General features: G+C 72.1%; 49 protein-coding genes and 1 pseudogene (1 of these 50 cut by a window edge). 32 read left to right on the top strand and 18 right to left on the bottom strand.

The window, feature by feature from the left end; translation table 11 throughout:
* Positions 1-444, top strand: partial view of a YbaK/EbsC family protein gene (locus IO36_RS38875; RefSeq protein WP_037627655.1) — the 3' portion only. It extends 48 nt beyond the left edge of the window; only the last 444 of its 492 coding nucleotides appear in the window; the start codon falls outside the window, past its left edge; its stop codon occupies positions 442-444.
* Between the two features lie 24 nt (positions 445-468).
* Here IO36_RS38875 and IO36_RS38870 read toward each other — a convergent pair whose 3' ends face one another.
* The 3 genes from IO36_RS38870 to IO36_RS38860 all read right to left on the bottom strand — a co-directional run bounded on the left by IO36_RS38870 (position 469) and on the right by IO36_RS38860 (position 3,643).
* On the bottom strand, positions 469-1,629 hold the full coding sequence (locus IO36_RS38870; RefSeq protein ID WP_037627654.1) for an NAD-dependent formate dehydrogenase: 1,161 nt from the start codon (positions 1,627-1,629) through the stop codon (positions 469-471).
* Between the two features lie 101 nt (positions 1,630-1,730).
* Entirely contained in the window at positions 1,731-2,669 is a 939-nt protein-coding gene (locus tag IO36_RS38865; protein WP_037627653.1) for a LysR family transcriptional regulator, read from the bottom strand.
* A 104-nt stretch (positions 2,670-2,773) separates the two neighbouring features.
* Complete coding sequence (locus tag IO36_RS38860; protein WP_037627652.1) at positions 2,774-3,643, bottom strand: MOSC domain-containing protein; 870 nt, start codon at positions 3,641-3,643, stop codon at positions 2,774-2,776.
* 271 nt (positions 3,644-3,914) lie between these two features.
* Between IO36_RS38860 and IO36_RS38855 the strand changes: the two genes are divergently transcribed.
* Positions 3,915-4,550, top strand: a complete 636-nt coding sequence (locus IO36_RS38855; protein WP_037627966.1) for a molybdopterin-dependent oxidoreductase — start codon at positions 3,915-3,917, stop codon at positions 4,548-4,550.
* 167 nt (positions 4,551-4,717) lie between these two features.
* Here IO36_RS38855 and IO36_RS38850 read toward each other — a convergent pair whose 3' ends face one another.
* Together IO36_RS38850 and IO36_RS38845 are read right to left on the bottom strand one after the other, a co-directional pair.
* Entirely contained in the window at positions 4,718-5,362 is a 645-nt protein-coding gene (locus IO36_RS38850) for a GAP family protein (protein WP_037627651.1), read from the bottom strand.
* A 269-nt stretch (positions 5,363-5,631) separates the two neighbouring features.
* Positions 5,632-6,594, bottom strand: a complete 963-nt coding sequence (locus IO36_RS38845) for a redoxin family protein (RefSeq protein WP_037627649.1) — start codon at positions 6,592-6,594, stop codon at positions 5,632-5,634.
* 261 nt (positions 6,595-6,855) lie between these two features.
* On the opposite strand from IO36_RS38845, the gene IO36_RS38840 reads away from it, so the two are divergent.
* Positions 6,856-7,632 (top strand): endonuclease/exonuclease/phosphatase family protein, encoded by a 777-nt coding sequence (locus IO36_RS38840; RefSeq protein ID WP_037627646.1) that lies wholly within the window; start codon positions 6,856-6,858, stop codon positions 7,630-7,632.
* Positions 7,633-7,739: 107 nt separating this feature from the next.
* Positions 7,740-8,390, top strand: a complete 651-nt coding sequence (locus tag IO36_RS43575; RefSeq protein WP_051901284.1) for a hypothetical protein — start codon at positions 7,740-7,742, stop codon at positions 8,388-8,390.
* A gap of 73 nt (positions 8,391-8,463) precedes the next feature.
* Here IO36_RS43575 and IO36_RS38830 read toward each other — a convergent pair whose 3' ends face one another.
* On the bottom strand, positions 8,464-9,039 hold the full coding sequence (locus tag IO36_RS38830) for a TetR/AcrR family transcriptional regulator (protein WP_209441340.1): 576 nt from the start codon (positions 9,037-9,039) through the stop codon (positions 8,464-8,466).
* 138 nt (positions 9,040-9,177) lie between these two features.
* Here IO36_RS38830 and IO36_RS38825 point away from each other — a divergent pair, with 138 nt between their 5' ends.
* The 9 genes from IO36_RS38825 (at position 9,178) to IO36_RS38780 (ending at position 23,195) form a co-directional block, all read left to right on the top strand.
* Positions 9,178-10,416: an FAD-dependent oxidoreductase gene (locus IO36_RS38825; RefSeq protein WP_037627643.1), complete on the top strand. Its 1,239-nt coding sequence runs from the start codon at positions 9,178-9,180 to the stop codon at positions 10,414-10,416.
* A gap of 358 nt (positions 10,417-10,774) precedes the next feature.
* The gene (locus tag IO36_RS38820; RefSeq protein WP_037627641.1) at positions 10,775-11,293 is read left to right on the top strand and encodes a hypothetical protein; all 519 of its coding nucleotides are present in this window, start codon (positions 10,775-10,777) and stop codon (positions 11,291-11,293) included.
* A gap of 4 nt (positions 11,294-11,297) precedes the next feature.
* A complete protein-coding gene (locus IO36_RS38815; protein WP_063764949.1) occupies positions 11,298-12,341 on the top strand; it encodes a COG1361 family protein in 1,044 nt (347 codons plus the stop codon).
* Between the two features lie 175 nt (positions 12,342-12,516).
* Positions 12,517-13,167, top strand: coding sequence for a DUF11 domain-containing protein (locus IO36_RS38810; RefSeq protein ID WP_037627637.1), 651 nt, complete (start codon positions 12,517-12,519; stop codon positions 13,165-13,167).
* A gap of 326 nt (positions 13,168-13,493) precedes the next feature.
* Positions 13,494-14,351, top strand: a complete 858-nt coding sequence (locus IO36_RS38800) for a hypothetical protein (protein ID WP_051901283.1) — start codon at positions 13,494-13,496, stop codon at positions 14,349-14,351.
* A complete protein-coding gene (locus IO36_RS38795) occupies positions 14,351-16,753 on the top strand; it encodes a bifunctional serine/threonine-protein kinase/ABC transporter substrate-binding protein (RefSeq protein ID WP_051901282.1) in 2,403 nt (800 codons plus the stop codon). The genes IO36_RS38800 and IO36_RS38795 overlap by 1 nt, the downstream gene beginning before the upstream one ends.
* The gene (locus tag IO36_RS38790) at positions 16,753-18,999 is read left to right on the top strand and encodes a bifunctional serine/threonine-protein kinase/ABC transporter substrate-binding protein (protein WP_037627631.1); all 2,247 of its coding nucleotides are present in this window, start codon (positions 16,753-16,755) and stop codon (positions 18,997-18,999) included. The genes IO36_RS38795 and IO36_RS38790 overlap by 1 nt, the downstream gene beginning before the upstream one ends.
* Before the next feature lie 119 nt (positions 19,000-19,118).
* On the top strand, positions 19,119-19,778 hold the full coding sequence (locus tag IO36_RS38785) for an MSMEG_1061 family FMN-dependent PPOX-type flavoprotein (protein ID WP_037627629.1): 660 nt from the start codon (positions 19,119-19,121) through the stop codon (positions 19,776-19,778).
* Between the two features lie 303 nt (positions 19,779-20,081).
* On the top strand, positions 20,082-23,195 hold the full coding sequence (locus IO36_RS38780; RefSeq protein WP_037627627.1) for an AfsR/SARP family transcriptional regulator: 3,114 nt from the start codon (positions 20,082-20,084) through the stop codon (positions 23,193-23,195).
* Positions 23,196-23,647: 452 nt separating this feature from the next.
* Here IO36_RS38780 and IO36_RS38775 read toward each other — a convergent pair whose 3' ends face one another.
* Positions 23,648-23,839, bottom strand: a complete 192-nt coding sequence (locus tag IO36_RS38775; RefSeq protein WP_037627626.1) for a hypothetical protein — start codon at positions 23,837-23,839, stop codon at positions 23,648-23,650.
* A 400-nt stretch (positions 23,840-24,239) separates the two neighbouring features.
* Here IO36_RS38775 and IO36_RS38770 point away from each other — a divergent pair, with 400 nt between their 5' ends.
* The 15 genes from IO36_RS38770 (at position 24,240) to IO36_RS38700 (ending at position 43,790) form a co-directional block, all read left to right on the top strand.
* Positions 24,240-25,484 (top strand): M16 family metallopeptidase, encoded by a 1,245-nt coding sequence (locus tag IO36_RS38770; protein WP_037627622.1) that lies wholly within the window; start codon positions 24,240-24,242, stop codon positions 25,482-25,484.
* Complete coding sequence (locus tag IO36_RS38765; RefSeq protein ID WP_037627620.1) at positions 25,484-26,305, top strand: hypothetical protein; 822 nt, start codon at positions 25,484-25,486, stop codon at positions 26,303-26,305. Before IO36_RS38770 ends, IO36_RS38765 begins: the two co-directional genes overlap by 1 nt.
* Positions 26,302-27,375, top strand: a complete 1,074-nt coding sequence (locus IO36_RS43570; protein WP_051901281.1) for a nucleotidyltransferase family protein — start codon at positions 26,302-26,304, stop codon at positions 27,373-27,375. Before IO36_RS38765 ends, IO36_RS43570 begins: the two co-directional genes overlap by 4 nt.
* Complete coding sequence (locus IO36_RS38755) at positions 27,372-28,343, top strand: ABC transporter ATP-binding protein (protein ID WP_037627618.1); 972 nt, start codon at positions 27,372-27,374, stop codon at positions 28,341-28,343. Before IO36_RS43570 ends, IO36_RS38755 begins: the two co-directional genes overlap by 4 nt.
* On the top strand, positions 28,340-29,113 hold the full coding sequence (locus IO36_RS38750) for an ABC transporter permease (RefSeq protein WP_051901280.1): 774 nt from the start codon (positions 28,340-28,342) through the stop codon (positions 29,111-29,113). The genes IO36_RS38755 and IO36_RS38750 overlap by 4 nt, the downstream gene beginning before the upstream one ends.
* A 6-nt stretch (positions 29,114-29,119) precedes the next feature.
* The gene (locus tag IO36_RS38745) at positions 29,120-29,935 is read left to right on the top strand and encodes an ABC transporter permease (protein WP_051901279.1); all 816 of its coding nucleotides are present in this window, start codon (positions 29,120-29,122) and stop codon (positions 29,933-29,935) included.
* Between the two features lie 32 nt (positions 29,936-29,967).
* A complete protein-coding gene (locus tag IO36_RS38740; RefSeq protein ID WP_158997739.1) occupies positions 29,968-30,783 on the top strand; it encodes a nucleoside-diphosphate kinase in 816 nt (271 codons plus the stop codon).
* A gap of 224 nt (positions 30,784-31,007) precedes the next feature.
* The gene (locus IO36_RS38735) at positions 31,008-32,315 is read left to right on the top strand and encodes an aspartate aminotransferase family protein (RefSeq protein ID WP_051901278.1); all 1,308 of its coding nucleotides are present in this window, start codon (positions 31,008-31,010) and stop codon (positions 32,313-32,315) included.
* Positions 32,315-33,574, top strand: a complete 1,260-nt coding sequence (locus IO36_RS38730; RefSeq protein ID WP_037627613.1) for an FAD-dependent monooxygenase family protein — start codon at positions 32,315-32,317, stop codon at positions 33,572-33,574. The genes IO36_RS38735 and IO36_RS38730 overlap by 1 nt, the downstream gene beginning before the upstream one ends.
* Positions 33,571-34,899: an HAD-IA family hydrolase gene (locus IO36_RS38725; RefSeq protein WP_037627611.1), complete on the top strand. Its 1,329-nt coding sequence runs from the start codon at positions 33,571-33,573 to the stop codon at positions 34,897-34,899. Before IO36_RS38730 ends, IO36_RS38725 begins: the two co-directional genes overlap by 4 nt.
* Before the next feature lie 9 nt (positions 34,900-34,908).
* Positions 34,909-36,480 carry a class I tRNA ligase family protein gene (locus IO36_RS38720; RefSeq protein WP_037627609.1) on the top strand — a complete coding sequence of 524 codons (1,572 nt, stop codon included), beginning with the start codon at positions 34,909-34,911 and terminating at the stop codon, positions 36,478-36,480.
* A 21-nt stretch (positions 36,481-36,501) separates the two neighbouring features.
* The gene (locus IO36_RS38715) at positions 36,502-36,867 is read left to right on the top strand and encodes a cupin domain-containing protein (RefSeq protein WP_037627608.1); all 366 of its coding nucleotides are present in this window, start codon (positions 36,502-36,504) and stop codon (positions 36,865-36,867) included.
* Between the two features lie 319 nt (positions 36,868-37,186).
* Positions 37,187-38,794, top strand: coding sequence for an MDR family MFS transporter (locus IO36_RS38710; protein WP_078943715.1), 1,608 nt, complete (start codon positions 37,187-37,189; stop codon positions 38,792-38,794).
* A 412-nt stretch (positions 38,795-39,206) separates the two neighbouring features.
* Complete coding sequence (locus tag IO36_RS38705) at positions 39,207-41,840, top strand: glutaminase domain-containing protein (RefSeq protein ID WP_078943714.1); 2,634 nt, start codon at positions 39,207-39,209, stop codon at positions 41,838-41,840.
* Between the two features lie 90 nt (positions 41,841-41,930).
* A complete protein-coding gene (locus tag IO36_RS38700) occupies positions 41,931-43,790 on the top strand; it encodes a glycoside hydrolase family 76 protein (protein ID WP_037627607.1) in 1,860 nt (619 codons plus the stop codon).
* 126 nt (positions 43,791-43,916) lie between these two features.
* Here the strand turns inward: IO36_RS38700 and IO36_RS48765 are convergent.
* The 3 genes and pseudogenes from IO36_RS48765 to hemC all read right to left on the bottom strand — a co-directional run.
* A pseudogene (locus tag IO36_RS48765) lies at positions 43,917-44,573 on the bottom strand (hypothetical protein); the annotation flags it as partial.
* Between the two features lie 209 nt (positions 44,574-44,782).
* On the bottom strand, positions 44,783-45,217 hold the full coding sequence (locus IO36_RS38695; protein WP_037627605.1) for a hypothetical protein: 435 nt from the start codon (positions 45,215-45,217) through the stop codon (positions 44,783-44,785).
* 64 nt (positions 45,218-45,281) lie between these two features.
* Positions 45,282-46,214: a hydroxymethylbilane synthase gene (gene hemC / locus IO36_RS38690; RefSeq protein WP_037627949.1), complete on the bottom strand. Its 933-nt coding sequence runs from the start codon at positions 46,212-46,214 to the stop codon at positions 45,282-45,284.
* A 179-nt stretch (positions 46,215-46,393) separates the two neighbouring features.
* Between hemC and IO36_RS38685 the strand changes: the two genes are divergently transcribed.
* Positions 46,394-47,521 carry a hypothetical protein gene (locus IO36_RS38685; RefSeq protein ID WP_051901277.1) on the top strand — a complete coding sequence of 376 codons (1,128 nt, stop codon included), beginning with the start codon at positions 46,394-46,396 and terminating at the stop codon, positions 47,519-47,521.
* An 81-nt stretch (positions 47,522-47,602) separates the two neighbouring features.
* Complete coding sequence (locus IO36_RS38680; protein WP_245173643.1) at positions 47,603-48,481, top strand: NAD-dependent epimerase/dehydratase family protein; 879 nt, start codon at positions 47,603-47,605, stop codon at positions 48,479-48,481.
* A gap of 92 nt (positions 48,482-48,573) precedes the next feature.
* Here IO36_RS38680 and IO36_RS38675 read toward each other — a convergent pair whose 3' ends face one another.
* From IO36_RS38675 to IO36_RS38665, 3 genes are all read right to left on the bottom strand, one after another.
* Positions 48,574-49,620: a DUF6215 domain-containing protein gene (locus IO36_RS38675; protein ID WP_037627601.1), complete on the bottom strand. Its 1,047-nt coding sequence runs from the start codon at positions 49,618-49,620 to the stop codon at positions 48,574-48,576.
* 318 nt (positions 49,621-49,938) lie between these two features.
* The gene (locus IO36_RS38670) at positions 49,939-51,228 is read right to left on the bottom strand and encodes an MFS transporter (protein ID WP_209441332.1); all 1,290 of its coding nucleotides are present in this window, start codon (positions 51,226-51,228) and stop codon (positions 49,939-49,941) included.
* Complete coding sequence (locus IO36_RS38665; protein ID WP_037627599.1) at positions 51,225-51,764, bottom strand: ArsR/SmtB family transcription factor; 540 nt, start codon at positions 51,762-51,764, stop codon at positions 51,225-51,227. Before IO36_RS38665 ends, IO36_RS38670 begins: the two co-directional genes overlap by 4 nt.
* Before the next feature lie 126 nt (positions 51,765-51,890).
* Between IO36_RS38665 and IO36_RS38660 the strand changes: the two genes are divergently transcribed.
* Positions 51,891-52,691 carry a hypothetical protein gene (locus tag IO36_RS38660; protein ID WP_037627597.1) on the top strand — a complete coding sequence of 267 codons (801 nt, stop codon included), beginning with the start codon at positions 51,891-51,893 and terminating at the stop codon, positions 52,689-52,691.
* Between the two features lie 170 nt (positions 52,692-52,861).
* Here the strand turns inward: IO36_RS38660 and IO36_RS38655 are convergent, their stop codons facing one another.
* The gene (locus tag IO36_RS38655) at positions 52,862-53,560 is read right to left on the bottom strand and encodes an HAD family hydrolase (RefSeq protein WP_158997737.1); all 699 of its coding nucleotides are present in this window, start codon (positions 53,558-53,560) and stop codon (positions 52,862-52,864) included.
* 5 nt (positions 53,561-53,565) lie between these two features.
* On the bottom strand, positions 53,566-54,210 hold the full coding sequence (ribB, locus tag IO36_RS38650; protein ID WP_078943713.1) for a 3,4-dihydroxy-2-butanone-4-phosphate synthase: 645 nt from the start codon (positions 54,208-54,210) through the stop codon (positions 53,566-53,568).
* Between the two features lie 245 nt (positions 54,211-54,455).
* Here ribB and IO36_RS46535 point away from each other — a divergent pair, with 245 nt between their 5' ends.
* Positions 54,456-55,007: a hypothetical protein gene (locus IO36_RS46535; RefSeq protein WP_037627596.1), complete on the top strand. Its 552-nt coding sequence runs from the start codon at positions 54,456-54,458 to the stop codon at positions 55,005-55,007.
* Between the two features lie 27 nt (positions 55,008-55,034).
* Here IO36_RS46535 and IO36_RS38640 read toward each other — a convergent pair whose 3' ends face one another.
* From IO36_RS38640 to IO36_RS38630, 3 genes are all read right to left on the bottom strand, one after another.
* The gene (locus tag IO36_RS38640; protein WP_051901274.1) at positions 55,035-55,385 is read right to left on the bottom strand and encodes a hypothetical protein; all 351 of its coding nucleotides are present in this window, start codon (positions 55,383-55,385) and stop codon (positions 55,035-55,037) included.
* Positions 55,386-55,515: 130 nt separating this feature from the next.
* Positions 55,516-56,292 carry an ABC transporter permease gene (locus IO36_RS38635; protein WP_037627594.1) on the bottom strand — a complete coding sequence of 259 codons (777 nt, stop codon included), beginning with the start codon at positions 56,290-56,292 and terminating at the stop codon, positions 55,516-55,518.
* On the bottom strand, positions 56,289-57,386 hold the full coding sequence (locus IO36_RS38630; RefSeq protein WP_078943711.1) for an ATP-binding cassette domain-containing protein: 1,098 nt from the start codon (positions 57,384-57,386) through the stop codon (positions 56,289-56,291). Before IO36_RS38630 ends, IO36_RS38635 begins: the two co-directional genes overlap by 4 nt.
* Between the last annotated feature and the right edge of the window lie 140 nt (positions 57,387-57,526).

Raw genomic sequence — 57,526 nt, 5'->3', positions numbered from 1 at the left:
GCCCGCGCCCTCGCCGAGGCCGGCATCCGGGGCCGGGTGCGCGAGCTGACGGATTCGACACGCACGGCCGCCGAGGCCGCGGCGGCGCTCGGCTGCGAGGTGGGTGCGATCGCCAACAGCCTCGTGTTCGTCTCCGACGGCGAACCGGTCCTGGTTTTGACGAGCGGACGCCACAAGGTGGACACCGCCGCGCTGGCGGCCCGCTGGGGGCGCGGTCCGCTTCGGCGCGCCACCCCGGAGGAGGTGCGCGGGGCCACCGGACAGGTGATCGGCGGCGTGGCTCCGGTCGGCCATCCCCGGGCGCTGCCCACCGTGGTCGACACGGCCCTGTACGACTACCCGCAGGTGTGGGCCGCGGCCGGAACCCCGCGCACGGTGTTCCCCACCTCCGCCGACGAACTCCTCCGGCTCACCGGAGGCGTCCTGCTCCCCGTCGGTCCGTGACCGGAGCTTCCGCGGCCCCGCGGCTCACTTGCTCACCGAGTACGAGCGGGCGCCCGTTCCGGCCAGCGCGCCGCCGTCGACGATGAGGTACTCGTCGCGGATCGGCCGGCCCGCGAACCAGGACTCGAGGATCTCGCGGGTCCCGGCCGCGTAGCGGGCCTGGGCGGAGAGCGAGGATCCCGAGATGTGGGGGGTCATGCCGTGGTGGGGCATGGTCCTCCAGGGGTGGTCGGCGGGGGCGGGCTGCGGGTACCACACGTCACCCGCATAGCCCGCCAACCGGCCGCTGCGCAGGGCACGGTCGACGGCGTCCCGGTCGACGATCCTCGCCCGGGCGGTGTTGATGAGGTAGGCGCCGCGCTTCATCGTGGCCAGCAGGTCGTCCCCGAACAGGCCCTCGGTCTCGGGGTGGAGCGGTGCGTTGACGGTGACGACGTCGCAGTGCGGCACCATGTCGGCGGTGCTCTCGTGGAAGACCAGCCCCAGTTCCTGTTCCACCGCGCGCGGCAGCCGGTGGCGGTCGGTGTAGTGGAGTTTCACGTCGAAGGGCGCGAGGCGACGCAGGACCGCGAGTCCGATGCGCCCGGCGGCGACCGTGCCGACGTGCATGCCCTCCAGGTCGTACGAACGCGCCACGCAGTCGGCGATGTTCCAGCCCCCGTCGAGGACGACCTGGTGGGAGGGAAGGTAGTTCCGTACGAGGGACAGCGTCATCATCACCACGTGTTCGGCGACGCTGATGCTGTTGCTGTACGTCACCTCGGCCACCGTCACCCCGCGGGCGACGGCCGCGTCCAGGTCGACGTGGTCGGAGCCGATGCCCGCGGTGACGGCGAGCTTGAGGTTCCGGGCGGCGGCGATGCGCTCGGCGGTGAGGTACGCCGGCCAGAACGGCTGGGAGATGACGACGTCCGCGTCGGCGAGCTCACGGTCGAAGACCGAATCATCGCCGTCCTTGTCGGAGGTGACGACGAGGGTGTGCCCGGCCTTCTCCAGGAAGCCGCGCAGCCCGAGTTCCCCGGAGACACTGCCCAGCAGCCGGCCGGGGGTGAAGTCGATCGCCCCGGGCGTCGGCGTGGTCTGGCCACCGGGGTAGCTGTCGATGGTGGGGACGTCGTCGCGGGCATAGGTGGTGGGGTATCCGTCGGTCGGGTCGTCGTACAGGACACAGAGAACCTTGGCCATGTCGCGGCTCCTCAACTGGGGTGCGGGACGGTGGATTTCACGATCCCCGCCGCCGAACCACCCGGTCAAAGCGATCCTCGCTATACCCGTATAGGCGGCGGCTATGGGCCGGGGTCGTCGTCGAGGTAGGTGCGCAGGAGCCCGTCCAGGGCGTCCCGGACTCCCGCCTGCCGGGCCACGGCCAGCAGGGCTCCGGCGAGCACGGAGGGTGGTTCGTCGGGACCTACGACCAGACCCACGCGCGGGCCGTGCGCGGGACCCTCCAGCGGCACCACCCGCATGCCGTCGGGCACTCCGAACATGTGCAGCCAGGCGTGTGAGATGACACTGGACCAGCGCCCGCCGGGCAGGTGCGCGTACAGGCCGACGACGGTGTCCGACTCGATCGCGGGTGCCGCCTCGGCTCCGTCTGCGGCGAAGCACTCGTCGACGATACGGCGGTTGCGCATCCGGGGTCCGAGCAGGCACAGCGGGAGCGATGCGGCCTGCGCCCAGCGGACGGTGGACAGCCCCGCGATCGGGCCGTCGGCGGGGGTGAGCAGGACGTACCGCTCCTCGTAGAGCGGCAGCCGTCCGAGGCCCGACAGCGTCTCGTCGTCGAGATAGGTCATGGCCGCGTCCAGTTCGAAGTCCGTCAGTCCCCGGGTGATCTCGACGGAGGACAGGGACTCGATGCTCACCCTGGCCCGCGGGTGACTCTCGCAGAACGGGTTCGTCAGCAGGGACGCGACGGGCAGGGCGGTCGGGACGACCCCCAGACGCAGGGTTCCGGTCAGCCCGTCCCGCAGGGCGGACAACTCCTGCCGCAGACCGTCGCGTTCGGCAAGGATGCGGTGCGCCCAGGCGAGCACCACCTCCCCCTCCGGGGTGAGGCCCTCATACCTGCGGCCCCGTCGCACGATCGGCACGCCCAGTTCGTGTTCGAGACGACGGATCGCGGCGGACAGCGACGGCTGGGACACGTAGCAGGCCGCTGCCGCACGGACGAAGTGGCGCTCACGGGCCAGCGCGACCAGGTATTCCAACTGGCGGAGCAGCATGGGCGATTCCCCCTCGGCGGCTGTGGCGGTGCCGGGTCCAGCTTCCGCCAGGCGGCCGCTCGTGGGGAGTGGCGGCGGAGACGGCAGGACGTTGGTGGGTGCGATCAGTCGGCCTGCTGCACGGTGATCGTGTCGCCCACCTCGACCCGTCCCGCCTCCAGCACGTCCAGGTAGACACCGAGGCAGGACAGCCGCCCCAGATCGAGGACGGGGACGCGGTGGTGGCGGGCCACGGCGCGCATGATGCCGGGGTCCGCCGCGAGTTCGCCGTGGCCGAGGGTGGGGATCACGCAGCGCGGAGTGGGCACGACGACGCGGAACAGGGCCTCCCCCACGCGCAGCCGCGCCCCGGTCCAGGCGTCTTCGGGGAAGCCCGGCCCGCTGTCGGCGCCGGTGCCGGTGCCGGTGCCGGTGTCCACGACAAGGTTCGGCCGGAAGCGGCGAGGGTCGAAGTCTCCCGCGGGGTACGCCTCCCGCATCCGGGCCGACGAGGAGGTGGTGACGAGATGGACCCGGCCGAAGTCGAAGAAGGTGCCTCCAGCGACTCGCCCCGTGGTGATGCTCTCTCCGGTCTCGTCGACGGACGCCGAATCCCGCAGAACCTCCGGCACTCCACCCTCGTACGCCGGCACCGCCCGCTCCAGCCTGCCGTGCTCGGGCACGACGGATGAGAGATGCACGGGACGGCCGAGCAACTTGCCCAGCAAGAAGCCCAGTTCAGGATCGTCGACCCGCAGGGTGGTTCCGTCCGGCAGGGCCACGCGGACCGTTCCCGACTCGTCCAGACGGCTGCGGCAGCGCAGCAACTCGCCCCACTTGCGCGGGTGTTTGGCGCTGCCCACGGCGCCCGTCTCGTCGAGCACCGCGAAGACACGGTCACCGGAGAGCCCGGCTTCCGTGACCGCCACGGAGGTCAGGACCTCGCCGAGCATCGACTTCACCGGATAGCGGTACAGCGCGGTCACGGTGCCCATGGAAAGAGTATCGGTGCCGGGCCGGCGGATTCTCCCGGGCTTTTCGACATCGGAGGGATGGGGAGTTCGTCGACGGGTACGCGCCCGTGGCCGGCCGCGGTGCGGGATGCGGGCAGCAGGCAGTGGGGTGAGGTGTCCCGGTGGGCGAGCGGTCGGGCACCGCGCCGACGGCTCGCCGCGGCGCGGCCAATGCCGTGGGACGCGCGGTGGGCACTTACGCTGCACGGGAAAGTAGGACGGCAGGACGATATGAAGGGCGTGGGTGCGGGCCGTGGCCGACGAACACTCCTCTCAGACCGCGGTCTCCGGCCGGATCCCTCCCGGACAGCAGCACGTGCACGGCTGGCCGGTCTCCCACTACGGTCCGGTCCCCCGTTTCCGCCCCGAACGCTGGAACCTGCGCGTCTTCGGTGCGACCGCCTCCCGCGAGACGCACGAATGGAAGTTCGACGACCTCGCGGCACTGCCCCATGTCACGGTCGTCGCCGACCTGCACTGCGCGAGCGGGCCCACCTCCACCGACCACGAGTGGTACGGCATCCCCGCCGCCACCGTCCTGGACCTGGCCCCACCCGCGCCGGGCGTCACCCATGTCATGGCCTGGGCCGAGTACGGCTACTCCGCCAACCTGCGCCTGAGCGACTTCACCTCCTCCAAGACGCTCATGGCCACCCACCACAACGGCGAACCCCTCACCGCCGAACACGGCTTCCCGCTGCGCCTGGTCGTGCCTCACCTCTTCGGCTACAAGAGCCCGAAATGGCTGCGCGGCATCGAGTACATGACGGGCGACCGTCGCGGATTCTGGGAGGAGCGCGGCTATCACAACCTCGCCGACCCCTGGAAGCAACAGCGCTACTCCTACCAGGAGGACGAGGACGGCACGGGTCAGGGGTCGCGCTCTTGAGGTGAAGGCCCGGTGGCTATTGGGCGCTCGCCGGCAACAGCGTCCGGTCCCGGCGTCGGCGTCGCCAACGGCAACGGCAACGGCAACGGCAACGGCGCGATTTGGCACCGGAGTCCTGTCCCGTTGGAGGGCTCGGCGAGTGGGCGTCGGTGCCCCACCACCCCATGTCAGACCACGAGTTGGTAGATGCTGTGCGCCGTCAGCCACAGGCCGACCACCAGCGAGATTCTGACGATCAGTTGCTCCTGGTGTCGGTTCAACCAGTCGCGCAAGCCGTTCAGCCGGGCGTTCGCGGCCTCCGGCGCCCGGAGCATGTACGTCTCCATGACGATGAGGCTGAGCGTGGCCAGCAGACAGTAGCCGGTCAGGGCGGCCCAGTCGGCCGCGGTGGACAGGTTCGCGTCGACGGCCGCGGCGGCGCCGGCACCGACCAGTGCCCACGGTTGCAGTACCCATGCCAGGCCGGCCGCGGTGGCGGGTGAAGCGTCGTCGATCCTGGCCTGCCAGCGGGGCGGTCCGTGCGGGCGCGGTGGTCTGCGGTGTCGGTAGACGGCGTAGCAGACCAGCGCCACGCCGAAGGCGAGCTTGACGGCGATCGACGCGGTCGACGGCTTCGTGTGCAGGTCCGGGGGCTGACCGCCGGTCAGCAGCATCACGCAGGCGATGACCACGATGAGGTTGGCCAGCCACGACAGGAGGAACGCCAGGCCCTGGCGCACACCGCGCCGCGAGGAGAGCAGGAGGACGTAGGCGCTGTTGTGCAGAGGCCCCAGGGTGATGGCCGTACCGATCACCAGGAGGTCGAGGACCATCGGATCAGTCGCTCCTGGAGGTCGGGACGGTCTTCCGCCGAAACGGCTACCGGCAGGCCTGTCGGCAGGATCGGGCGGCGCCGACACGGTGCCGTAAGCCGACTTTGCAGGGGCCGCTACGGCAGGTCAAGCAAGCGGCGCCCGTGTCCCCTGTCCGGTTGCCGTCGCGGTTCGTGATTCGACCGGCGGCGCGAAAGAATCCGGCGCCGAGCGCCTCCGCAGCGGGCCCCTCCTGCCTTCACCGCTCCTCCCGTACGACGTCGACGCCCTCACCCTTGCGGGGCATGGGCGCCGAGCCAGGCCACGACCTGGTCGGCGTGCTCGTCCGGCGGGAAGATCGGGTAGAAGACGTGCTCGATCACGTCGTTCTGGATGATCAGCGTGAGCCGCTTGTACAGCGTCAGCCCTCCCGCGGTGAATGTGGGCAGGTCCAGTGCCTGCGCCAGGCTGCGCCCGGGGTCGGACAGCATCTGGAACGGCAGCCGGAGCCGCGCGGTGACCTCGCGCTGGTAGTCGGTCTCCTGGCTGGAGAGGCCGTACACCCGGGCAGCGCCGGCCGCGAGCAGGTCCTGGTGGTGGTCGCGGAAGCCGCACGTCTCGGCGGTGCAGCCGCGGGCGCCGGGGATGGAGTCCCAGCCGTCGGGCAGATCGGTGCCGGGGCGGCCGGTCAGCGGGTAGACGTACAGCACGGTTCGCCCCGCGCCCAGTTCTCCGAGGCCGACCGTCACGCCGTCGGTGGCCCGGAGTCGCAGATCCGGCATGCGTGCGCCGCGCAGGTGGTCGGCTGCACCGTCGTCCTCGGGAACGGGCAGGTCGGCGGGCAGGGTCGTGTAGTCGGTCATGGGTTCCTCATCTCCGGTGTGCGGCGGGAAGCGGCTGTTGCGGTGCGCGGCCTCGTTCAGGTGCGCCACCAGCAGAGTTCGGCGTGCGGTGAGGCCCTCGATCCGCCGGGTGAGTTCGTCGATGGCGTCCCGGTATCCGGCCAGCGCGGCCGGGCAGTCGTCCGCGTGCTGGTGCCCCAGGGCCAGGCATTCCAGGAAGGGCCGGGTCCCCTCGGCGGGGATGCCCAGCCGGCCCAGCGCCCTGATCTCCCGGGTAAGTCGTACGTCGTGCTCGTCGTAGTCCCGGTAGCCGTTGGCCAGCCGCGTCGGAGCGAGCAGCCCCAGCGCTTCGTAGTAGCGCACGGCCTTGGTCGTCACTCCCGCTCGCCCGGCCAGTTCACCGATCCGCATGTCCCTCACCTCGGGGAAACGCTAAACGTTGCCCTTGGGGGCAACGTCAAGAGCCGCGCGGAAGCGGGACCGGTGGAGCTCTCGCGACGGCCACCGCGTACCTGAAAGGGCGGCACGCGGACTACAGCAGTTGGGGGCGGCACGGGACGAGGGCGGCACACTCCACGCGTCCGACACGAGCGCCAGTACGATCGACGGCGTGAGCGACTCCGCTCCCCGCACGGCCCGACAGGCGGCCACCGGACGGAAGGTGACGGGTTCTTGAAGGCCCTGCGACTGCTGACGATGAACGCCCTCTTCACCGGTGACGTCCCGGCGCGGCTGCATGCCCTCGGCGGGGCACTCGCGGCGTCCGACTACGACGTCGTCTGTCTTCAGGAGGTCATGTTCCGCCGCAACGTCCGGCTGATCCGCCGTGCCGCTCCCGCCTACCGGTACGTCGCCTGCTCGGGCACGGCCCTGATCAAGGGCGGCCTGGTCCTGCTGTCCCGGTGGCCGATCAGCCGGTCGCGGTTCGTGCGGTATCCGATGACCGGTCCGGTGCGCGGCGAGTTCTTCATGCGCAAGGGCGCCCAGGTGGCCTCCATAGCGACGCCGGACGGTGAACTGGTCGTCCTGAACACCCACTTGTCGGCCAACCGCGACGACGACTGGTCGCCCGCCAACCGGTACACGCGGATCGCGGAAGCCGAACTGGCCCGGCTCACCGAGGCGATCGCGGCCGTCGACCCCTCCGTACCCGTCGCGGTGGTCGGTGACCTGAACCTCCCGCGCGATTCGGCGGCACTCGCCGGCTTCATCGCGGCGGCGGGGCTGCGTGACGTCCTCTCCGGCGACACCCGTCCGACGTACCGCCCCACGCCTCGATGGCCGTCACCCCCGGCCCTGGACCACGTACTGGTGCGACCCGCAGCCGGGCAAACACTGACCGCTGAAGCCGACTTGGTGTTCCAGGACAAGGTGACTCTCGCCGACGGCCGCCAGGCGTACTTGTCCGACCACTACGGCGTACGAGCGCGGCTGATCCGGTCGGCCTGAACTCGGGAGCGGCTCGCACATGACTCAGTCAGCGCAACCGACGTGTTTCTGCTGCGAATTGAAGAACAGGGTGGACAGTCGGGGAGCCACAGGCGAGGGTGAGTTGCATGTCGTCGCTTCGGAGTCTGTCTCGTCCCGTCGGTCGTCGGGACTCGCTCGGTGAGGTCGAACGCGGTCGCCTGCTCGACGAGTTCAACGCCGCCGTGCGGTGCCCGAGTGCGCACGGTGGGGTCGCGTGGCTGCCGCTTCTGCTCGACACCCTCGCCGTGGACGCGGACCGGTCCGACGGGGCGCGGTGGATCGTGGACGACAACGCGCGGTTGGACATGGCGGCAGCGGTGCGTTCCCTCTTTCCGCAGCCAGAGATTCATGTCGTGGCTGCCGAGTACGGTGCCGCCGCTCACCGGCGCGGCTGGCTCAGGGTCGATCGAGTCCTGGTCGCGGACGAGCACACGCACCTCGTCGAGACGACCAAGGACTGGGCCAGGACCGACCGCTCCCTCGATGACGTTCTGACGAGGTACGGCGCGCCGTCCGTGGTCTTCGGCGACCAGGATCCGCACTCGGCCAAGACCCTCGGCTACGCCCCCGCCGATCCGGCCGAACCGCTCGCCGTCTTCCACTTCGGGGAGGCGGAGGACACCTCGTCCGCACCCCTGCTCGCCTTCCGCAGCGGTCACGACACGTTCGGGACGAGCATCGCCTTCACCCCGCTCGGCAAGGGCGCCTTCTACGCGCGCGAGAAGCACCGGGACTGACCCCGCCGTTCCGACGCGCGCAGCATCGTCCGGACGACAGACGAACGGGGCCCCACCGGCGGTTACGGGCGCGTCAGCCGACTCGCTCGCCGGTCCAGCCGTTGGCCAGCAGGTCGAAGATCCGGTCGAGGGCGGCGTCCGGGTCGCCGGTCCCGCGGACCAGGACGGGCGCCTCCAGGGCGAAGTGGGCCAGCGCCCGGCAGCCCGGGTCGTCGTCGGGGAGTCCGGCGTCCTCGGCGATTGCCGCTGCCAGGGCGTGCTCGTGCCGCAGCCACATCCTGCGGGCGTACTCGCGCAGCGCGGGGGTGGTGTCGATCAGGCGCAGGAAGTCGTCGAACCGAGGGTCCGCGTGGACCCTTCGGGAGTGTTCGCCCTGGAACATCCGGTGCAGGGCCTCCGGGACGGATTGGCCCGCGGGCCGTTCGCGGACCGCCGCGACCAGGGCGGCCTCGCGGTCCACGTCCTGGTCGAAGACCAGCGCCTCCTTGCCGTCGGGGAAGTGCTTGAAGAGCGTCGTCACCGAGACGTCGGCCGCGTCGGCGATCTCGCGCACCCCGACCTCGTCGTAGCCCCGGTCAGCGAACAGCCGTAGTGCCGCGTCCGCCAGGGCCTGGCGGGTGGCTGCCTTCTTGCGCTCTCGGCGCCCCATCTCGGTCACCCGGCCACCTTACCGCGTTCATGGATCGACTCAGAAAGTTGAGCTGTTACGCTTTTTAAGCGGTTACACCTAGCGCGGCGTCGTCGCGACCCCTTCGCGACCCGCGCCGTCCGAGAGGAGACGATCCTGATGACGAACGACACACCCCGGATCTGTGTGGTCGGTGCCGGCCCGGCGGGCCTGACCTGCGCCCGCGTCCTGCAAGGGCACGGCATCGAGGTCACCGTGTACGACGCCGACGACTCGGTCGGCTCCCGCGACCCCGGCGGCACGCTCGACCTGCACGCCGACTCCGGGCAGATCGCCCTGGAGGACGCCGGACTGATCGACGCCTTCATGGCGCGGGCCCGGCCGGAGGGGCAGGCCAAGACCCGCCGGGACCACCACGGCACGGTCCTGGCGGAGTTCACCCCGACCCCCGGTGACGAGGCCGCGCCGGAGATCGACCGCGGCCGGCTGCGCCGCCTGCTCTTCGAGAGCCTGCAGCCCGGCACCGTCCGCTGGGGCCACCGGCTCGTCCGCACGACCCGGCTCGGTCACGCCGGGGCCCGCCTGGAGTTCGCGGACGGGACCACCGTGGAGGCCGACCTGGTGATCGGCGCCGACGGCGCCTGGTCGAAGGTCCGCCCCCTGATCGGGGACGCCACCCCGCGGCACCTAGGGGTCTGCTTCCTCGACGCGCGCTTCGACGACGTCGACACGCGGCACCCCGAGGTCGCCGAACTCGTAGGCGCCGGCCATCTGTTCTCCAACGACAACGACGGCCGCGCGGTGATCCTGCAACGCAACAGCGACGGCGTGGTGCGCGGCTACATCGCCTTCCGCGCCGCTCCGGACTGGCACACCGGTGCCGAGGTGGACCTCACCGACCGGGAGAGCATCCGCTCCCACCTGGCACGGGAGTTCGGTCACTGGTCGACGGCCATGCGTACGCTGATCGTCCGCAACGACGGCGACTACGTGCCCCGCTCCTTCTGGGCCCTGCCCGCCCCGCTCACCTGGGAACACGTCCCCGGGGTCACGCTGATCGGCGACGCGGCCCATCTGATGGCGCCCTTCGGCGGTCACGGCGCCAACCTCGCGATGCTGGACGGCGCGGAACTCGCACATGCCGTGGGACGAGCGGTGGGCTCCGACCCGGTCGCCACTCTCGACGAGGCGGTGGCCGGCTACGAGACGGACATGTTCGCCCGTTCCGGAGAGCTGGCCGTGGGCTCCAACGACGCCCTCGTGGAGTTCTTCGCCACCACCGACACGCCGGACCTGCCGCCGGACCACGAGCAGGAACACCGTGACTATCTGGCCCGGGCCCAGGCCTACCGAGAGGAACGGGCCCGGCGGACGGGGGAACGCACCGAGGCGCACTGAGCACTCATTCCCGAAGTGGAATCGGCTCACGGGTCCTGGCCGCGGGGGGCGCGATGAGTACGCCGGGCTCCTACGGCAGGCCGGGCCCACGGGCGGCACCGGGCTCACGTACGGGACCGCGGCACCGCGCGTGAGCACGGCGTCCTCGGCACACCGCCGCCTCGACCACCGCTGTACCCGCGGCGCCCAACACCGCAGGTCAGGGCGGTCCGACTGAAATGTGGTCCTTCGTCTGGTGGAGCGCGGCGCGCGTCGGCTTGTGTGCGCGGGCCGCGCTCGATTGTCTGCGGCACGTCAGCCAGCACGTCCGCTGTCGGCCAGGGTGTCCACTGGCGGGGCGGCTACTTCGGGAGTGATCGTGCGCGCACGAAGCCTGTCCCTCGCGGCCTCCGCCGCTGCACTCGTCCTGCTCCAGCCGGGCCTCGCCGCCGCGGCGGACGACCCCAGCACCACCGTGACCTACACCGTCACCTCCGGCGCCTTGACGATGTCTGCGCCGGTCAGCGCCGCCCTCGGCTCCGGAGCGCCGGGCACCACGATCAGCGCGCCGATCGGTCCCGTGACCGTCACCGACGACCGCGCCCTCCTCTCGGCCTCCTGGAGCGTGACCGCGGCGGAGACGGACTTCACGAGCGGCGGTCCGACGACGATTCCCGCCACCGACGCCACCTACACGGTCGGAACGGTGACGACGACCGGCACCATCACCGCCACCGGGACGGACGTGACACTGAGCAACTCCGCCCAGGTCGTGGTCACCGGGTCCGCCGGTGTCGGGGACAACACCGCGACCTGGAACCCGACGATCGCCGTCAGCGTGCCCGCCACCGCCGTCGGCGGGGCCTACACAGGAACGCTGACCCAGTCCGTTGCCTGACGCAATGAAGGGCGCGCGCCGCTACGTGGCCCTGCTGCTGGCCCTGGCCTTCACGCAGGCGGCCGGGGCGATGCCGGCGTCGGCGGGGGCGCGGCGGGCGCCCGCAGCGCCCTCCCCCGTCCCGGCCGCGCACCGGACGGTCGGCATCCGGCTGCTCGACGCTCCGGTGAGCCGCAGGGACGACCCCAGGGCCCAGGCGTACATCGTCGACCACCTCGCGCCCGGCTCGACCATCGAGCGCCGGGTCGAGGTGGTCAACGAGTCGCCCACGTCGATCCACGTCGATCTCTACGCCGCGGCGGCAGCCATCGCCAAGGGCCGGTTCGCGTTCGCGCCGGGGCGCACACCCGACGAGCTGACCGGTTGGACGTCTCTCGACAGGACGGGCCTCGAGCTGAAGCCGTCCGGAAGAGCACGGGTGCGCACCACCATCCGTGTGCCCAAGGAGGCCTCGGAAGGCGAGCGGTACGGGGTCGTCTGGGCGCAGATGGGGACCCCCGCGGACCGCTCGCACACGGTGACGATGCTGGGCCGGGTGGGCGTCCGCATGTACATCGACGTCGGTCCCGGCGGTGAGCCGCCCTCGGACTTCAAGATCGACCGCATCCGTTCGACCCGGGCCCCCGACGGGCGGCCGGAGGTCCACGCCCGGATCCACAACACGGGGCGCCGCGCCCTGGACATCAGCGGGGCACTCTCTCTGCGCGACGGGCCGGGCGGACTACGCGCCGGACCGTTCGCGGCGAAGACGGGCACGACACTCGCTCCGGGTGACACCGGGGAGGCGGTCGTCCCGCTGGACGCCCGCGTCCCGGACGGCCCGTGGAAGGTGGCGCTCTCCCTGCGAAGCGGCATGGTCGAGCGCAGCACGCAGGCCAAGGTCACTTTCCCGGAGAATCCCGAGACCGCCGGAACGGTCGTCGCGTCGGCCACCGGGCCGGGCCGACTCCTGGGGCGATCCCCCACCCTCGTGGCCGGGGCGCTCTCCGTCCTGGTCCTCGTCGCCCTGGGCCTGCCGGTCTCGCGGTTCCTGCGGCGCCGCCGGTGATCGCGGAAACCTGAAGCGATCTTGATGTCGAGTTGAGTGTCCATGACGGCTTGTTGTCGACGATGGGGAAGCGGGGATGACGGTGTTCAGGCATGACAGAGGGCGGGCCGAAGCGGGCCGCGACACGGAAGACCGGGGCGGTACGGACCGACCGCGCCGCAGGACCGGGACGGTCGTGACGTCCAGCCTCGGGATCCTGGCGATCGCCCTGGCCACGGCATGGACCGCCACGGCTCAGCACGCCGACATCACCCGGGCGGAACACCGAAGGTCCCCAGCGGCCGACACCTTCACGACCACCGGCCTGGCCGGACCCAAGGACGCGGACGCCGCCGGCGCGCCCGACCGGGCCAAGAAGGCCGACACCACCGTCAACACCGGCCTCACCTTCACGGTCCTACCGCCCGCCCACCCCTCCCTGACCATCGCCAAGCGGCACCACGGCACCTTCGTCCAGGGCAGGGAGGGCGTCTACACCGTCACCGTGGCCAACAGCACCACGGCCGGCCCGACCGACGGCACGAGGGTCTCCGTCCACGACCTGCTCCCCCCGGATCTCAGGGCCGCAAGCATCAACGGCAGGGGATGGCACTGCATCCGCCTGGCCCTCACCTGCACCCGCAGCGGGGTCCTGCCCGCCGGGCAGAGCTACCCGGCCATCACCTTGAAGGTCGTCGTCGCCTGCAACGCCCGCGCACGGGTCACCAACGTCGCCGTCGTCACCGGAGGCGGCGACCCGTCCCGCCACACGGCGACCGACCCCACCAGGATCGACCCGCACTCCCACCACGGCCGCCCGGACCCCTGCGCACCCCACCGCCACTGACACCGGGCACCACCACGGACACCAGCCCGGCCGAGAACCACCGTCCCGCACCGATGACACGGACGCTGGTGCTCGGCCGGGCCACCCTTCTGGACTCCCGCAGGGCCAGTTGGCCGGTACGCGTCCTCCCAGCACTCCTCGCCGGCCCGAAGCCCCGCGAAAACAAGGGCTTTGCCGGCCCCGGTCGACTGCGGCGCCCCCGTCGCGGTGCGCCGCCGCGGTGTGACCCAGCCCTCCCCCATTTGCGCAACCGTCCGCCCCGTCCTCGCGTCGCTCAGTAAGATCACCACACGCGGACGGGAGTTCGCGAGCGAGGGGGAACGGGGATGAGCAACGGCAATTCCGTTGTGCACAAAAGCAGTTGGCCTTGGAGAGTCGCCGCGTCGGTCGCCGTCGCGGCCGTGACGCTCGGTGGCTGCAGTTCGGCGGACGACGGCAAGGCGGCCGGGGCGCGTTCCAAGGCGCCCTCGAAGTCCGCGGCCGCGTCCGGCTCTCCCTCTGCCGCGGCGTCCGCGTCCCCTTCGGGTGGTGCCGCGTCGCCGGGGAGCCCGTTCAAGGCGGACCCCGCCAAGGTGCCCGGGACGAGGAGCCGGGCTGCGGCCCTGGCGGCGGCCGTGGCGCTCAAGCCGCAGGAATGGGGCGCGGACTTCCAGGCGCAGCAGCAGGCCGCGAGTACCCCGGCCACCGTAGCCGTGCTGGACGAGCAGTGCCGGTGGGAGCGGCGGCCGCTGCCCCACAGCGTCCTGGGCTCGCTCTCGCGCTACAGCGAGATTCCCGCCGCGGGCGGCAAGGGCGAGCTCAAGGTCAGTGCCGCGGTCACCGTGCACAGAAGCGTGCGTGACGCCGACCAGCAGCTGGCCACCACCCTGGAGGAGCCGTTGCGCTGCCGGCAGCAGCAGGTCCGTACCGACGAGTGGATCTCGGGACTCATCTCGAACGCCACGCCCTACGGCCAGGGTCAGAACACCTATGCCGACGACCAGGTCGTGGAGATGGGCAAGTACCTCACCGGCAAGCGTGAGCAGCCCTACTACTGGTATGTCACGCGGCTCGGCACGGTGACGCTTGCGGTGTCGGTCAAGGGCGCCGAGGGCTACTCGGACAAGGAGTTGGTCACGTTGGCGTCGAACGCCGACGCCTCGATGCTGTCCCGCCTGGAGTCCGAGCTCGGAGGAAACAACTGATGGAGCCGCTGCGTTCATCTGATCCCGCGCGCATCGCGGACCATCGCCTGCTCGGGCGGCTCGGCGCCGGAGGCATGGGCGTCGTGTACCTGGCGCGCTCCTCGGGCGGCGCGCTGGTGGCGCTGAAGGTGCTGCTGGCCGAATACGCCGAGGAGCCGGGCTTCAAGGACCGGTTCCGGCGCGAGGTCGAGGTCGCCCGCCGGGTCGACAGCCCCTCGGTGGTGCCGCTGGTGGATGCCGATCCGGACGCCGAATCCCCGTGGCTGGCAACGGCGTTCGTGCCCGGACCGTCGCTGGCCGAGGCCGTCACCGCGTACGGGCCGCTGTCCGAGCGCGGACTGCGGCTGCTCGGCGTCCGGCTGGCCGAGGCGCTCGGCGAGGTGCACCGGGCCGGGCTTGTCCATCGGGACCTGAAGCCGGGCAATGTGCTGATCGCCCATGACGGGCCCCGGCTCATCGACTTCGGCATCGCCCGCGCACCGGAGGACCGGACGCTCACGGCGACCGGGGTGGTCGTCGGCACGCCGGGCTATCTGTCTCCCGAGCAGGCCGAGGGGCGCGTCGGGGACGGCATCGGCCCGGCGAGCGACGTGTTCTCGCTCGGCTGTGTCCTGGCGTTCGCGGCGACCGGCCGGGCGCCGTTCGGCAGCGGGGCGGTCGACGCCCTGCTGTACCGGGCCGTCCACGACCCCGCGGACCTCGACGGCGTACCGGCGTGGCTCCAGGACGTACTGGGGCGCTGCCTGGACAAGGATCCGGCCCGGCGCCCGGATGCCGCCGAGCTGGTCCGGGAGCTGTCCGCCGACGGCACCGCCCGCGAGGCAGGGGCGTCCGACGCCACTCCGCGAAGCGACGCCGCCGATTCCACCGTCGCGCATGGGGACAAAGAGGCCGCGTCACAGGAGAATGAGGCCGCGCCTCAGGACGAAGGTGCCGCCGACGCCGTACCACAGGGCCAGGGGTCGCCCGAGGCCACCGCGCCGGACGACGGGACCGAGGGCTGGCTGCCCGAGGCCGTCACCCGGCTGATCGCCGAGCGCTCGGCCGCCGCGCTCGCCCTGCCGGACATCGAACACACCCTGGCCCCCTCGGACACGCCGGTGGCTTCCGTCCCGGCGAGTTCGGACGCGCGTGGGCCGGCCGAGGACGACACGTACGAGACGTCCGGAACGGCGACGACGCAGGACACCGGACCGGTCGGCCGGCGCCGTTTCCTGCTGCTCGCCGGCGGGACGCTCGCGCTGGCGGCGGCCGGGGGCGGGGCCTGGTGGGCGGCCTCCCGCGACGACAGCTCGGACGACGACAATCGTGCCGCCGCCGCGTCCTCGCGCCGCCCGGTGCACACCATCGCGCTGCACGGAGACCTCAGCGGAGCGCAGCGGGTGACGGGCCGGGCCCAGGAGCGCGGACTGCGGCTGGCTGTCGCGGAGTTCAACGCGCGCAGCGACGCCCCGTTCACCGTGAAGATCAAGGCCGTCGACGACGCGGGCGATCCGGTGGTCGCGGCCAAGGTCGCCGCGCGGCTCGGCGACGATCCGTCGGTCCTCGCCGTGATCGGCCCGACCACCGACGAGACCGCGCAGGCGGCGCTGGGGAAGTACGACGTCGCGCTGCTGCCGGTCGTCGGCGTGTCCCCCGGCTCGAGCCTTTCCTATCTGGGGTTCCGCTCGTTCCTGCAGGCGCGGCTGCCCGACGCGGTGCTGCCCATCTACTCCAGCGCCTACCTGCGCGGTACCGCGCGTTCGCGCAAGATCGGCATCGTCGTCGACCGCCCGGCCGGCAGTTACGGCACGAACCTGGCCAGTGCCCTCAGCAACACGCTCAACAGCATCTCGTACCCGTCCGTGCCGAAGGTGGTCAGCTCGATGCGCCGCGACTTCGGCAGCACGGTGGACTCGGTGCTCTCCGCCGGCGCCGATTCGGTGTTCTTCGCCGGTCTGCCCGACCGTGGCGCGCTGATCGCCGGGACGTTGCGCGAGCGTGCCTTCAAGGGGGCTCGGATGTCCGGCCCGGCCCTGCTGGACGACCGGTTCCTGACCCAGGCCGGGGAGGGTGCGGAGGGCTGGGTGATGGTGGCTCCGGTCATCGATGCCACCCGCAAACCCGAGGCGCGGAAGTTCGCCGCCGCCTACCGCCGGCATTTCAAGGAGGCGCCGCCCCGGTACGCGGCCGAGGCCTACGACGTGGCGTCGATGCTGCTCAAGGCCCTGGCCGGGCTGCCGTCCAAGAACCGTACGCGGCAGGGTCTGCTGAAGGCCGTGCAGGGAGGGACGTACGAGGGCATCACCAAGAAGTTCGCCTTCAAGAACGGCATGATGGTCATCGACGGCACCGGCGGCTACATCTGGCGGGTGGAGCAGGGTGCCTTCGTGTACGACGGCCCCGCGCCGCTGACCGCCTGATGGAGCCGCTGCGGACCGGGGACCCGTCCCGGATCGGCCGCTACCGTCTGCTGCGCCGGCTGGGTGCCGGCGGCATGGGCGTGGTCTTCCTCGCCCGGGCCCCGGGCGGAGCGATCGCCGCGGTGAAGACGGTCCGGTCCTCGTACGCCGAGGAGCACGGGTTCCGGGCCCGCTTCCGCCGTGAGGTCGAGACCGCCCGGCAGGTGAGCAGCCACTGGGTGGTCCCGCTGCTGGACGCGGACGCCGACGCGGAGACTCCGTGGCTGGCGACCTCGTACGTGCCGGGACCCTCGCTCTCCGAGGCAGTGCACACCTTCGGGCCGCTGTCGCTCGCGTCCGTACGGGTGCTGGGCCTGCGGCTCGCCGAGGCGTTGGAAGCGGTGCACGGGGCCGGTCTCGTGCACCGCGACGTCAAGCCGGCGAACATCCTGCTGGCCCCGGACGGGCCGCGGCTCATCGACTTCGGCATCGCCCGCGCGCCGGAGGGCACCGCGCTCACGTCCAGCGGCGTGGTCGTCGGCTCCCCCGGCTTCCTGTCGCCCGAGCAGGCGCAGGCGCGGGGCGGCGAGATCGGCCCGCCCAGCGACGTCTTCTCGCTGGGGTGCGTGCTGGCGTTCGCCGCGACCGGGGTGCGGCCGTTCGGCGAGGGCTCGCCGGCGGGGGTGCTGCTGCGCACGATCTACGAGGAGCCCGATCCGGGGTCGCTCCCGGAGGGTCTGGCGCCCCTGCTGCGAGCCTGTCTGCACAAGGAGCCGGGCGGCCGACCGAGCCTCGCCCGGCTCCGCGAGGCGCTCGCCGAGGACTCGGTCGGCGACTCCGCCGGGGCGTCCGGCTGGCTGCCCGCGCCGGTCACCCGGCTGATCAACGACCGGTCCGCCGCCGTGCTCACCATCGGCGCGATCGAGCCGACCCAGGTGTCCGCGTCCGCGGCGTCGGACACCGTGGACACGGCGGGAAAGGCGGGCAACGCCTCGCCGGAGGCCGTGACGATGACGGCCGTCACCGCCACCCGCCCCATGGACGGCGCCATCGGCCGGCGGGGTTTCCTGCGCCTGGGCTCCACGGCGGGACTCCTCGCGGCGGGCGGTGGCGGGGCGTGGTGGTGGAACTCCCGGACGAAGCCGGGGACTTCCACGCCGTCGGCGAAAGGCCCTCAACGCCCACAGTTGGTCGTGGCGTTCCACGGCGATCTGACCGGCGCACACAAGGAGAGCGGGAAGGCCCAGCTCAACGGCGCACAACTGGCCGTCGAACAGCTCAACCGGCGGAAGGGGCAGCCCTTTTCGCTGAAGCTGCGGGCCTACGACGACGGCGGCGACACCCGGCGGGCCGGTGAGCTGGCCACCCGGCTGACCCAGGACGCCGAGGTCCTCGCCGTCCTGGGCCCCACCACCGACGCCTGTTTCCGGGCCACCGAGAAGACGTACGCCGTTGCGTCGATGCCCATCGTGTCCGTCTCGGTGAGCATGGTGTCCCAGGGTTTGTCGACCGACTCGAAGTTCATCCCGAACCATGCCGCGCTGCACGTCACCGACGGGCTTCTGGCCGCCCCCTGTGTCCGCTATCTCAGCGACCACGTCGACGCCCGTCGTGTGTTCCTGGTGGACGACCGAGCCCAGGGCGACTTCGCCTGGAGCCTGTGCGACCAGAGCCAGCGAGCACTGCGGCAGGGCGGCCGGCAGGTCACGGTGAAGCAGGTGGCCGCCGGGAAAATCGGTTACCCGTCGCTCGCCGCCGAGGTCAAGGCGGCCCGCGCGGACGCGGTCGTGTTCACCGGGGACGCGGCCCGGGCCGCCGGGTTCGCCTCGGCGCTGGCCGCCGCCGGCTTCACCGGCACCCGGATGGCGACCGAACGCGCCCTCGAACCACGGTTCCTCGCGTCGGCCGGTGCCGCAACCAACGGCTGGGTCTTCGCCACCGGTTTCACCGACCCGACGGCCCGCGCCTCGGGCCGGGCGTTCACGGCCGCCTACCGGTCCCGTTTCCACACCGACCCCGGCTGGTACGCGGCGGAGGCCTACGACGCCGCGATGTTCCTGGCCAAGGTCTGCGACCAGGACGGCACCGCCGCGAGGGAACGGATAGCGATCGCACGCCGAATGTCCGACATCACGTATGCGGGCATCACGCGCACCATCAAGTACGACACGGGGTTCGGCTACAGCCGCGAGGCGATGTACGAGTTCGAGGTCGTCAAGGGCGCGTTCCACTATCTGGGGCAGTACCGGGACGCGGCGGTGTCGTGACGGTCATGACGGAGGAGGCAGAAGCTTCCGGCTCGTGCAGGTCGTGACGGCGGGACAGCGAAGTGCCCTGCCCATGCCGGGCGGGAGCGATCGCGGGCGGTCCCGATATCGTCGGGGGCATGACATCACCCCTTGCCACCAGTGCTTTCGACTCGCTCCTCCTCGACGCCGTGTCCGACGAGGAGGAGCTGCGCCGGGCCTACCCACTGCCCGGCGACGCGGCCGTGCGCAAGCAGATGACCGAACTCACCGATCAGACAAGGCGGTTGATCGGCTGTTCGTCCCTGGTTCTGGTCGCCAGCACGGACGCCGAGGGCAACTGTGACGTCTCGCCGCGCGGCGGCCCCGCCGGGTTCGTCGCCGTCCTGGACGCACGGACGGTGGCGATACCGGACGCGACGGGCAACAAGCGTCTGGACACCCTGCAGAACGTCATCGCCACCGGACGGGCCGGGCTGCTGTTCGTCGTCCCCGGACGCACTACGACGCTGAGGGTCAACGGCCGGGCCTGCGTGTCCACCCGCCCCGAACTGCTCTCCCAGCTGACCGCCGTGGGCAAGCCGCCGGCCAGCGCCCTGGTCGTGGGGATCGAGGAGGTCTACCCGCACTGCCCCAAGTCGCTCCTGCGGAGCGGGGCGTGGAAGCCCGACCAGTGGCTCCCGGCCGACGCCCAGCCGACCTCGGCCGAGGTGACCCTGGCCCAGCTCCGGATGCCGGACCTGACGATCGCCGACATCGAACAGGCGGAGTCGGACTCGCTCAAGTACCGGTACGAGTAAGGGGGTCGGCAGTTACGTTGCGGCGCGACGGGCCACAGGCACCGGCCGCATCCAGTCGCACGGCCTCTGTCGCACCGCCCCGTCTCCGTGCCCGGCATCAGCTACTCGCCATCACTCTCGCCCTCGCTCCGCAAGTGTGTCCGAAACCCGCGGATCAACCCTTTGCTCGCGAAGCAACCTGGACGAAAGAGTGATCATCTTGAGTGAAGCGAGTGATAGCGGCATGCCTCGCGGCGAACCCGTACGCATGCCCTCGCTGGATACCGGGACGTGGCCGTCCACCCCAGGCCGAGGAGATTGAGCATGAACGCGCAGGCAGCCGACGATCTGACCTTTCGGGTGCTGGGGACGGTGCGGGCCTTCCGCGGCGGGGTCGAACTCGCGGTCGGACCGCCCCAGCAGGCGGCCGTCCTCTCCGCCCTGCTCCTGCGCGTCGGGCACGCCGTGTCCTTCGACGATCTCACCGACGCCCTCTGGGAGAGCGCGCTGCCCAAGTCCGCGGCGACGACGATCCGTACGTACGTCTGGCGGTTGCGGCGGCTGCTGGAGAAGGACCCGTCGGCCCCGGTCCACCTGCTCTCGGCCGCGGACGGATACCGCCTCGCCGTCGACGGCAGCACCGTGGACGTCTGGCATGCGGAGGCGTTGGCGCAGCAGACCGCGCAGCTCCGGGCCCGGGGCCGTTTAGAGGAGGCCGAGGAGACGGCCGGCCGGGCCCTGGCCCTGTGGCAGGGCGAGTCGCTGGCCGGAGTCCCAGGCCCCCTGGCGGCACGCAGGCGCGACAGCCTGGAAGAACTCAAGGTGTCCCTCCGGGTGGAGCGTCTCGATCTGGCCGTCCGGCTGGGCCGCTTCCATTCGGCGTTGCCGGAGCTGTCCGAACTCACCGCCGAACACCCTTTGCGCGAGCGGCCGCACGCCCTGCTGATGCGGGGCCTGTACGCGACGGGACGCCAGTCGGAGGCGCTCGCGGTCCACGACCGGGTGCGGCGTCGCCTCGCCGAGGAACTCGGCGTCGATCCCGGACGGGAACTGTCCGAGGAGTACACCCGGATCCTCAACGGCGCGGCCGTGCCCGATGCTTCGCCGGAGACGGGGCAGCCGCCGGCGACCGGCGACCGGTCCGTCGGCCTCGCGTCCCTCCAGGACGACGAGCACGTCCGCGCGGAGGTCGGTCGGACCGCGACGGACGAAGCCGCCTCGCCCACCGGGCGCGACCGGGACGCGGACCCGAGTCGGCCCGAGGAAGAGGGGGCCGCGACAGACCGGTCGCGTCCGGTGTTCCTGCCTTCTCCCGCTCAACTCCCCGCCGATACGCCCGTATTCATCGGCCGAGAGGTGCTGGCCCAGCGCGTCCACGGTCTGCTCACCGCCGCCGGACAGCACGCGCTGACCACCGTCGCCGTGACCGGCATGAGTGGCGTCGGCAAGTCCACCTTCGCCCTGCACGCCGCCCACCGGGCCCGGCACCACTATCCGGACGGTCAGCTCTACGCCGATCTGGGCGGCAGCAGCGTCGCCTCGGCCGACCCCTTCGGTGTCCTGGCGAGCTTCCTCACCGCGTTGGGCGTGCCGGCCGACCAGCTGCCCGATGAACTCGAGGACCGGGGCGCGCTGTTCAGGTCGCTGCTCGACCGTCGCCGGGTGCTGGTCGTCCTGGACGACGCGCGGGACGCGGTGCAGCTGCGCCATCTCATGCCGGGCAGCGCCGGCTGCGCGGTGGTGGCCACCAGCCAGCCACGTCTGTCGGGTCTGGACGCCACCGTGCACATCGCGCTGGACGTCTTCACCCCGGAAGAGGCACTGGCGCTGCTGGAGGAAGTGGTCGGCCCCGCCCGTCTCTCGGCCGAACCCGAGGCCGCGCGATCCCTGGTCGCCGTGTGCGGTCAACTGCCCCTGGCCACACGGATCGTGGCGGCACGACTGGCCGCGCGTCCGGGGTGGACCATCGCCTCCCTGGTCGGCAAACTCGCCGATGAACGTGATCGCATCACCCATCTGCGCTTCGGTGACATCGCGGTCGACGCGGCCTTCGAGCTGGGATACCGGCAGCTTTCCGAGGCTCAGGCCCGCGCGTTCCGGCTGCTCGCCCCGGCCGCCGAGCCGGATGTCGCCCTACCCGCCGTGGCGGCGGTTCTCGGCCTCGATCAGGCGGGCGCCGAAGACGTCATGGAGTCGTTGGTCGACGCCTCGATGATGGAGTCACCCGCACCGGGCCGCTACCGCTACCACGACCTGCTGCGGGCGTTCGCCCGCAACCTTCCCGTGCCGCCGGGCGCGGAACCGGCCGGCGCGACGGTCCGGCGCCTGCTCGACTTCCTGCTGGCCGGCGCCTGCCGGGCGTTCCGCCGGGTCGTGCCCGGCGATCCGGTGACCGACTGCCTCGGTCCGGTCCGTGTCCAAGGCCTGGACTTCGCCGACGTGCCCGCGGCCCGCGCCTGGGTCGCCGAGGAGGCCGACGGCATGCTGTCGGTGCTGCGCCGGGCCGTGGACGACCCTGCCGCACTGCCGGTGGCGACGGATCTGCTGATCGCCCTCACCGCCTTCGGCCAGGAGGTGGCGCCGCCCAGCCTGACGACGGCGGCCGACGCCCTGGCCGTCGCCGCCGAGACCCACGGGGACCGGCGGGCGCTGGGAAGGGCCCGGTGGATCGGTGGCGCGCTCGCCCTGCGCGCCGGTGATCCGGCCCGCGCCGAACGGCTCGCACGCCAGGCGGTGAGCGTCTGCCGGGACACCGGGGACGAGGTCATCCTGCGGCAGGCGCTGAACGATCTCGGCGTGGCGGCCCAGCTGTTCGGCCGGTACGACGACGCGCTCGCCCACTTCGACGCCGCTCTGGTCCTCGCCGAGAAGCTCGGGCACCGCTCCGGAAAGGTGGCCACCATGCTCAACGTGGCACTCACGCTCATCCGCGACGGACGGCCCGACGCCGCGGTCCCGCCGTGCGAGGAGGCGCTCACGGATCTGCGGTCCCTGGGCGACGACCCGGCGATGACGGCGTACGCGCTCTACGTCCTGGGGCTGGCCCTGCACGGTCAGCGGGACTGGGACGCGGCGGCCGGACGCCTCCGGGAATGCCTGCACCTCTGCCGGACGGCGGGGATCCGGGACCGGGCCGCCCAGGCCGGCTACCGACTCGCGGAAACGCTCTCCCACATGGGCGACCTGAACGGCGCGGCCCTGCACGCGGAGGAGTCGCTCGCGCTCCTGGAAGAGAGCGGCGGGGACCGGGATCGGGCCACCGCCCGGCTCGTGCTCGGCCGCGTCCTGGCCGAGCGCGGGGAACGGGACCGGGCGCGGACCCTGCTCGAAGAGGCGCACCGGACGTTGACACGTCTCGGGCTGCCGGAGGCCCGTCAGGCCGCGGACGCCCTCGCAACCGTCGAGGCCGACTCGGCCTCGCGCACGGGCAGGACCTGACAGCGGCCGACCGGCCGCCCCGCCGTCGAGGCGGCCGAAACCGCCTCGGTCCGGCGCCGGGTCCGGGCGCGGACCGGCAGCACGGCCGACGGCGGGACGGTGGCACGGACAACCGGCTGCACGGTGGCACGGCAGCACGGCCGACCGGCGGCACGGCAGCACGGCAGCACGGCCAACCGACGGCACCCACGCTCACGGCAGCACCGGACGGAAGCCGAGGCGCGTCCGGTGCCGGCACTCCGGGCCCCGCGGCGACCACAACCGCCGCCCATCTCCTGCCCGGTACGTCCAGCGCACCCGCCGCCCACTCACTGCCCGGTCCGTCGACCGCACCCACCACCCATCCACTGCCCGGTCCGCCGACCGCACCCGCCCCCAGCCCCTTGCCGGGCGCGGCGCCCGCATCGGCCGCCCGCCCAAGTCCCCACCGCCAGGCGCGCCACCCACCGGACCTAGCCGACAGGCCCGCAGGTCAGGCAGCTCGCGCTGGTGCTGTTCCACGCGACGACCTGCGAGGCGGGCCGTGCCCCGCCGTCCGCGTCGGCCCGCTCCGCGACACCGGATGCCACGGCCACGAGGACGACGAGTCCGAGGGCGGCGACGGCACGCCGCCGGATCGACTGGGGGGTCTTGCCACGCTTCATCACGCGTATCTCACTTTCGTACGGCAGGGCCGCTTCGTACCTGGGTGCGGTGATCGTTGCACGGCCCTGTCTACAGCCCGTCAACGTCCGATCGGAGCCCTCCACAGAGCCGATGTCGACGGGCCGTTGACAGGCGCTGCCTAGCGTTCTCGGCGGTCGGGGTCATCCGGCACCGCACCACAGCCAAGAGATCGAAGGAGAGCGACATGACTCGCAACCACGCCACCGGCCTGCGTCCCCGCCTGGACAAGGTGAAGGTCAAGGCCGCCAAGGCCTGAGGCACCGCATGGTCCGCGGCTGCCGGGAAGCGCGTCTTCCCGGCAGCCGCCGGACCTCCCTCCCCCGGTTCATCCGCACATCGCGGCGGTCCTCGCCGCGTACGGCCCTGCGAGAGTGGCCCTTGACTGTCTACGACCTCACCGCCTGCCTCCCGGGGCCGGCGGGCACCACCGTCCCCGTGCTCGCCGTCGTCGACGAGCGGCTGAAGACCACCAGCGTCTGTCTCGCGCTCGCCCACGGCTCGCGCGACGATCCGCGGGGTCGCGGCGGTGTCGCCCACCTGCTGGAGCACCTGGTGATGTCCAGTCCGCTCGGCGGCGACGGACCCGCGCGCTCGTTCAGCGAGTCCGTGGAGCGGCGCGGCGGTCAGGCCAACGCGCAGACCGGCCTCGAGGTGATGCTGTACTACGCGCAGGTGCACGCCGACGACGCCGAGGACGTGACGGCGGCGCTGCTGCGCGCGGTCTTCCGGCCGGTGCTCGACGGTCACACCCTGGACCGCGAACGCGCCGTCGTCCTGCAGGAGCTGGCCGCCGCGGCGGCCGACCCCTCGGACGTCGTCCAGGACGCGGTCCTCGCCGGACTCTTCCCGGGACACCCGCTGGGCCGCCCGGTCGGCGGCGAACCCGGCGACCTGGCCGCGGTCACGGTGGAGGAACTGACCGCCGTCCACCGCGAGCGGTTCGTCCTGGCCCCCGGCGCGCTGGTCGTCGTGGGGCCGAGCGTGCCCAAGGTGCTGGCCGGATCCGCTGTCGACGCGGCCGGGCAGCCGGCCGACCACTCCGCGCCCCGGGTGCCGCTGGGTCCCGCGGGTCCCGACGACCCGCTGCCCGATCCGGGCGCGGCGGAATTCACCTGGCTCTGCTTCGGCGCGCGTTCACCGCAGGCGGACGCGGCGGGGCGGGCCGCCTACGGTGTCCTGGCCCACCTGCTGGGCTCCAGCCCTTCCTCCCTGCTGTACCGCACGCTGCGCGGTGAGCACGGGCTGTCCTACTCGTTCCACGCGTGGGACCGCGGCTACCGGGAGGCGGGCGCCTGGCGGCTGCTGGTCGGCACCGAGGCCGCCAACGCCGGTCAAGTCCGCACGGTGGTCGAGGAACTGCTGACCACGGTGGCCGAACACGGGCCCGCCGACGACGACTTCGACGCGGCCGTGCGCCAGGCGGAGATGAGCCTGGTCCTGGAGTCCGAGACACCGCTGGAGTACGCCAAACTCATCGCCGAGCGCACCTGCGCCCAGGGACGGACCTGGTCCCTCGACAGCGAGATCGTCGGACTGCGGCAGGTGCGCGTCGACGACGTGCGGCGGGCCGCCGCCCACGTCCGCCGGGAACTGCGGATGACGGTCCGCTCGGTGGCCGTCTGATGTACGCCGCCGAAAGCTATCTGAAGTCTGCCGGGGACGCGGACCTGGTGCGCCTCGTGTCCGGGCTGCCGTGTGTGGCCGGCGTCTCCACCGATCCGCTGTCGGGCGAACGCCGTCTGCTGGTCGAATACGCCGACCCGGCGATGCTGGCAGACCCCGAGGCCGCGGCAACCCTGTGGCGGACGCTGCTCGCCGACCATGAGGGGGTGTCCGCCCTCGTCGTACGCGCCGGTGCCGACGTCCTGCTGCTGGCTCCCTGGCACCGCCACCTCACCTACGTACGGCTGGTCGACGACGCCGAGGCGGCCGGCGCCGAGGACGGTCCCCGCGTCACCACCGCACGGGACGAGCACCGGCCGCTGCTGCACGACTGGCTCGTCCGCGCCATCGTGCACGCCGCGCGGGAACAGAACCGGCCCGCCGACCCCGCCGCCACGGCCGCCGAGGCCGACGCCCTGCTCGACACGCCCTCCCGGCGTTCCCTGCTCGTCTGGGAAGGGGACGCCCCGGTCGGCCACGCGACCGTCATCGGTGAAACCCGGGACGAGATCACCGACGAGGCCCACATGGAGCTCGTGGACGTGCTCGTCGAACCCGGCGCCGACGGACCGGCCGGCCGCAGGGCACTGGTCGCCGCCGTGGCCGACCTCGCGCGCACGGCACGGCTGCCGTTGACCGGGCACGTCGTGCACGGCCTCGACGGCGGGGGCGACCGGGTCACCGCAGCCCTGTGCGCCCGGGGCTGGCAGGTGCACCACCGCTACTGGACGACGGACGCCCAGGAACTCGCCACGACACTGAAGGAGGCCCGACGGGCATGACCACCGCACCACTCGACCTGGAGCTGCTGCACCGGCTGCTGGACGTCCCCGGGCACGAGGGGGCGTACCGGCTGGTGCGCCACGCCCAGCAGACCTCGGGAACACTCGCCCAGCTCGTCGTCTCGCTGGCCGTCGCCGAAGGCACCGAGCCCGGCAGCGGCAGCCGGGACCTGCTGGAACGGGCCTCCTCCCGCGCCGCCCGTTACGCCGAGCTGCGTGCGGCGCTCGCGGACGTCCCGGGCGTCGCCACCGTCAAGGGCCCCTCCCTCGCCGCCCACTATCCGCCGGGCATCCGGCGGCCCGTGGGCGATCTGGACCTCGTGGCCGACGACGAGGCCGACCTGTGGCGCGCCGTGCGCACCCTGTGCTCGCTGGGCGGCGAGCCCGCGGAACTGTCGCTGTTCGTCGCCGACGGACGTCTGCACGTCATGCTCGCCGTCCTGTGGCCCTCCCCCGACCCTCTGATGGAGGAGGAGATCCGGGTGGAGCTGTGCACGGCCGCGTTCTGCGGCGACTTCGACTCCGTCCCCGTACGCCCGAAGCTGCCGGAGGACCATGTCCTGGCCGACCTGCTGTCGGTGGCCGAGGAGCGGTTCCAGCGCGCGTTCCACACCAAGGACGCCGTCGACCTGCTGGTGCTCCTCGACAGCGGGGCTCTGGAGCCGAAGGTGGTCGCCGACGCCGCCGACACCTACCTCCTCGCGCCCGAACTCGTGGAGCTGCTGGACCTGTTGACTCCGGCCGTCGACCATCCGGGGGCCGAGCCGCTGCGGCGCCGCCTGTCCGCTCCGGCGGCCGCCGAGCGTGATCGCCGGGCCGCCGCGTCCTCGTCTCTGCCGGAGCCGGACGCCTCGGTCACCGGGCGGCTGGAGTCCGGACGGCCGGTCTGGGGGATGCCGCTGACCCGGGACGGCCGGGCCGGGGAACGGTGCGCGATCGAGCGACGGGACGGGATGACGCTGGCCCGCACGCCGGTCGGCGTCTTCCTGCTGGTGGCCGGCGAACTGGTGGACCCCGAACTGCACGCCGCCGCCCTCGCGGCCGTCACGGACGAGGAGGCCGCACCATGACCACCTCGGACGTCCTGGCGATCGAAGTCCGCTCCCTCACAAGGGAGTTCGGCTCCCGTCGCCGACCCGAAAACATCGTCACCGCACTGGGCGGCATCGACCTGACCGTCCGCCCCGGCGAGGTGCACGGCCTCCTCGGACCCAACGGCGCCGGCAAGACGACCCTGTGCAAGATCCTCACCACCGTGCTGCTGCCCACGTCGGGCACGGCCCGGGTGTGCGGGCACGACGTGGCCGCCGCGCCACGGGCGGTGAAGCCGCTGATCGGTATCGTCTTCGGCGGCGACCGGGGGCTGTACGGGCGGATCACACCCCGCCAGAACCTCGCCCTGTGGGGTGCCCTCTACGGCCTGCACGGGCGTGAACTGCGCCTGCGCACCGATGCGTTGCTCGACCGTGTCGGTCTGGGCGAGCGGGCCGACGACCGGGTCGACGGCTTCTCCCGGGGCATGAAGCAGCGGCTGCACCTGGCCCGCGGGCTCGTCAGCGATCCCCGGGTCCTCATCCTCGACGAGCCGACCGCCGGCATGGACCCCCTGGCCGCCTACGACTTCCGGTCGCTGGTGGGGGAACTGCGCGCGGAGGGCCGCACGGTGCTCATCACCACGCACGACATGGCCGAGGCCGAAGCCGTGTGCGACCAGGTCACCCTGATCGACCGGGGCCGGATCCTGGCGACCGACCGGCCCGAGGTGCTGGCCCGCCGGATGTCGGCCTACGAGCGGGTGACGGCCGCCGCCGTGCCCGCCGACGTCGTCGAGGACCTGCGCGCCCTGCCCGGCGTCACCTCGCTCGACCGGACGTCCGACGGCGGGATCAGCGTCGAGATCTCCGCCGCCGACACCACGGGCGAGGTCCTGCGCCGCCTGGTCGCGGCCGGCGTCACCTCCCTGGCCACGGTCCGCCCCGGGCTGGCCGAGGTCTACCGGCACCTGGTCCAGGACCGCGGAATGCGGGTGACCAGATGAGCCCGACCCTGTTCTGGCAGGTCTTCCGCCTCCAGGTCGTGATGACCCTGCGCACCCCCGACACCCTCCACGTGTTCGTGACCGCGCCGCTGTACACCACGCTCTTCCTCGCCATCACCGAACACGCCGACCGGCGCGACCTGGCCGGCTTCGCCGTGCTGGCACCGGTGCTGATGTCGCTGTGGTCGATGGCGCTGATGGCGGGCGGCGAGCTGATCGGCCACGAGCGCGAGCGGGGCACGCTGGAGGCCGTGGTGGCCACACCCGCGCGCTACTCGTCGGTGATCGCCGCCCGGATCGCTGCGGTGACCCTGCTGAGCACGCTCAGCCTCGCGGAGGCCTGGCTCGTCGCCTGGGCCGGCTTCGGGATTCTGGTGACCATCGCCCACCCGGCGCTGTTCCTCCTCGGACTGCTGCTCACCGCCGCCGCGATGGCGGGCACCGCCGCCTGCGTCTCGGCCCTGTTCGTCCTGGCGCCCTCGGCCCGCATCCTCCAGAACACGCTGAGCTTCCCCTTCTTCCTGCTCGGCGGGGTCCTCGTGCCCGTGGACTACCTGCCGCACTGGCTCCAGCCCGCGAGCAAGGCGGTGTTCCTGTCCTGGAGCGCGCGGGTGCTGCGGGCCGCCGTGAGCCCGGGCCCGTCCCACGGCACGACCGGCGCCCTGCTGGCCGTCGTCCTGCTCGGGCTCGCGGGCTTCGCCGCCGGGACGCTGCTGATCGACCGAATTCTGCGCAGGGTCCGGGTCACCGGCACCCTGGCCCGGATGTGAGGCCCGATGGACATCACCGCTTCCCGCGTCGTCGACGTGACCCGGGTGGTCCGCGCGGCCGCCGCCAACGCCCTGGCCGACTTCCGGGCGACCTACACCTGGTACAGCTGGACGTTCGGCTGGCTGGGCCGGATGCTGTGCCAGGTCACCTTCTTCGCGCTGATCGGCTCCTTCCTGCACTCGGCCGAGCAGACCCGCTATCTCGTGCTGGGCAACTCGGTGGCGACGTGCGTCATCGAGGCCATGACCGTGGTGGTGTCCACCAGTTGGGAACGCGCCCACGGAACCCTGGCCCTGCTGGCGGCCGCCCCCAGCGAGATGGGCTGGGTCTTCGTCGGCCGCAGTCTGCAGTGGCCGGTCAGCGGCTGCGGCACCTCGCTCGTCGCACTGCTGGTGCTGGATCCGCTGTTCGGCGTGCACTTCGCCGCGGCCCAAGTCCCGGTCCTGGTGCTGCTGGTGGTGCTGACCGCGTTCGGCACCTACGGCTTCGGACTCTTCCTCGGCGCCTTCGTGCTCGCCGCGCCGGCTGTGCGCAACATCGTCTACAACGCCGCCTTCCTCGTCACCATGGCGATCAGCGGCGTACAAGTACCGACCGGCTACTGGCCGTTCGGTGTGCGCCTGGTCGCGGAAGCACTTCCGGCGACCCACGGCCTGGCCGCGGTGCGCGCCCTCGCCGACGGCGCTTCACCGGCCGCCATCACCCGCCCGGCGCTGTACGCGGCCGTAACGGGCGTGCTGTGGCTGACGGCCGCACTGACCGCCTTCCGCCTGTCGGCACAGCGGGCCAGACGGCACGACGGATACGAGTTCGCCGTATGAGCGGCACCCCGTTCGAAGAGAAAGGGCACCCCATGACGTCCCACCAGGAAGGCCCCGGGGAGCTGAGCGTCCTCGTCGTCAAGCCGGACGGCTACCGGTCTCCCCCGGCACGCGCCTACGTCGAGGTGCTCCTCGCGGCCTCGCGGCTGAGCGTCGAGCTGCGCTACGAGGTCTGTCTGGAGGACGAGGACGTCATGGACACCTGGCCCAAGTTCGCCGGGCCGAAGTATCCGATCACCGCCGAGCTGCTGCGGCTGTACCTGACCAGCGGGCCGTGCGAGGTGATCGTGGTGCGCGGGCCCGACGTCGTGGGGCGCTGCGTGGAGGTGCGGAGCAAGGTGCGGGCACGGTTCGGGACGTCGGCGTTCGCCAACTGCGTGCACACGCCGACCGAGCCGCACGAGATCGCCCCCAACGTGGAGAAATACCTGGTCAGTCTGCCCACGGGGCGGCCGTTTCAGCGGCACCGCGACGAGGGCACCACCGAGGGCATCACCGGCCGGCTGGCCGCCGTGCCCCGGCCGGAACTGCTGGGTGAGGCACGGGACTTCTGGCGGACCGCGCAGGACGAGGGCTGGCGGGCCGCGTGGCGCCCGCGCCCGACCGGCGGGGCGTTCGAGGCCTGTCTGCTGCCCGGGGATCCGCACTCGGTGGACCACGGCATGTCGCTGATCGCGGACGCGCTGCCCGGGACCACTCCGCGGGAGGTGATCTCCGCGTACGTGGAGGCCGAGGTGGAGGGCCGGTCCTGTCTGCTGACCGGTACCGAGACGCAGGCCCGGGACCTGGCCGGCCGGCTGTCGGCGCAGGGTCTGTACACCGAGGTCCGGCCCCGGGCCGTCGCGTGAGCGGCCGTCCCGTGCTGCCCGACGGTCCCGCCGTCGCGGCCTCCCCCACAGCCCCGGGCCGTCGCTCGAGCGGCCGCCCCCTGCTGCCCGACGCTTCCGCCGTCACGGCCTCCCCCGCAGGCCCGCCACCGCCGGACGCTCCCGCCTTCACGGCCGCCCTCGCGACCCCGCCACCGCCGTCCGCTTCCCCGCCGCAGAACGCCCTGAGCCTGGAGAGTCCTCGTATGCCGCTGCCCCCTCATCTCGTGGCTCCGGGCCTGGTGCCCGAGCAGGAGGCCACCAACGCCAGCGCCGTCTACTATCCGGTCTCCGACACCCGGATGGTGGCCGGTGAGGGCATCTACCTGTACGACTCGGACGGTCGCGGGTACATCGACTGCGCGTCCGCGACGTTCAACCTCAGCCTCGGCTACCGCCATCCCGCCGTGGTCCAGGCGATCAAGGACCAGGCCGACCAGCTCATCCATGTGACGTCGGGCTTCCAGACCGAACCGATCAACGCCCTGGCCCACCGTCTGGTGCGGCTGGCGCCCAAGAGCATCAGCAAGGCCCATCTGAAGGTCGACGGCGGCTCGGCCGCGAACGAGGGCGCCGTGAAGATGGCGCAGCGGACCACCGGCCGCCGGGACGTGATCACCCTCTTCCGTAGTCACGTCGGGCAGACGGTGATGATGGCCAGTCTGTCCGGCAACGCCTTCCGCAAGCAGCCGCTGGCGCAGCTCTACCACGGTGGCCTCCAGGTGCCGGACCCGTACTGCATGCGGTGCTTCTACGGCCAGGACCCGCGTTCGTGCGGGCTGATGTGCGTCGACCGCATCAACGACTTCCTGGAGTACGCCAGCAGCGGCAGCGTGGCGGCGGTGCTCGTGGAGCCGATCTCGGGCAACGGCGGGAACATCGTGCCGCCGGACGGGTACTTCGCCGCGTTGCGCGAGCTGTGCGACACCCACGGCATGAAGCTGATCTTCGACGAGGTGCAGACGGGCATAGGCCGCACGGGACGGATGTTCGCCGCGGAGCACTTCAGTGTGGACCCGGACGCGATCACGCTCGCCAAGGGGCTCGGCGGCTCCGGTGCCCAGGTGGCCGCCATCCTGACCAGCGACGAGCTGGCCGGCCTGCCGACCAACGACCACTCCTTCACCTACGGCGCCAATCTGCTGGCCGCCGCGGCGGCGCTCGCGACGCTGGACGTCATCGACGACGCCGACTTCCTGGCCAACGTCCGCACCACGGGGGCGCACATCCTGGACCGCCTGGGCGCCCTGCGCGCTGCCCACCCGCAGATCGCGGACGTGCGCGGGGTGGGTCTGATGATCGGGATCGAGATCGTCGACGAGGAGGGCCGTCCGAGCGCCGCGCTCACCAACCGGCTGGCCGAACGCGCCCTGGACCACGGGCTGGTGATCCGGACATCCCGTTACGGACACGGCAACGTGCTCAAGATCCGGCCCCCGCTCGTCCTGACGCTCGAGGAGGCCGACGTGATCTGCGACCGGTTCACCGAACTGCTGCTGTCGGAGGGGATCTGATGGATTCCCGCTCGGCGCAGCCCGTCGCGCCGCGGCCGGCCGTGGACAGCGACATCGCCTTCATCGGGGGCGGCTTCCGCACCACCACGTTCCTGTCCTCGGCTCCGGCGCTGCTCGGTCACCGCGTCCGCGTGTACGAGCGGGGCGCCGGCGTGGGCCCGGGCGGCTTCGCCCGTTACGGCATCACGACCACGTCGATCGGCTCCCGCTTCCTCAAGCACCTGGATCTGAGCGGCCCGTTCGCACCCCTGGCCCGGTCCTCCGCGGTGATGGACGTGGCCCGTGCCGAGCAGCCGGTGGCCATGTCCCGGCTGGCCGACGCCCTCACCGTGCTCGGTGAGACGCTTCGCACGGCGCTGGGGGCGGACGGCACACGGCTGGACAGCACGGTCGTGGCGGTCCACGCCGACCGCGAGCGCGACCTGGTAGACGTCCGCCTCGCCGACGGCAGCACCGAGACCTGCCGGCACGCGGTGCTCGCCACCGGCCGCGCGGAGCGTCCGCATCCCGAACTGGCCTCCTGGCGGGCCAAGGTCGTGCTGTCGGGGACCGTGATCGGCACGGCCCACCGGTCCCAGGTCAAGGACCGGCTGCTCGCGGCGGGCGGACGTCCGGTCGTCGTCGCGGGTGCCTCGCACAGCGCGATGTCCGCGCTGCAGATCCTGCTCGAATTGCTGGCCGAGCTGCGTGCCGAACACCCGGGTGTGCCGCTGCCCCTCGTGCAGGTCGTCCGCCGCGGCCCGGGCCGGCTCGTGCACGACAGCGCCGACCTCGCCCGCCGGGACCAAGTACCGGGCAGGGAGCGGCCGTTCGACGCCGTGCGCGACGTCTGTCCCGCGACCGGGATCGTCTACCGCGACTCGGGGCTGCGCCATCAGTCGCGCGCGCTGTACTGCGCGCTGTGGGCGGGTGAACTGCCCGGCGCGCACCTCGTGGACGCGCCGGTTCTCGCGGACGCGTCCGACCGGTTCGACGAGGCCGCGTTCGTCGTCCAGGCGCTCGGCTATCACGGTCAGGCCCCGGACCTCTACCTCGACGGTGTGCTGGCGCGCCCCGGCGACTCGCCCGACCGGCTCCTCGCGGACGACGACGGCGCGCTGCTGGTCTCGGGGACCGCGCATCCGCTCCTGTCCGTCCTCCGGGTGGAGCCCACTCCGCTCGACCGCCGCGACAACACCGCCTACGCGAGCGACCTCTACCGGCGGCTGGCGGTCCGCCTGAGCCGTTCGGCCGCGCCCGTCACGGAGGTGGGCGCATGAGCGACGAGCCCGTCCTCGACGCACTGGCCGCGCTGCTGATCGAGCGACGCGCCACCGTCGCGCGCCCGTACGTGGCCGGCATCACCGGAGTCGACACCGCGGGCAAGTCCCGCATGGCCGAACGGCTGCGTGCCGCGCTGGACGAGCGCGGCACGCCCGTCGCCGTGGTCCATGTGGACGACTTCCACCGGCCCCGTGCGGAACGGTACGACCCCACGCTGCCGGCACCCCGCCAGTACTACGAACGCAGCATCGACTTCGCCCGCCTGGCCGCCGACGTCCTGGTGCCCCTGCGGACGGAGGGCAGGCTGCACCGCTCCGTCGCCGCACTCGACCTTCCCTCCGACGAGTGGCGGACGATCCGCCACGACATCGGGCCCGACACCGTGGTGATCCTGGAGGGCGTCTTCCTCTACCGCGAGGAGACCCGGCACCTCGTCGACCTGTTCGTCCATCTGGACATCGACGAGGACACGGTGCTGGACCGGGCCAGACGGCGCGACCTGCCCGCCCAGGGCGCGGAGGTCATGCTCAAGTACGCCGACAAGTACCTGCCCGCCCAGCGCGCCTACCTGGCACAGCATCCGCCGGGGGCCATGGCCGACGTCGTGATCGACAACGCCCGCTGGGACGAACCCGCCGTCCGGGCCTGGCCCGGGGGGCCCCGGGCCGTGCTGTTCGATCTGTGGAAGACGCTGGTCCCGCTTCCCGAGGAACTCAAGGCGCGCACCTTCGGGGCCACCGCCGAGGCGCTCGGACAGCGCCCGGGGGACCTCGCCGACGCCTGGAAGCGCACCCGGGAGGTGCGCGAGACCCGCCCCTTCCCGGACTACCTGGACTGGCTGCGCGACCAGGTGGGGGGCACCTGGTCCCCGGTCCGGGCGCGGGAGGCAGCGGCGACCCGGCGACGGCTGCACGGTGAGGCCTTCGCCACTCCGCTGCCCGGCGCCGTCGAGGCGGTGGCCCTGGCGAGACGGCTCGGGCTGCGGACGGCCCTGGTCTCCAACTGCACGTCCGACGTACGGGAGATGGTGGCCGCCTCCGCCTTCGCGGGGCGCTTCGACGAGCTGCTGCTCTCGGCAGAGACCGGTGTCATGAAGCCCGACCCGGAGCTGTTCCGCATCGCGTCGGACCGGCTCGGTGTGCCGCCGGGCGCCTGTCTCTTCGTCGGTGACGGGACCGACGGCGAACTGGCCGGCGCCGTCGCGGCGGGGATGAACGCCGTCCTGGTGGAGTGCGGCGAGCCGCGCTCGTGGACCGGTCCCCGGATCGCCTCCCTGCCCGAACTGACCGACCACGTCGTCTCCGTCCTCGCCAAGGGGTGACCCACCGCCATGCGCATACAACAGAAGGTCCTGCTCGTTCCCATGCAGCCCACCCCCAACGGGCGGATGCACATCGGCCACGGCGGCGGCACCTACCTCCGTGCCGACGTCATCGCCCGCGCGCTGCGCGCCCAGGGCCATGAGGTCGCGGTCGTCACGGGCAGCGACGTGTACGAGGACTGGGTGGTGGCCGCCGCCCATCGCGAGGGCCGCTCGCCCGAGGAGACCTGCCGCGACCACCACGCGGGGATCGCCCGCGACCTCGCCCGCCTGTCGGTCCGGCTGGACGCCTGGATCGACCCGTCCGGCGAGGAGCACCGGGACGCCTACCGGCAGCTGCACGAGGACGTCCTGAACCGGCTGCGGACCACGGGGGCCGCCCGGCTGGAGAGCGAGCGCATCCCGTTCGCCCGGGACACCGGGCGAGCGCTGGTCGGCCCGTGGATCGCCGGCGAGTGCCCGCATTGCGGGCGCCCGTGCGGCGGCAGCACGTGCACGTACTGCGGGGAGTACTTCGTCCCCGAGCAGCTGGTCGACGCCCGTTCCCGGATCGGTGACGGCCCCGTGGAGTGGCGTACGGAGCGGAACTGGTTCGCGACGGCCGACGATCCCGGGGCCATCGCCGACCGTCATCGCGCGGCCGGCCTGCGCCCGGTGTTCCTCGCTCCGCTGCTACGCGCCCTGGAGGCCCACGGCGGCCGCGTCCGGCTGTCCGGCCAGGGCGACTGGGGCATCCGCAGCGAAACGCTGCCCGCCGGCAAGGTGATCAGCAACGGGTACTTCCTCTACAGCGTCTACTGCGGCGAGGTGCACCGGGCGTCGACCGGAGCCGCGGTCAACCCCTTCGCCCCCGGCAGCGGTGTCACCACCGTCGGTCTGTTCGGCAGCGACAACTCCACTCCCGGACTGCTGGTTCCGGACGTGATCGCCCAGGGCTCCCGGGGGACCCTGACGCCGTTCGACGCCACGGTGGTCAACGGCATGCTGCAGTTCGAGGGCCACAAGTGCTCCACCAGCAAGCGTCACGGCATCTGGCTGTCCGAGCTGCTGGACGGCACGTCCGTGACCGCGGACGAGCTGCGCTACGCCCTGCTGCACGCGCCCCTCGACCACGGCCCGGCCGACATCTCCCTGCGGTCGCTCACCGACCACGTCAACGCTCTGCGCACATGGCGGACGAGCGTGCTGCGCCCCGCCCTCGACCGTCTGCGGGAGCAGTCCCGGCCGGTGCCCCGGGCGGAGTCGGCGCTGAAGGCGGCCGCCGCCCAGTACGAGCTGCTCACCCCGTACTCCCCGGATCTGACGGCGGCCGTCGAGGCCTTCGACGCGTGGATCGGCGGCCCGCTCACCGCGGACGCGGAATGGCTCGTCGGCGTGGCGCTGCTGGCCCGCCCGCTGCTCCCGGAGCTGGCCGATCAGGTCTGGGCGCGGCTGGGCTTCCCCGGCGAGCCCGATCTTCGGCAGGCGGAACATCTCGAGCCCCTGCCCCTTCGGTCTCCGGCCGGCTCGGCGGACGAGCCCGCCGGGCCGCTCGATCCGGCGGCCCTGCGGCCGTACGTACACATTCAGGATCAGGAGTGACCGGCTGGTACGTTCCGGGCCATGACCGACAGCGTGTACGTGGGCAATGCGGGCAAGGACGCGGCACTGGACCGGGGGTGGCTGCTCGGGCACTTCAAGGACGCCTCCGATCCCCGGCACAGCGAGGCGGTGGAGATCAAATGGGGTGTCCACCCCAGGGGCGACGAGCGGGCCCAGTGGGTGACGGGTGAGGAGCGCACGGCCCTGCTGGTCCTCATCAGCGGGCGCTTCCGGGTGGAGCTGCCCGGACGCAGCGTCGTCCTGGCCGAGCAGGGGGACTACGTGGTGTGGGGCCGCGACGTCGACCACTCCTGGTTCGCGGAGGAGGAGTCCGTGGTCCTGACCGTCCGCTGGCCCTCCGTACCCGGCTACAAGGTGGCCGAGTAGGGAGCGCCACTCCCGCCCCCGGGGGCAGGAACGCCGCTCAGCGCGACCCCACGGCCCATGGCAGGTGCACGACACCGGCTTCGTCGATCGGCCGTCTCCGGCCGCGGCTTGCATGCTTACCGTGCGGCAAGTAAGTTGCTTGCCGACAGGTAAGTGGAGAGTGCATCGAACTCCGCTTCGGCCCCGCCCGGCGCGGGCCGCGCCTGGAGCAGTTCCCCCCTTTCTTCACGCGCTCCCGCAGTCCGGCTCCGGACTGCGGGAGCGCGTTGACGTGGGCTGCCCCCGGCCTTGCAGTGATCGTTCGCAGAGAGGCAGTGCCATGGAGTCGACAGCAGCGAAGACGCCCCAGGAGGCGGAGGCGCCCCCGGGGTTCACCCATCGCGAGATCATGATGACCATGGGCGGTCTGGTCATCGCGATGCTGCTGGCCATGCTCGACAACATGATCGTCGCCCCGGCCCTGCCGACCATCGTGGGTGACCTCGGCGGGCTCAACCACCTCGCCTGGGTGACCACCGGCTACATCCTGGCGTCGACCGCCGCCACCCCGATCTGGGGCAAGCTCGGCGACCTCCTCGGCCGCCGGATGACCTTCCTCACCTCCATCGTGATCTTCCTGATCGGCTCGGTGCTCTGCGGCATGTCGCAGAACATGGGCGAGCTGATCGGCTTCCGCGCCCTCCAGGGTCTCGGCGCGGGCGGTCTGATGGTCGGCGTGATGGCCGTCATGGCCGAGATAGTGCCGCCGCGCGAGCGGGGCAAGTACCAGGGCGTGCTCATGGCCGTCATGCCCGTCGCCATGATCGGCGGCCCGCTGGCCGGCGGTTTCATCACCGACCACCTCACCTGGCGCTGGGCCTTCTACGTCAACCTGCCGCTGGGCGTCGCCGCCCTGCTGGTGTGCTGGTTCACGCTGGCCAAGCTGTCGCGCGGCACCGGCAAGGCCCGTATCGACTGGAGCGGCGCGGCCCTGCTCACCACCTGGATCACCACGCTCGTGCTGATCACCAGCTGGGGCGGCAACGAGTACGACTGGGACTCGGCCACCATCATCGGCCTGGCCGTGGCGACCGTGCTCGCCTTCGTCGCCTTCGTGATCGTCGAGCGCCGTGCCGCCGAGCCGATCATGCCGCTGTCGGTGTTCGCCAACCGCAACTTCTCGCTCGCCGGCGCCCTCAGCTTCATCGTCGGCTTCGCCATGTTCGGCGGGGTCACCTTCCTGCCGCAGTTCCAGCAGTTCGTCCAGGGCTCCTCGGCGACCAACAGCGGTCTTCTGCTGATGCCGATGATGCTCTCGTCGATGGTCGTCTCGATGGCGGGCGGCACCCTGATCAGCCGCACCGGCCGCTACCGCGCCCTGCCGATCGCCGGCACGGTCCTGATGGCCGCCGGCCTGGCGCTGTTCGCCACCATGGACATCGACACCTCCCGCACGATGACCTCGCTCTACATGGTCGTGCTCGGCGCGGGCATGGGCTGCCTGATGCAGAGCACGATGCTCATCGCGCAGAACAACGCGCCGCTGCGCAACATGGGCGCCGCCACCGGCGCCGCGACCTTCCTGCGCAACATGGGCGGCTCCGTCGGCGTCTCGCTGCTGGGCTCGGTCTACGCCACCACCCTGACCGACACCGTCACCTCCCACATGGGCGCGGCGGCCGGGTCGGGCGACGGCGGGCTCAAGGTGGCCCAGATGACGCCGCAGGCCCTGAAGAGCCTGCCCGCGACGGCGCAGCACGTGTTCCAGGAGGCCGTCACCGACGGCGTCGGCCAGGTCTTCGCCTGGGGCGCGGTCGTGGCCGCCGCCGGACTGCTGGTCGCGGTCTTCATCCGCCACGTCCCGCTGCGCGGTTTCGACGCCGCCGCCAAGCCCGGGGCGGCTCCGGAGGAGAGCGCCCAGGAGGCCCCCGCCGCTGCCGCCGGCTGATCCGCCTCTCGATGCCGAAGGCGCCCGGCGCGATCCGTCATGGATCGTGCCGGGCGCCTTCGGCTTTCCCCAACGCGTACGACCCGGCGCAACCGGCTCCGGCCGGGCGGCGGGGACTCGGGCGACGCGGCTGACCAACCCCTCCCGGCCAATGCGCAGCCGACCCGACCGGCCATTTCTGTCACAGGCATAGACATGACACGTTGCCGGTGGTGTCATGCCGTCTGGCACTCCCTTTCCAACGTTAGAAACCGTCCGGCCGGCAACCATCCGCACGGTGTCCCTCACGCACCTCAGCGCCGACGATCCCCGCTCACCGCACCGAGCCGTCGCCCCCGCCCGGCCCCCGAGCAGCACCTGGAACGCTCCGCACGGCCGTCCGCCGCCCCCCACGCACCGGAGACCGGATCCCATGGTCAGTCCCGAAGATTCCCGCACCCCGCGGCCCCGCCGTCGGACGCTCTTACGGTGGAGCGGGGCGCTGGTCGCCGCCGCGGCCACCGACGGACTGTTCGCCGTGCGGGCGGCGCAGGCCGCCGAGACCGCCCGGGCCACCACGTCGTCCGCCGCGGGTCCGGCCGCCGCGTCCCAGCGGGCCGTCGCGACGTCCACGTTCAGTCCGCTGCGCCCGCCCGCCGTCCCACTGGCCGTACGGTCCCCGTACCTGTCCACCTGGGTGCCCGGGGACAACCTGGCAGGGACCTGGGCCACCTTCTGGAACGGGCGCGTCACCGCACTGTGCGGCCTGGCCCGGATCGACGGCACGGCCTACGTCTTCGCCGGATCACCCGCGCTGCCGGGCGGTCCGACCCTGAACACGATGCAGCAGGTCTCGCTCCAGCTCACCGCCACCCGCTCGATCTACACCCTCACCGGCGGCGGGGTGACCCTCACCGTCACCTTCTTCTCCCCGGTGGACCTGGACGACCTCCAGCGCCAGTCCGTACCGCTCAGCTACGTCACCGTGCGGGCGGCCGGCAACGACGGGCGGGCCCACAGCGTCGACGTCCATGTCGACGTCTCCGGCGAATGGGCGCACGGCGACAGCCGCACCCTCATCACCTGGGACCAGCAGGAGACCGGCGGGATGACGGTGCTCAGCGCCGAGCCCGCCTCCCCCGCGGTCCTCCAGGAGAACGGCGACCAGGCCGCGTGGGGGCGACTGGTGCTCGCGGCCCCCACGGGCACGGGAACCACCTGGGAGATCGGCCAGGACACCGTGGTGCGCGCCGCCTCGGCGAGCGGCGGACGCCTCGCCGGCACCGTGGACGGGGCGCGGCCCCGGGCGATCGACGACCGCTGGCCCGTACTGGGCTTCAACCACGACTTCGGCACCGTCGGCCCCGATGCGCCCTCCCCCGACTTCACCCTGACCCTCGGCCACGTCCGCACCCCTGCCGTGAGCTACCTCGGCACCCGGCTCCAGCCCTGGTGGACCCACTACTGGGGCTCCTGGGCCGACATGGTCGCCTGGTTCCACGCCGATCACGCCGCCGCGTCGGACTCCGCCACCGCCCTCGACCGGCGCATCCACGACGAGGCGGTCGCCGCCCTGGGCGGGGGCACCACGGGTGAGCACTACGCGGCCGTGTGCGCGCTGGCACTGCGCCAGGCCGTGGGCAGTGCGGAACTGGTGGACCGCGGCGGTGCCCCCTGGGCGTTCCAGAAGGAGATCTCCTCCAGCGGCAACATGTCGACGGTCGATGTCATCTACCCGACGTTCCCGGTGTACCTCCACCTCTCCCCCGCCTATCTGCGGATGCTGCTGGAGCCGCTGCTGGACTACCCGGAACACGGCGGCTGGCCCAACCCCTTCGCCGAGCACGACCTGGGCCGGCTCTACCCCAACGCGGACGGCCACGACGACGGCAACGAGGAGTCCATGCCGGTCGAGGAGTCGGCCAACCTGCTCATCATGGCCGCCGCGGTCGTGCAGCGGCTGCCCGCCGCCGACGGCGCCGCGTTCGCCCGCACCCACTACACGATCCTGCGCCGGTGGGCCGAGTACCTGTCCGCCAACGCCCTGGACCCCGGCTACCAGAACCAGACCGACGACTTCACCGGCTTCATCGCCCACAGCTCCAACCTGGCGCTCAAGGGCATCGTGGGCATCGGCGCCATGGGCGTGATCGCCACCGCCGCGGGCGAGTCCGGCGATGCGGCCCACTACTCCGCGCTGGCCAGGAGCTGCGTCAGCCGCTGGACGACCCTCTCCGAGGACTCCTCGGGCCGTCACCTCAAGCTCGCCTACGACCAGGACGGCACCTGGAGCCTGAAGTACAACGGCTTCCCGGACCGGCTGCTCGGCCTGGACCTGGTGCCGCTCGGCACCGCCGCCCGCGAGGCGTCCTGGTACTCGGCCCACGCCGGGACGTACGGAGTGATCCTCGATCCGCGCAACGACTACACGAAGGTGGACTGGGAGCTGTGGACAGCGGCGTGGCTCGCCGATCACACCGCCACCCGCGACACCCTGGTCGACGGCGTGTACAACTTCGCGACCACCACTCCGCAACGGACCCCCTTCACCGACTGGTACGTGGTAGCGACCGCCGCCCAGCGGGGTTTCGCCGACCGGGCCGTGGTGGGCGGGGCGTTCGCGCTCCTGCTGTCGCCGGCCGCCTCCGGCACCGTCTGGCGCCGGATCCAGAACCGCAACTCGGGGAAGGTGCTGGCGGTTTCGGGGATGTCCCTGGCCGACAGCGCGGAGGTCACCCAGTACACGGACAACGGCACCGTCGACCATCTGTGGACGCTGATCGACAACGGCGACGGCACGGTACGGATCGTCAACCGCAACAGCGGCAAGGTGCTCGCGGTGCACGACCAGAGCCTGGACAACGGCGCCCACGCCCAGCAGTACCAGGACAACGGCACCCCGGACCACGTCTGGCGGATCGTCGACGCCGGCGACGGCTGGTCGAAGATCGTGAACGTCCGCTCGGGGAAGCTGCTCGCCGTCGACGGGATGTCCGGCGCGGACGCCGCCCAGGTCACCCAGTGGGAGGACAACGGCACCGCCGACCACCTGTGGCGGTTCCTGTAGCTCCTGCCCCGTCAGGTTCCTTCAGCCCCTCTGCCCCGTCGGGTTCCCTAGCCCTGTCCCGTCAGGAGACCCCTGTCAGGAGGACCAGCCATGTCCGTTCGACCCCTGCCCAGGCTCCTGCTGGTGCCGGCACTGGTGCCGCTGCTCCTCGCGGCGGGCCTGGGCCGGGTACCGGAGGCCGCCGCGGCCCAGCCGTCGGCGGCTGCCGCGGTGTGCTCCGTGTACTGCGACACGCTCGACCCGTCGAAGGCCGCCCAGGAGACCTTCCCGGTAGCCGACGTGAACCTCAACGGCCGGCTGCTGCGGCTGCACGTCGACGACGCCGACGGCATGGCCTGGGCGAGCATCGACAGCGCCGGCCGGGACGACGCCGTCTGGCTCGACCGTTCCTGGGACGGCGGCGCCACCTGGGACGGACTCCTCGGCAAGGCGTCCGTCCCGGCGACGTGGACCGGCACTCGCACCCTCATGTACAACCTGTACGACCCGGGCAACCATCGGCGCGGCCTGCTGCGCGCCTGTGGTGACGCCCAGGGCGTGACCTGCACGTCGTGGGCGCGCACCACGGTCTGCGCGGCGGCCTGCGACCGCCAGGGAACCGCCCCCGGCGACACCCGGCCGGTCCCTGCGGCCACGCTCGCCGGGCGCACCATTACCCTGCACACCGACAGCGCCGGCATGGCCTGGGGGACCCTGGCGGGCGGCCGGACCGGCGACGAGGTGTGGCTGGACCGCTCCTGGGACGGCGGCACAAGCTGGCCCGACGGCTCCTCTCTCGGCCGGCTCCCGGTTCCCGCCGGGGCGACCGGGACCGGCACCGCGCGCTTCAACACCTCGGACCCGCTGGGCCGCCTCTACGGCGGCGCGGTGCGGGCCTGCGGTCGCGCGGTGGAGGGCCAGAGCGGCAGCTGCACCGCCTGGGCCCGGCCGGTGACCGGCCGGGCGGCCGCTGCCGCCGACGCGCTGATGTACTCCTACGACCCCAACACGGCTTACTGGCGCTCCAGTTGGTGGAACTCCGCGGTCGCGCTGACCACCGTCGTCGACTACCTGCGCCAGAGCGGCGACACGAGGTACACCTGGATCGTCGAGCAGACCTTCAGGACCAACCGGGTGGCCTTCCCCGCCGGGGCGCGCAGCTCCGACGCCATCGAGGGGGACTTCATCAGCCGCTCCACCGACGACTCCGAATGGTGGGCGCTGGCCTGGGTCGACGCCTACGACCTCACCCACGACCGCCGCTACCTCGACGAGGCCGTCACCATCGCTACCTACGTCAACGGCCTCTGGGACACGGCAAGTTGCGGCGGCGGAGTGTGGTGGGACCGCGAGCGGACGTACAAGAACGCCATCACCACCACGCTGTACGCGCGCCTCGCCGCCGCGCTGCACAACCGGTTGTCCGGCGACACGCTCTGGCTCGGCCGGGCCACCACCGCCTGGAACTGGTTCCAGGGCAGTGGCATGATCAACGGCTCCGGTCTGGTCAACGACGGCCTCACCGGCGGCTGCGCCAACAACGGTCAGACCGTGTGGAGTTACAACCAAGGCCTGGCGATCGGCGCCGCCGTGGAGGTCTGGCGGGCCACGGGCAGCGCCGCGACACTGGCCACCGCCCGCCGCCTCGCCGACGCAGCCCTGGCCTCCCCCTCGCTGGTGAGCGCCGGCGTCCTCACCGAGTCCTGCGACGCGCCCGCCTCGGACTGCGACGACAACGCCAAACAGTTCAAGGGGATCTTCATGCGCTACCTCCAGGACCTGGACTCCGTCACCGGCCACGCGTACCGCGCCTTCGCCACCACCCAGGCCGACACCGTCTGGAGCACCGACCGCGACAGCCTCAACCGCCTCGGCCAACGCTGGTCGGGCGGCGGTTCCGGCACCCACCCCAACACCCGCGACTGGCGCACGCAGGCGTCTGGCCTGAGCGCGCTGCTGGCGGGGGGCTGAGCAAGCACCGTCGCGGTCGAAGCGGTCGTACGCCACCACCCGGGTCCGGTCACGCCGGGTTCGCCGGCGGGTCCCGACTGGGTCACCTCGCCGGCGGGCCCTGCCTCGGGTGGCTCGCCACCGGTTCAGGCTCGCGGTCAGCGGCGTGTCCAGCGCGGCATGGACCAGTCCGTCCGCGAAGCGGGGCAGGTCCTCGGCACCGACGAGCCCACCCAGCCGCTCCGGGGAGGCGGGCAGCCCGAGGCGCCTGGCACCGTCGACGGCCTTGCCGTCGAGATACGGCGCGAACTCGGGCCAGACGCCCTGCACATCGCGCAGGAAGATGTCGGCTCCGGTCGGCCCGATCCCGGGAACGGCGAGGAGCGCCTTCCTGGGGTCGGCCTCCTCTCGGAGCCGGCGCAGATCGCCGCCGTAGCGTTCGAGCAGGAGCTCGGCTCCCTCTCCGAGAAGGGTCGCGGTCCGCTCGTCGTAGCGTCGGTAGCCGCCTTCTCCCAGCGCGTCGACGCGCTGCTGCCAGGTGGCGTCCGCCATGGCCCGAGCGGTGCGCATTCCGGCGGCGTTCAGTGCCCGGGACGCCGCCACCGCGATGTCGGCTCGGATGCGGGCACTGAGGAGGTTCGCGAGGACCAGCGTCTGATACAGGGGCGCCGGGGTGTTGCGCAGGCGTATCCCGGCCTGGGCCGGATAGGTGCGCGGCTGCCGTTCCAGCAGTGCGCGCACGACCGCTTCCCGGGCCGGGCCCGTCGCCTCCCCAGCCCCCTTGCCGCGACTCTTCGTGGTCATCGCGCAGTCCTCGGGTCGTCGTCCGATCGCCGGTCCGGGCGCCTGTCGCCCGGTCCCGCTCCGGCCTGCTCCGGTCTGGTGGGCAGAGGGGGTCGCGCACGGCATAGGTCTGTCTCGAGGGTCCGCCGTGCAACCCGTCCTCCCCGTCGTCGCGTAACCCTCTCCGGCCGCGGCAAACCGGATGCAGTGGGGCATTTCGACGCAGAGGCTCACGACGCCGTGTGGTCAGGGTGGCCCGGGGTGCGGCGCCGTTCCTTCATCTCGGCCTCGTAGATGTGGTCCGCGCCCCCGGCCAGGGCGCCGCGAACCTCGGCCTCGACCTGCTTGAACGGGTCGTAGTAGGTGGAGTTGTACGACTCGACGATCTGGAACGTCCAGTGCCCGGGGATGACGTTGCGGCCCACGATCTCCCGCTCGACGCGGTCCGCCCACTCCGGATGACCGCCCTCGCGGAGGAGCCGCACCGCACGATCCAGTTCGAGGTCGGCGGTTCCGGTGAGCTGGTGGAAGTCGTAGAGCCTGCCCCGGGCCCGCTCCGTCGTCTCCAGCGCCTTCGACAGGGCTCCCAGCGCTTCCACGGTGGTGTCGGAGAGCCCTTCGGGGCGCCGGTGCTCCGGGGCCGGGGCGTCACGATGATCGTTCATGCACTCATGGGTTTCCCGTCGGCGGGAAACCTCACGCGTCTGCGTCCGATCGAGGGGCGTCCCGTCAGTGGGCGATGTTGTCGATCAGCTCGCGCGCACCCTGGCGCAGCAGGGCCAGCGCGACGGAGGCACCGAGGTCCGACGGGCTCAGCCGCCCGGCCCATTCGTGGGCGTTCAGGACGGTCTTGCCGTCCGGGCTGAACACACAGGCGCGCAGCGACAGATCACCGCGGGATGCCTTCGCGTAGCCGGCGATCGGGCTGTTGCAGTGCCCTTGGAGGACGTGCAGGAACATCCGCTCCGCGGTGGCCTCGCGATAGGTGTCGGCATGGTTCAGGCCGCTGACCAGGTCGATCGTGGACGTGTCGGTCTCGCGGCACTGAAGGGCCAGGACACCGGCTCCGATCGGCGGGCACATCGTCTCGGCCGACAGGACCTCGGTGATCACGTCGGACCGGCCGATGCGTTCCAGCCCGGAGACCGCGAGGAGCAGGGCGTCGACCTCGCCGGCGGCGAGCTTGTCGAGGCGGCGGTTGGCGTTGCCGCGGAACGGCACGCATTCCAGCTCCGGGTGGGAGGCGGCGAGTTGAGCGACCCGGCGCACCGAGGAGGTGCCGATCCGGGTTCCCGCGGGGAGCTCGTCGAGGAGCAGACCACCGGGGTGGACGAGGGCGTCACGGATGTCGTCGCGCTTGAGGAACGCGGCGAAGGTCGTCCCGGCCGGGAGGGGCCGGTCGGCGGGCACGTCCTTGACGCAGTGCACGGCGATGTCGGCCTCGCCGGCGACGAGCGCGGCGTCGACCTCCTTGGTGAACGCACCCTTGCCCTCGACCTTGGACAGGTCTCCCATCCACTTGTCGCCGGTCGTCTTGACCGGGACCACCTCGGTCCGGAGCTCCGGATGGAGGGCACCGAGCTCGGCGCGGACGCGTTCCACCTGGGCCAGGGCCATGGGTGAGTCGCGGGAGACGATACGGATCAGCTCAGGGGCGGACATGGCGAACACCATAGTGCGTCGGGGCCCGATCCCCACGGTCGACTGCGGGTCGCATCTCCGCGGTACGGCACGGAAGTTGAGGTTTTCGGGCAGGCGTGCGAGCGGGTCGCCGACTTGTTCGGACCGCCCCGAACCGCATCGGCCCCCGGCGTCCGGGACGTCGATGACAGAATGCCGCGATGGAGTCGATCTTGCGTGCCGCGGGTGCCCTGCTGAATACCGAACTCTCCGGGCCCGTCGACCTGGGAGGCAGTTCGCGCAGCACCGTGCTCCGCTGCGCGACGGCCGACGGCCGCAGTGTGATCGTCAAAGCCTACGGCGACGGACCGGACTCCCTGCGCTGCTTCACCGCCGAAGCCGCCGGGCTGTCGCTCGGGATCGCCGGTCCTGAGCTGCTGGGCGTGGACACCGCGATTCCGCTGCTCGTGATGGCGGACCTCGGAGACGCGCCCACCCTGGCGGACGTCCTGCTGGGGAACGATCCCGCCGCCGCGGAGGCCGGGCTGCTGGCCTGGGCGCGCGGGCTCGGGGGACTGGCCGCCGCCTCGGTGCACCGGCGCGCCGATCTCACCCGGCTGTGGGCCCGTTACGACAGGGGCATGCCGTCCTGGGAGGACGACCCGTGGATCCCGCGGAACCCCGCCTCCCTGCTCGCGCTGCTCGAGGACGGCGGTGTCGCGGCCCCGGCGGGCCTCGCCGAGGAGTTGGCCCGGATAGGGACCGCGGGCGGGGAGGAGTACCCGGCCTTCACCCCGGGTGACACCTGTCCCGACAACAACCTGCTCACCGCCGAGGGGCTGCGTCTGATCGACTTCGAGGCCGCCTGCTACCAGTCGGTGTTCATGACGGCTGCCTACTGCCGGATGCCGTTCTCCAGCTGCTGGTGCGTCTTCGCGCTGCCACCCGGGACGGCCGCCGAGATCGAGCAGGCGTACCGCGACGAGGTGGTCGGCGTGTATCCGGCGCTGGCCGACGACGACGTGTGGCACGCCGGAATGCGACAGGCCATAGCGGTGTGGACCGTGGACGCCACGGTGAGGGTGCTGCCGCGCAGCGCGCAGGACGCGCCGCTCCACCCGACGCGCCGCCCTGTTCCCACCAGGCGCCAACTGCTCAGGCACCGCTGGGAGATGGCGAGCGAGCTGGAGGAGTTCCCGGCCCTCGCTGAGACCATGCGCTCGCTGCTGCGCGAGGTCGCCGGAGACTGGGACGTACCCGCGCTGCCGGGCTATCCGGCCTTCGCGAACCGGGAGACGCGCACACCTGCTCCCTCAGCGGCCAACACCCAAGCAAGAAAAGCCTACTGACGGCACCTCAGCACGAAGGGGATCGGCGAACAGTCCTCCGTCCCGGTCCTCCGCCGCACCGCCCATGCGAGAATCCGGGGCGTGCTCACACAAGGGCGGAAGACGGCTCCTGCCGGGGCGGTTGTGGTCACGGGTAGTTCGGGCAGGGTCGGATCGGCCCTGGCGGCGGCTGTCGACGCGGCCGGCTGGACGGTCCGGGGCCTGGACCGGATGCCGGGCCGCTGGACGAGCACCGTCGCGGACCTGCGCGACGAACGGGCGCGGCGGGCCGCACTGCGATCGGCCGACGTCCTGATCCATACCGCCGCGCTCCACGCCCCGCACGTCGGCCGCCTGAGCGACGCCGAGTTCCGCACCGTCAACGTCGACGCGACCGCCGCGTTGGTCGAGGACGCCGCCCGCCTCGGCGTCGGACGGATCGTCTACATCAGCAGTACGAGCGTGTACGGGCACGCCCTGGTGCCCGCCGGCCAGGCGGTCTGGGTGGACGAACGGCTCACGCCGCTCCCCCGGGACATCTACGACGAGACGAAACTGGCCGCCGAGGACCTGGTCGCCTCCTGCGGCGTTCCCGCCGTCACGCTGCGCATCGCGCGCTGCTTTCCCGAGCCCCTGCCCGTGAGGGCCCGTCATCTTCTGCATCGGGCGGTCGACGTGACCGACGTGGCGGCGGCGGGCGTCCTGGCCGTGACGCACTCCGCCGTGACCGGCACGTTCAACGTCTCGGGCCCGCACCCCTTTCGCCGTGAGGACTGCCGTGCCCTTCACCGTGACGCCGGTGCGGTGCTCGCCGAACGCGCTCCGGATGTCGTCGAAGGCTTCCGCGACCGGGGGTGGGCCGTGCCCGAGCGTCTGGACCGGGTCTACGACTCCACCGCCGCGGCGAAGGCCTTCGGATACAGCCCTGTTCGCGGCATCCGGCACCTCCTGCGTGCCGCCGCGGACGGGCGGAACGCGTAAGTGTCCGATCGCGGCCGTTCGCACCTCAACGGCCGGCTTCCCTCACCCGTCGCCCGTGACGCGTGGCGGCGCCGCACCGACCGCCCCGCGTCTCATCGGGCCGTTCGTTCGGGGATCTTGGGCAGGACCTTCTCGGCGATGCCGAGGAGAGCGCTGTCGGTGGGCAGGGCCCCGGACGTGCTCCACACACTGATCTCGCAGTAGCCGCCCCGGTCGTGACGGTCCAGCGCCACGGCCAACGTCCTGGCCAGTGGGCCCTGTTGGACCGGTCCGCCGGATCCGCTGCTCCCGAGGTTGATCTCGATCTTCATGGTGTGGTCCGAGAACAGGACGGCGGGGCGTCCGAGGACCTTCAGCGTCTTGATGTCCTGCTCGTTGCCGTACTTCATCAGCTTCACGTACTGATCGGTGCTCAGGTGGTCGTAGGTGGCCGACACGTGCACCGTGTACGTGTCGAAGCCGACCTCGGCCTCCGGTTCGGCGATCTTCCCACCGGTCAGGGCGGCGGTGTTGTTGCTGCTGGACGTGGTGGTCGCCTTCTCCCCGGGTGTTCCGAGGAGCTGGGCCAGGTCCGGCCGGTTGAGCGCCTTGCACAGCTGGTCGCCGGTCACCGGGCGCGGCGTGTGCTGGAAGGCCTTCGGAAGCTTCTCGTGCGCGTCCTCCGAACACGAGACGGGCTGGGCGACGACGTCGTCGTCGGCCGGCATGAAGTTGGGTCCCAGCCACAGCACGGCGCCGAGGACCCCGAACAGGGCCACGGCCGCGATCGCCTGGCCCCAGGCGTTGTGATCCTTCTTCGGGGGCTTCGGAGCGGGGTGCGGCGCGGCCGCGGCCGCCGGCTGGGCCTGGGCCGCGGGCCCGCCCTGGGGGTGAACCTGCGGCGCGGGGTGGGCGGGGAGTTCGCCCGGGCCGTCCGCCGAGGCCGCCGTTCGCGGGTTCCGGCGCTCACGCAGGGCGTGGATCACGACGTACACGCGGATCGCGGTGAACACGAGGAACACCGTGCCGAGACCGGCGGCGGCCAAGTGCTGATCGTGCACGGCGAGATACATGAGGCGCACGCCCAGAACGGAACCCAGCACGATCAGCAGGGGCTCACGAACCCAGAAGGGCAGAAGGCGGAGGAGGAAACCGAGCATCCGGTGATCTCATCAGGTCAAGATCACAGCCCGCCATGATGGAAGCCACAGTTCCGGACACGGTCGGGGCACATTCGCAGCACGAACCGACCCCTACGAGGCCCTTGTTGACCAGGAAGGGGTCGGTCGGAGCGTGAACGCCTAGGGCGTGTTGCGAAAGTCCCGCCTGCCGCGCGACGCCATGCACGCACTCTCGCCGCACCGGGCGAAAGCCCAAGTACATCCAGTACGAGGGCTTCCGCCCGGCACGCCGAGAGCACGCACCTGACGCCGCGCGGCCCGCCCTTCGGGCGGACGACGGGACTTTCGCAACACGCCCTAGTCGGATGCCCCTTGCCGGACGGGTTCCGCCTCTTGCGCGGGCCCGGGATCGTCGGCGGGTGCCGCGGCCTTCAGCGCCGCCTCGACCCGGCGGTTGCTGGTCATGGTGGCCGTCACGGCGGTCATGGTGAGCAGGAGCCCGGCGGCGACGTAGAGCGGGGTGCGCAGGTCGTAGGCGGTGGCCAGCCAGCCGCCGAGGAACGCGCCGAACGGCGCGGCGCACATGGCGAGCATGCGGGAGGTGGAGGCGACGCGGCCCATCAGATGGGCCGGGACGATCGCCTGCCGGAGGGAGGGCCCGAGCACCATCGTGGCGCCCATGCCCGCACCGCAGACGGCGAGCGCGAGGCCGGCCACGTACGCGTTGCCCGCGGAGGCGAGTCCCAGGATGGCCAGCCCCTCGACCGCGGCCGTGCAGGTCAGCGCGGTGCCGGTACCCAGCCGCCGGCCGAGGAAGGTGGCGATGCCCGCGCCGAGCAGGCCGCCCGTGGCCTCCGCCGTGAGCAGCAGACCGTATCCGACGTTGTCGACGGCGAGACGGTCGTGCGCGAAGAGGGCGAGTACGGTCTCGACGGCCAGGAAGGCGATGTTCCCGACCGCGGGGCGGAGCGCGAGCCCGAGCAGCAGCCGGTCCCGGAAGACGTACGCCGCACCGGACCGCGCCTGCCGGAGCAGCGACTCGCGGGCCTCCGGTACGGACCGGGGCACGGCGGGCAGCGATCGTACGAGCAGGGCGGAGAGCGCGAACGACACCGCGTCGGCGACCAGCGGAACCGCCCGGCCGAGCGCGAGCAGGGCGCTGCCTGCGGGCGGGCCCACGAAGCCGGACGCGGCCGTCTGAGCGCCGCGCAGACGGGAGTTGGCGCGTTCCAGGAGCGCGGGGTCTCGGCCGAGGAGATCCGGCAGGTAGGCCGTGGCCGCCGTGTCGAAGAGGAGCCCGCCGAGGCCGAGGAGGAAGGTGACGGCCGCGAGCAGCGGAACGCTCAGCAGGTCGAGTACGGACGCCACCGCCGGTATCGCGAGCAGCACCGCCCGCAGCGCGTCCGCGATCCACATCGTGCTCCGGCGGTCCCAGCGGTCCACCAGCGCGCCGCCGAGGACCCCGAAGAGCACCCAGGGGAGCGTCCCTGCCGCCGTGACGACGGCCAAAGCCATCGGATCGCGTGTGAGTGTCAGCGCGAGCAGCGGCAGCGCGGCATGGGTGACTCCGTCACCGAGCGAGGACACCGTCTGCGCGGTCCACAGGCGCCCGAACCCGGCCGGCAACTTCTTCATGTCGGTGCTCATTCGCCATCACTCCCGCCCTGGTTACGAGGCGCCGGCCGGAACAGCGCGAAGACGAGCGACGCGTCCGGCAGCGAAGGGTCCGACAACTGCCGGTATTCGTCGGCCAGTTCCTCCAGCCGGGCCCCCAACTCCTCGTACTGCTCCTCGGTGAGCCGCAGGTGCGCCATCCGCACGTGCCGCTCACTGTCCGCCGACGCCGCTTCGAGGTCGGCCACCGCGTTCCGCATCAGCACGTCGGGCTGCCCCTCGCCCGGCTCGGGCAGCACGATCGACCGCGCGGCGATCGCGTAGTACCGCTCGGTGACCCCGCGTACCTTCCGCGTCCGCACCACCTTCACGAGGCCGGCCCGCTCCAGGAGCCGCACGTGGTAGCTGGAGCTCCCCTTCGCCAGGCCCACGCGCTCGGCGATCTGGGTGATCGTCGCCGGCTCGAAACGGAGCATGGCCATGATCCGGTGACGCGTGAGGTTGGAGACCGCGCGCAGTTGTTCGGCGGAGGTGACGTGGAGCGTCTCGGGAAGGTCGTCTTCAGGCATGTGCTCAATGGTCAACGATTCTTGACCATTGCGCAAGAGGTTTCCGTACGCCTTTTGGGGGCGGGCCTGAAACAGGCCGTGCGAGCGCCGTACCCGTTGTCAGTGCGGTGCGCTTGACTGTCCGTCATGGAGCTCACCCAAGCGATCGTCAACGACCTCCTGGACCGACTCGGCCCGGGTGCCGGCCACATGTATCTGCCCGACGACGTGGACCGGCAGGGTCTGGCCGGACTGCTGTCGGACAGATACGGCGCCGCGCGCACGCTCGTCCTGGACGGATTCACCGACCCGACGGCCGACGCGTCCAAAGGCACGGATCTCCTCCTTCCCTTCGGGGACCGGACCGTGAGGATGCGGGCGTGGGCCTACGGGGACCAGTGGATCGGCACGGGTGCGGCACGGGATGCGGAGGGGATCGAGCGGCCCGTGCTCGTGACCGCCCGCCGACAGGTGCCCGAACCCCTGGCGGTGGCTCCGGGCGAGGACGTCGACTGGGTGGAGCGGCTCATCGGGATCACCGGCTGGGCGGAGCCCGTCACCCGGCGTCCGGACGTGGACTGGGCGGCGGTGGAGTCACGTCTGGGCACCGCGCTTCCCGGCGACTACAAGCGGATGGTCGAGACGTTCGGCCCCGGCGGCTTCGACGGATATCTGGACCTGGACCAGGAACCGTCCACGCATCTGCGGCAGGACGGGCTGCTGATGTGGGGCGGCACGGAGCACGAGGACCTGTACTGCTGGAGAACCGACGGGGACGACCCGGACCGCTGGCCCGTCGTCGTCCGGTCCTTCGACAACGAGGACACCTCCTTCGACTGCCGGGCGGCGGAGTTCGTCTGCCGCATCCTCGTCGACCCGCACCACCCGTACACGATGGCGGGCTACTTCGACACCCACTGGTTCATGGAGTACACGAGCGAGGGCTGAAGGGGGCGGGACTCGCCCCGCACGGCGTCCCGGGTCCGACCGGCCGCGGTCTCCTGCACCGGGCACGAGCCCGCGGACGGGGTCGGCACTCCCAGGCCGCAACGGGGGCGCGCCGGGCCACGGCAGCGGGCGCGCCCTGGTGACGAGGGCCGTCGGCCCCGGCGGCGGGCTCACCCGATCGCGTCGGACCGCCTTCCCGGGAGTGCCGGTTCGGGGCGGCGGCCGAACAGTCGGATGAGTGTCGGCAGAGCGTGGACCGCGTCGCGGGCTCGGGCCAGGGGCAGGCGGGCCAGGTCCGCGGGAAGGTGCATGCCGTCACGGGGGATGGCGAGGACGGGCATGCCCGCGGCGGCCGCGGAGCGGATGCCGTTCGGGGAGTCCTCGACCGCCAGGCAGCACGACGGCGAGAGGCCCAGAGCGGCGGCCGCGTGCAAGTACGGGTCGGGGGCCGGTTTGACCCGGGCGACGTCCTCGCCGCACACCACGGCGGTCACGCCGGAGGCCAGACCGAGGTGCTGGAGGGCGGCGAGTACGAAGAGACGCGGGCTGGCGGTGGCCACCGCGACGGGTCCGTGGCGGCCGGCCTCACGGAACAGCTCGACGGCTCCCGGCAGTGCCCGGATGCGACCGGCCGCACAGTTCTCGGCCATCACCCGGGTACATGTCTCGACGACCTCGGCGGTCTCCACGGCCCCGCCGCACAGATCGGCGACGTAGGAAGCCCAGTGGCCGTTGCCGTGCAGGGCGATGCCGTCCTGGGGCCGCCACACGTGACCGTGCCGGGCGGTGAAGTCGGCGCAGACGCGTTCCCAGGCCCGGCCGGTGTCGATCAGGGTGTCGTCGAGATCGAAGACCGTGGCGCGCAGCACCCGGTTCACACCGCCGCCGGGGTTGCGGGGTCGCTGTCGCGCAGGTGCCGGGCGAGCTGCTCGACGGAGACCAGCGCCAGCCGGTGTTCGTCGGCGAAGGCGCGCAGTGTCGCGAAACGGGCGAGGGAACCGTCGTCCTCGCAGATCTCGCTGATGACCCCGACCGGCGCCAGGCCGGCCAGACGCAGCAGGTCGACGGTGGCCTCGGTGTGACCGCGGCGCTCGGCGACCCCGCCGGGGCGGGCCCGCAGCGGGAACATGTGCCCGGGGCGGACCAGTTGTCCGGGCTGGGTCGAGGCGTCGGCCAATGCCCGGGCGGTCGCGGCCCGGTCGGCGGCCGAGATCCCCGAACCGGTGCCGGCCGCATCTACGGAGACGGTGTACGCGGTGGTGTCCAGCGGATCCGTGTCCGGGTCGGGTTCCACCATCAGCGGCAACTGGAGCCGGTCGGCGATGTCACCGGGCATCGGGACGCACAGCAGCCCGCTGGTGAAGCGGACGAAGAAGCCGATGGCCTGGGCCGTGGCGAACTGGGCCGCCATCACCAGGTCGCCCTCGTTCTCCCGCTCCTCGTCGTCGACCACGACGACCGGCCGCCCGGCCCGCAGTTCCTCGACGGCGACCACAAGGGGGTCAAGAGACCGCCGCATCCCGGCTGATGTCACGCTGTCCAGCCCTTCTCGATCTTGCTCTTCCGGCGAAGGCATCGACCGTCGGAGGGCCCGACTTGAGCACTGGCACTCGAACAGACGAGTCGCCCGCCAACGGGGCTCCCGGGACCTCGTGGTGCCGGCCCCGTGCCCCTCCCCACGCCCGCCGGGTCCCGCTCGCGCCCTGCCGTCCGGTTCCGCGCGGTGATCCGTTACGCTGCGGGCCGTTGATCACGAGGGAAGACATGTTCAAGCGACTTGTGACGGCCGCCGTGACGGCCGTTCTGATAGCCGGGCTCGGCGCGTGCGGCCAGGGCGGCGACACGCACGACGAGGTCTCGAACCACGCGCTGGACGCCGGTCAGGACGACGGGAGCACCGCCGGGCAGCCCGCCACCACCGCCACGGAGGACCCGAGCGTCGTCGGCGTGCGGGACCAGGTCCGCCACCGCGCCGCGCAGACCACCCTGGCCACGCGGCCGCGCATGACGAAGAAGTGCACCACCACGACACACCGGGTCAAGCACACGACCACCACCGGCTCGGGCACCAAGCGCCGCAGCCGCAGCTGGTACTCCACCGATCACTCGACGAGCTGCGAGAAGGTCCGCACCGGGACTCAGACCTACCGGCGCGTCGTCCGGCCGGAGCGGTGGTGTGTGCGTCTGGACGACGTCGGCGGCGACCCGAAGAAGGACGACGTCTGGTTCCAGGTCACCCCGACGACCTACCACTCGGCCGTCGGCGCGGACGAGCGCGCCCACCTGGAGTTCGCCCCCACGGGCAGCGGCTGTTGAGCGCGCCGGGCCCCTCGTGGCCCGGCCTCACCCGCGGGTGACGCTCACTCCGCCCAGCAGGCCCCAGGCGTCGATGCGGACCGTCGGCCCGCCCGGCCGGTCCGGGCCGGCGTCCTTGACCCCGCCCAGGCGGATCCCGTGCACCTCCACGACGACATCGGGACGGACCTTGAGGCTGACGCCGCCGATCAGGCTCAGCTTGGTGATGCGCAGTTCGGCGCCGTCGGGTATGTCGATGCCGGTGAGGTCGACGTCGGCGCCGCCGATGAGCGAGGCGGTGACCGTGCGCTCGTGCAGGGTCTCGCCCTCGAGCCGGTGACCACCGATCAGGCTCACCTTGACGTCGGTCTTCTGCTGCGTGCCCGCTGTCTTCTTCATGGGAAGAAGGTAGGCCGGGGACTCCCCCGCACCCCAGTGTCCGGTGTACGTCCTTCGGCATGACAGTTGTCATGCGGCGCTGGGCGATACTCCTTCGCAGGGGCGGCCGTGCTCCGCTGCCGGTGACGGACTACTTGGGCTCGCGGTCGAACTGGGCCTTCGACCAGCGGTATCCCAGGACGCTCAGGCCCAGGCACCAGGCCACGGCGATCCAGCCGTTGTTGCCGATCCCGGTGCCCAGGAGAAGTCCGCGCAGGGTTTCGATGGCGGGCGTGAAGGGCTGGTACTGCGCGATCGGCTGGAACCAGCCGGGCATGGAGTCCAGCGGGACGAAGGCGCTGGAGATCAGGGGCAACAGGATCAGCGGCATGGCGTTGTTGCTGGCCGCCTCGGCGTTGGGGCTGCCCATGCCCATGCCGACCGCGATCCAGGTGAAGGCCAGGGAGAACAGGGCGAGCAGCCCGAAGGCCGCCAGCCATTCCAGGACGCCGGCGCCGGTGGAACGGAAGCCCATCGCGACACCGACGGCTCCGACCAGGACGACGCTGACCAGCGACTGCACCACGCTGCCGACGACGTGCCCGAACATGATCGAGCCACGGTGGATGGCCATCGTACGAAAGCGGGCGATGATGCCCTCGTTCATGTCGGTGGCGACCGAGACGGCGGTACCGACCACGGTGGAACCGATGGTCATCAGCACGATGCCGGGGACGATGTAGGCGATGTAGGCCGAGCGGCCCGCGCCACCGCTCATCGTGTCGCCGAAGATGTAGACGAACAGCAGCAGGAGCATCACCGGGGTGAGCAGCAGGTTCAACGTGAGCGAGGGATAGCGGCGGGCGTGCAGGAGGTTGCGGCGCAACATCGTGGACGAATCGCGTACGGCGAGGGAGATCGAGCTCATCGTGCAGCCTCCTCGGGCAGGCTCGGCTTGTCGGTCGGGTTCGGCTTGTCGGTCAGATGGGGCTCGGCGGTCACGCTCGGCTCGGTCCCGTCCGATTCGGTCCCGTTCGGCTCGGTCCCGTTCGGCTCACTCGTCCGGTTCGGCCGGCTCGACTGGTTCGGTACGGTGCCGCCGCCGGTCAGGGCGAAGAAGACGTCGTCGAGGTCGGGGGTGTGCACGGTCAGTTCGTCGGCCTCGACACCGGCCGCGTCCAGGCGGTCGAGGACGGTCCGCAGGTCGCGCTGGCTGCCGTCGCTGGGCAGTTGCAGGGCGAGGGCCTCGTCGTCGCGTGACGCCTCGCCCAGGGAGGCGGCGGCGCTCCGGTAGGCGGCGGGGTCGGTGAAGCGCAGGCGGACGTGTCCGCCGGGGACGAGCCGTTTGAGTTCCTCCGCGGTGCCCTCGGCGGCGATCCTGCCGCCGTCCAGGACGGCGATGTGGTCGGCGAGTTCGTCGGCCTCCTCCAGGTACTGGGTGGTGAGGAAGACCGTGGTGCCGCCTGCGACGAGTTCGCGGATGATCCCCCACATGGTGTGGCGGGACCGCGGGTCCAGGCCGGTGGTCGGCTCGTCGAGGAAGATGACGCTCGGGCCGCCGACCAGGGTCATGGCGATGTCGAGGCGGCGCTTCATGCCGCCGGAGTAGGTGGAGGCCGGCTTGTCGGCGGCCTCGGTGAGGTCGAAGCGTTCCAGGAGTTCGGAGGTGACGCGGCGCCCTTCGGCCTTCGAGAGGTGGTGCAGGTCGGCCATGAGGAGCATGTTCTCCCGGCCGGTGATCAGGCCGTCGACGGCGGAGAACTGGCCGGTGACCCCGATGACCGCGCGGGCGGCCTGTGCCCGGGTGGCGAGGTCGTGGCCGCCGACGTGGACCGGTCCGGAGCCGGCGCCCGGGGAGATGAGCGTGGAGAGGATCTTGACGGCGGTGGTCTTGCCGGCACCGTTCGGGCCGAGCAGGCAGAAGATGGTTCCTTCCGGGACGGTGAGGTCGATGCCGTCGAGGACGGTCTTGTCGCCGTAGGACTTGCGCAGTCCCTGGGCGGCGATGGCCGGGCCGGTCATGGCGGTGCTCTCCTTGCGTCGGGGGCGTAAGTGGCCGTGATTCACAGGCTGTTGGCGGTGATGTCGCCGTGGGCGGTGGTGGCGTGGATGGTCAGGGCGGGGGTGTCGCCGGTGTTCTTGAGCGTGTTGGCGATGCGGCC

The sequence above is a fragment of the Streptomyces aureus genome, assembly GCF_000725495.1.
Classification (GTDB): Bacteria; Actinomycetota; Actinomycetes; order Streptomycetales; family Streptomycetaceae; genus Streptomyces; species Streptomyces aureus_B.
Note: the sequence above shows the minus strand (reverse complement) of the source record. Positions and strands in the feature narration are given on the sequence as shown.

Coding starts and splice junctions, on each gene's coding strand:
- IO36_RS38870 (WP_037627654.1), bottom strand. CDS start 1,629: ATGGCCAAGGTTCTCTGTGTCCTGTACGACGACCCGACCGACGGATAC.
- IO36_RS38865 (WP_037627653.1), bottom strand. CDS start 2,669: ATGCTGCTCCGCCAGTTGGAATACCTGGTCGCGCTGGCCCGTGAGCGC.
- IO36_RS38860 (WP_037627652.1), bottom strand. CDS start 3,643: ATGGGCACCGTGACCGCGCTGTACCGCTATCCGGTGAAGTCGATGCTC.
- IO36_RS38850 (WP_037627651.1), bottom strand. CDS start 5,362: ATGGTCCTCGACCTCCTGGTGATCGGTACGGCCATCACCCTGGGGCCT.
- IO36_RS38845 (WP_037627649.1), bottom strand. CDS start 6,594: ATGCGGATCGGTGAACTGGCCGGGCGAGCGGGAGTGACGACCAAGGCC.
- IO36_RS43575 (WP_051901284.1), top strand. CDS start 7,740: ATGTCGTCGCTTCGGAGTCTGTCTCGTCCCGTCGGTCGTCGGGACTCG.
- IO36_RS38830 (WP_209441340.1), bottom strand. CDS start 9,039: ATGGGGCGCCGAGAGCGCAAGAAGGCAGCCACCCGCCAGGCCCTGGCG.
- IO36_RS38825 (WP_037627643.1), top strand. CDS start 9,178: ATGACGAACGACACACCCCGGATCTGTGTGGTCGGTGCCGGCCCGGCG.
- IO36_RS38815 (WP_063764949.1), top strand. CDS start 11,298: ATGAAGGGCGCGCGCCGCTACGTGGCCCTGCTGCTGGCCCTGGCCTTC.
- IO36_RS38800 (WP_051901283.1), top strand. CDS start 13,494: ATGAGCAACGGCAATTCCGTTGTGCACAAAAGCAGTTGGCCTTGGAGA.
- IO36_RS38795 (WP_051901282.1), top strand. CDS start 14,351: ATGGAGCCGCTGCGTTCATCTGATCCCGCGCGCATCGCGGACCATCGC.
- IO36_RS38790 (WP_037627631.1), top strand. CDS start 16,753: ATGGAGCCGCTGCGGACCGGGGACCCGTCCCGGATCGGCCGCTACCGT.
- IO36_RS38785 (WP_037627629.1), top strand. CDS start 19,119: ATGACATCACCCCTTGCCACCAGTGCTTTCGACTCGCTCCTCCTCGAC.
- IO36_RS38780 (WP_037627627.1), top strand. CDS start 20,082: ATGAACGCGCAGGCAGCCGACGATCTGACCTTTCGGGTGCTGGGGACG.
- IO36_RS38775 (WP_037627626.1), bottom strand. CDS start 23,839: ATGAAGCGTGGCAAGACCCCCCAGTCGATCCGGCGGCGTGCCGTCGCC.
- IO36_RS38765 (WP_037627620.1), top strand. CDS start 25,484: ATGTACGCCGCCGAAAGCTATCTGAAGTCTGCCGGGGACGCGGACCTG.
- IO36_RS43570 (WP_051901281.1), top strand. CDS start 26,302: ATGACCACCGCACCACTCGACCTGGAGCTGCTGCACCGGCTGCTGGAC.
- IO36_RS38755 (WP_037627618.1), top strand. CDS start 27,372: ATGACCACCTCGGACGTCCTGGCGATCGAAGTCCGCTCCCTCACAAGG.
- IO36_RS38750 (WP_051901280.1), top strand. CDS start 28,340: ATGAGCCCGACCCTGTTCTGGCAGGTCTTCCGCCTCCAGGTCGTGATG.
- IO36_RS38745 (WP_051901279.1), top strand. CDS start 29,120: ATGGACATCACCGCTTCCCGCGTCGTCGACGTGACCCGGGTGGTCCGC.
- IO36_RS38740 (WP_158997739.1), top strand. CDS start 29,968: ATGACGTCCCACCAGGAAGGCCCCGGGGAGCTGAGCGTCCTCGTCGTC.
- IO36_RS38735 (WP_051901278.1), top strand. CDS start 31,008: ATGCCGCTGCCCCCTCATCTCGTGGCTCCGGGCCTGGTGCCCGAGCAG.
- IO36_RS38730 (WP_037627613.1), top strand. CDS start 32,315: ATGGATTCCCGCTCGGCGCAGCCCGTCGCGCCGCGGCCGGCCGTGGAC.
- IO36_RS38725 (WP_037627611.1), top strand. CDS start 33,571: ATGAGCGACGAGCCCGTCCTCGACGCACTGGCCGCGCTGCTGATCGAG.
- IO36_RS38720 (WP_037627609.1), top strand. CDS start 34,909: ATGCGCATACAACAGAAGGTCCTGCTCGTTCCCATGCAGCCCACCCCC.
- IO36_RS38715 (WP_037627608.1), top strand. CDS start 36,502: ATGACCGACAGCGTGTACGTGGGCAATGCGGGCAAGGACGCGGCACTG.
- IO36_RS38710 (WP_078943715.1), top strand. CDS start 37,187: ATGGAGTCGACAGCAGCGAAGACGCCCCAGGAGGCGGAGGCGCCCCCG.
- IO36_RS38705 (WP_078943714.1), top strand. CDS start 39,207: ATGGTCAGTCCCGAAGATTCCCGCACCCCGCGGCCCCGCCGTCGGACG.
- IO36_RS38700 (WP_037627607.1), top strand. CDS start 41,931: ATGTCCGTTCGACCCCTGCCCAGGCTCCTGCTGGTGCCGGCACTGGTG.
- IO36_RS38695 (WP_037627605.1), bottom strand. CDS start 45,217: ATGAACGATCATCGTGACGCCCCGGCCCCGGAGCACCGGCGCCCCGAA.
- hemC (WP_037627949.1), bottom strand. CDS start 46,214: ATGTCCGCCCCTGAGCTGATCCGTATCGTCTCCCGCGACTCACCCATG.
- IO36_RS38685 (WP_051901277.1), top strand. CDS start 46,394: ATGGAGTCGATCTTGCGTGCCGCGGGTGCCCTGCTGAATACCGAACTC.
- IO36_RS38675 (WP_037627601.1), bottom strand. CDS start 49,620: ATGCTCGGTTTCCTCCTCCGCCTTCTGCCCTTCTGGGTTCGTGAGCCC.
- IO36_RS38670 (WP_209441332.1), bottom strand. CDS start 51,228: ATGAGCACCGACATGAAGAAGTTGCCGGCCGGGTTCGGGCGCCTGTGG.
- IO36_RS38665 (WP_037627599.1), bottom strand. CDS start 51,764: ATGCCTGAAGACGACCTTCCCGAGACGCTCCACGTCACCTCCGCCGAA.
- IO36_RS38660 (WP_037627597.1), top strand. CDS start 51,891: ATGGAGCTCACCCAAGCGATCGTCAACGACCTCCTGGACCGACTCGGC.
- ribB (WP_078943713.1), bottom strand. CDS start 54,210: ATGCGGCGGTCTCTTGACCCCCTTGTGGTCGCCGTCGAGGAACTGCGG.
- IO36_RS46535 (WP_037627596.1), top strand. CDS start 54,456: ATGTTCAAGCGACTTGTGACGGCCGCCGTGACGGCCGTTCTGATAGCC.
- IO36_RS38640 (WP_051901274.1), bottom strand. CDS start 55,385: ATGAAGAAGACAGCGGGCACGCAGCAGAAGACCGACGTCAAGGTGAGC.
- IO36_RS38635 (WP_037627594.1), bottom strand. CDS start 56,292: ATGAGCTCGATCTCCCTCGCCGTACGCGATTCGTCCACGATGTTGCGC.
- IO36_RS38630 (WP_078943711.1), bottom strand. CDS start 57,386: ATGACCGGCCCGGCCATCGCCGCCCAGGGACTGCGCAAGTCCTACGGC.